Consider the following 57,146-nt stretch of genomic DNA (forward strand, 5'->3'; position numbering starts at 1 on the left):
CGATCAGCACGAGGGCGACGTGAAGGAAATCGAGCCCGGCAGCGCCGTGGTCGTCAAGGCCAATGGCGAGCTGCGCGTCGGGCAGGTTCGTGAGCCCGCGCCCGACCCAGCGCCATGCTCTTTCGAGCGCATTTATTTCTCTCGCGGCAACGACCCGGAAATCTACAAGGAGCGCAAGGCCCTCGGTGGCGCGCTCTCCGACCAGATCTGCGACGCGATCGACGACGACTTCGGACACAGCGTGTTCAGCTTCATCCCGAACACCGCCGAGACCGCCTACTATGGCCTCATGGACGAGCTCCGTGTGCGCCGCCGCGAACAAGTCCGCAAGGGCTTGCTCGAAGCCCACGCCAAGGGTGAGTTTAACGAAGCGCTGCTCGACGAACTCATCATGAGCAACTGGCCGCGTGGCGAAAAGATCGCCCACAAGGACATCAAAATCCGCACCTTTATCAGCCAGGAGTCGAACCGCATCCAAATGGCGTCGCACGTTTACGACATCACTTATGGACAAATTGAAAGCGGTGTAGACAACCTGGTCTGCATCGACGACTCCATCGTCCGCGGCACCACGCTCAAGCGCTCCATCCTGCGCATTCTCTCGCGCACCGAGCCGAAGCAAATCGTCATCGCCTCAACGGCGCCGCAGATTCGCTACCCGGACTGCTATGGCATCGACATGTCTGAGCTGGGCAAATTCATCGCCTTCCAGGCGACGATTGCGCTGCTCAAAGAAACCGGCGCCGACGAGCTGATCAACGAAGTTTACCGCGACTGCCGTGCACAATCCGAAAAGCCAGTCAGCGAAATGGTCAACCACGTGAAGCGGCTTTACGACCACTTCACCGCTGAGCAAATTTCAGCGAAGATCGCTGAGTTGGTTTCGCCGAAAACCCCGGATTGGGACGGCGAAGTGAAAGTCATCTACCAGACGATTGAGAACCTCCACAAGAGCTGCCCTAACAATCATGGGGACTGGTATTTCACCGGCAACTATCCGACTCCAGGCGGCTTTGGCGTCCTCAACCGCGCCTTCATCAACTTTTACGAAAAGCGCGAAGGCCGCTCCTACTAGCAGCGTCCCGCTGCACCGGCGGATGCGTTGCATCCGGATTGGCACATTGCGCCAATGGCTTAGCAAACTGCATGAAGTAGCACAGGCGAAACCCCTGTGTGCTGAATACCAACTGACTGGAACGACACCGGCGAAGACGCCAATGTACGGCAAGCATCGACGTGTGCCTCAACGCTCAAGGCCTTGCTTGCCGCATAATGTTTTTCACGGGGGAAGCCTTGGGTTGATTGCGCATCAAACCTACACTACCTGCGTTTCAACTTAAAATAATGTTTTCAATCACGCTTTGAGTATGCACGACGTCTCCAACTAATGACGCCCAACATTGCCGCTCCCATGATCAAGGCCCATTCGGCGGGCTCAGGAACCAGGAGCAGCGGCGCGATATCGCGGAAAATGTCCGTGGGAATGTGTTCGCCGGAAAGGAGGTTGGTCAGGATGACCACGCTTTGCCCTGTTTCGGGATCAAACATCACAAGCGCCTGATAGCCCAGGTAATCACCGGTATGGCCAAGGAAGCCATCGATCTCGCCAATGCCAAGCCCATAGGAATCGTACTCCGGGCCATCACCGCCAACGGTGTTGATCATCTCCAGGCGTTCGGCCTGGATCTCGGGCGATAGCAGCGTGCCATAGGCCAATGCCTCAGCCCAAACTTTAAGGTCTGCCATATCGGAGACCATCGCGCCCGAACCCGCCGAAGAAGACGGACTGCTCAGTGTAATGTCCTCATAACCAATCTCAGCGTCAAAGACGCCATAGCCGTTGGCGTAGGGATCGGGCAAGTTGATCGTCGTCGGATATAACGTGTTGCTCAGGCCCAACGGGGCCAGGACGTTGTTGTTAATTTCGTCGGCGAGCGAGTTGCCCGTTACGGCTTCGATCACCATGCCGAGGGCGACGGTATTGGTGTTGGAGTATTGCCATTGGGCGCCAGGCGCGAAATTGGGGTCATGACTATCGGCGACATCGACCAGCTCCTGCGGCGCCCATTGACGGGTCAGGTCGTTGAAAAGCTCGTTCACGAAGGCGCCGTCGGCCGTGTAATTGTAAATGCCACTGGTCATGTTGGCTAATTGGCGCAACGTGGCGCTGCCGTTTTGAATGGTAGGCAGGTAGGCGCTGATCGGGTCGTCTAGGCTAACCTTTCCCTCATCCACCAGCTGCAACAACCGGGTGACGGTGAAGGACTTCGTGACGCTGCCAATGCGAGTATGATCGTCGACATTGATCGGCGTGCTACTGTCAAGGTCCGCAAGTCCGCGCGCGAAAACCGTGATCGGCGCATCATTTTGCCAGACGCCAACAATGATGCCCGGCACGCCCGCGTCGTCCTGATGCTGGGCGGCAATATTATAAATGTCTGACGCCAAGTCCGCGCGAATGGCAGTCGAGGCGAGCAGTAGCAGTGAAGTGAGTCCGTAGGTGCGATATAGCATAGTCAACGTTTGAAGCGATAACCCATGTCATCAATTTTGCAATTCAGACTTGGATGTATCTGCGGACGCATTTATTCCTGCTGCCATGGAATTAGTCGGCATCCTCGTCATGATCGTAATGGTGCTGGTCGCCCTTTGGGCGATAACGCTCTGCCTGCGCCTAGGCGCGAGTTGGGCGGGCATTCCCAAACGGGAAAACACGATTGGCCGCGCGTTGATCGCCATGCTGATCAGTTGGTTCGTGCTGGGTCTGCTGGGAGGCGGCGGAACGATCATCCCTGGCCTGGGCAATGCCGTGGGTGTCTTGATCAGCCTGATCATCAACGGCGCCGTTATCGGCTGGGTTTATGGCGTCACGTTTGGCAAGGGAGTGCAGATTTACGCGCTGGCGCTGGTTGCGCAAATCGTCCTTTTTGCGCTAGTGGTTGTCATCCTCGGTGTGCTGGGGATGAGCCTCTTTTCCCTTCAACCTTCGTAACAAGCCCGCAAACAGGGCGTTTTCGGTTGACCAATGGCCACGCATGGCGCTTTTTAAGCGCTTTCGTGAATTTTGAAATCTTTGGCTTTGACTTATTCACAGCCTGTGAATAACTCATGAGCAGCTCATGTCGGAGAACCTTCCATCGAAGCGAGTGCTGGTCTTGAACCGCCTCTGGCAGCCGGTCAACATTGTTGGCGTTCGGCGCGCATTTTCTTTGCTGATGCAAGACCATGCGCAAGCGCTGGACACGACCGGCGGCAATTTTCAAATGCTCGACGCCACGCAGTGGATCGAATACTCGCTGGCCAATCCACCCGAATCGGAATTCGACGCAATTCACACCGTCAAGATGCGCATCCGCATCCCGACAGTCATGCTGCTGCGCGAATACGACCGCGTGCCGACCAAGGAAATCAAGTTTAACCGCAGCAATATTTTTGAGCGCGACGACCACCAGTGCCAATACTGCGGGCATCATTACCACGAGCGCGACCTGAACCTGGACCACGTGATTCCGCGTCATCAGGGAGGCCGCACGACTTGGGAAAATATCGTGACGTCCTGTGTTCGCTGCAATACGCAGAAAGCGAACCGGATGCCGCACCAAGCTGGCATGCGCCTGCTGAAGAAGCCCGCACGCCCCAAGTGGCGTCCGTTCGTCAGCCTGGTTGAAGAGCAGGACCCGGAACCCGAGTGGCAGCACTTCATGGGTAAGTAACTTGCGCGCAAAATGCGCAAGCCCTGCCCGCAAACGGGCACGTCCAGGATTCGCCGCACCAGGCCAGGTAATTTTTTAGCGTTTACCACGCGAGCTGGAACCTTAGTAATGATTGGCAATGAGTGACTTGCCGACGCCTACGACCTCACTGAAACCTTCGGACCTCCGTGGCATCCTTGAGTATGTCCCGATGTTTCGAGGGCAGATCTTTGTCGTGGCGATCGATGGCTCCGTGGTCGACGACGACAACTTCGGCAATGTCATCACCGACCTAGCCGTCATGAAAAGCCTGCACATCCGCATTGTGCTCGTGCATGGCATTGGTCGGCAGTTGAAAACGCTTTCCGCCGAGCGCAACATCCCCATCAGCGACGCCTACGGCAGCGCGCCGACGGATGACGCAACCCTGCGCCTCGCGACTAAGGCGTCAGCCGAAGTCGGGCAAAGCGTCGTGCGGCAATTGACGCGGCACAACCTCAAGTGCGCGCTGACTAACGCCATTCGCGCCACTGAAGTCGGCGTAATCGGCGGCGTAAACCACCTCCACACCGGCAAAGTCGACAAGATCGATTTCAACCTGATTCGTGACTTGCTGGACCGCGACATCGTGCCGGTGTTCAGCCCCATCTGCTTTGACCGCGAAGGTTACCCGCTGCGCGTCAACTCCGACCTCATGGCGACGGAGTTGTCAACCGGCCTACAGGCCTCGAAACTCATTTACCTGACGCCTCATTCCGGGCTCAAAATCAAGGGCGAAACTAAAGTCAACGTGCCGCTGGACGAGTTGCAGAAAATTCTCAAAAAGAACCCCGATGATGTCGACTCCCGGTTGATCAGCAAGGCTCGCGAAGCCTGCGACGCACTCGTGGCTGGCGTGCCGCGCGCGCATATCTTGGATGGCCGCGTCTTCAGCGGTTTGCTTACCGAGATCTTCGATAAAGTTGGCCTTGGCACGATGATCCACGCCAACGACTACCAACAGATTCGCGCCGCACGCAAGAAGGACGCCCAGGGCGTGTATCAAATTCTGCGCAACGCCGCCAACCGCACCGAAGCCGTTGTCACCCGGACTCGGCAGGAGGTGGAGCAACACATTGAAGACTATTTCGTGTATGTCGTGGACGAAAGCATCATTGGTTGCTGCTGCCTGGTTCCGCTCAAAGGCTCGCGCCCGAAAGCGGTCGAGCTCGCTGGCGTCTTGGTGCAGCCCTTCTATCAAGGCAAGGGCGTGGGCAAGAAATTGACGGAATTCGCCGTCCAAGAAGCCGAGCGCCTCGGCTACAAGCGTATCATCGCCCTCAGCACACAGAGCGCGCGCTTTTTTCAGGAAGTCGCCGGCTTTAGCGAAGGCAGCCCCAAAGACTTGCCCAAAGCCCGCCGCGAAAAGTACGAAAGCACCAAACGCGCCAGCAAAGTACTGCTTCGCGATCTCGGCTAATCTCGCCATGTGGGACCAACGTTTCAGTGAACCAGAGTTTGCCTACGGCAAACAGGCCAACGATTTTCTGCGCGAGGAATTTCGCCGGATTCCCACAGGCGGGCGAGTGCTCTGCTTAGCCGAAGGTCAGGGACGCAACGCAGTTTTCCTGGCAAAGCAAGGCTATCAGGTGACGGCGCTGGACTTATCTCCTGTCGGCCTGACGCGCGCCGCCGAGCTTGCCTGCGAAAACGAAGTCGCCATCGAAACACTCGTGGCGGATTTGGCGGTGCACGATCTTGGCGAAGACTGGGACGGCATTATTTGCATCTTCGGGCACACCCCTCCCCCCGTCCGCAAGCGAGTCCATTCCCAAATCGCCAATGCGCTGACCGCAGGGGGCGTTTACATTCTGGAATGCTACACGCCCAAGCAGCATGCAATGCCTGGGCGCGGCGGACCCCCGCCGGAAATGAAAGAGTTCCTGATGACGCTGGCGGAATTAAAGGAGGAGCTTGCTCAACTGGACTTGGTGATTAGCCGCGAGGTTGAACGAGAAATCAACGAAGGGGCCTACCATCAGGGCCTCAGCGCAACCGTGCAAGTCGTCTCGCAAAAACCTGCGTAGCCGCTCACTGCTCGCGGGAAGTCCTGTAATGTCGCGGCACGCGCTTGGTGATCGAGCAGAAAATTTCCCAAGGAATGTTGTGACACCAGTGCGCAAACTCCTCCACGGTGATCGTCGCCAACTGAGGCTGCCGACGGTCGGGCTCACATAGATGCTCGGGCAAAGGCTGAGCGCCGATCATCGTGGCGACATCGCCAGGAGTCGCCTCCGGCAAGTCCGTGACGTCCACGATGGTCTGGTCCATCGTCACCCGTCCCAACACGGGGCAACGCTGCCCGCGAATGAGCACTTCGGCGCGGTTGCTGGCCGTGGTGGGAATGCCATCGCCATACCCCGCCGTCAGCACAGCCAGCCGACTCCGTCTACGCAACCGGTGAGTCTGTGAGTAGCTGATCGGCACGCCCGAAGGCAGCTCTTTAATAATGCTGACCCGTGCGTGAAAACTCAGCACCGGCTCCGGCTTGATGCGGTCCAGCAAAGATCCACGATACGGCGCATGGCCAAACTGCAAAAGCCCCACGCGAACGGCGTTGAACGGGCTGTCGGGCGCCAACGTGTCAAGGCCAGCACTGTTGTCAGCATGGATGAGTAATTTCTGATCCGCCAGCTCGGGCAACTTGTCCAAGACCTGCAAGAAGCGCTTACGCTGGAGCGCAGTGTATTCCGGATCACTATCCGCACTGGAAAAGTGTGTAAACACCCCTTCAAGCGCGATATGCCGGGCTGCGGCGATGGCCTCGAACACCGGCCTGACTTCCGTGTGCCAAATGCCAAGGCGTCCCATGCCAGTATCGACTTTCAGGTGCACCCGGACTGGGCTCTTGCGCTTGCGACCGAGCTTGTTCAGCCGCTCAATTTCCTCAATCGTCGAAACCGTCGCGACGAGATCATAGTCCAGCAAATACGCCTCCTCCTCTGGAAGCACTGCGCCCAGGACCAGTATCGGCCAGCCAGCGCCAATTTCCCTCAGTTCGGCCGCTTCATAAACGTTGGCCACCGCAAAAGCGTCGGCTCCACTCTGCATGAGACGCGCCACGGTCTGAGGCATGCCGTGACCATACGCATCGGCCTTCACCACCGCCACGTAGCGGATGTGCGAGGGCAACGCAGCGCGGATCTTTCCGAGGTTGCGCTCCAGAGCAGCTAGGTCAATTTCCGCCCAGCAACGATGCGAAGAGCCATTCATTGAAAGAAAGTCTTGATGAAAAAACGTTGTTGGTGAACCGTTATTTTCAGGGAACGAATCTAGACATGGCTCAATGCGCCAGCGTCGATGTCCGCCCGGCAGCCAAAGGGAGCCTGGGCAATGTCTGCCAAAGAGATTTCACCAGCGGACAACTTGAGACGAAGCTCTGAGTCGAAGGTCTCTGAATGCTCTTGGGCTAGCGCCTCGCGCCATGGCAAATACTCGGCGCCCGCATTCAACGTCGCGGCGGTCGCAGAGACCGAATCGAGCCCCAGCGCCATGGTCACGGAAAGCTCAGCCAACTGCGCCAGCGGCAAATCAAAGCTCAACGGCCCGCCTGCCAACGTCCATTTGCCAATCGGCTCCCGGTCCCGACGAGCCCCCAAAAGACAGGCGTCAACAAGACTAGGAATGACGCCTCGCGCCGGTCGGCAAACCGTGCCCGCATAGCCCCACTCCAGCGCACGGGCGCAAGCGCCGGGACTGTCATCGGACTCGTCTATCACAATGGGCGGGCGATCCGGCCACTCCGCGAAAAGCGCGACGGCGGCATTGGTCAGTGAGGCTTCCTTCGGAAAAGGCTGCTCGATGTATGCAATGCTCCGGCTCAATTTTCTCAACTCATTGACCGGCTTCATTCCGGAAACAAGCGCAAGCAAATCACTAGTCTGCGTAAAGGCGCCGTTACCTTCCAAACTGATCGAATAGCGTCCATTGATGCCGTCTAAAACCTCCGCAACCGAAATCAAGCGCACGAGATCCGCCGAAGGTTGCCCGGACAAACCAATGCTGAATTGGCGGACCCCATTCCGGACCGCAGCCTCCACCTCGGCCATAGGCATTCCTTCCGAAACAGCAAACTGCACCTTGAGCGAATCGGTCTTGACTGGCTCCAGAAGCTCCTGAGGCTGCCGCCCCTTCAGAGGCCGACATAGCTTTCCGAGTTCGACCTTGAAGTCGTTGTCCCTCAGGCAGTTCGCAAATGGTTTGGACAGCGACCGGCAAAAGCCGTCCATCAGCGCACGCTCGATCAGCGCCAAACCAAAGGCCGCCGCCTGCGCAGGCTTCTCATTGGTTTTTTGCCAAGAGTATAGCGCATCGCGCAACTGTAGCCAAAAGCTGAAAACGCTGCCTGCACGCACCTCAGTCGCCAGTCGGGCGGCCTGCTGAGCAGCCTGAAGATATTCTGGCTCATCAGCTGGAGGGCGGATGACGGCGCAACTACGCGCAGCACGCCCCTCGCCCAATGTAAAAGTTAAAAAACAGATCAGGGCAGTTTCGTCGGGGGTATTGAACCGGTTTATGGAAGAGCGTCGGACACGGATCATGGGGCGGTTCTACGTTGCCACTGCGCCTGCGCCAAGCGCAAACGATCAGCTAAGTTCCACTAAAGGCACAATCGGCAAACGGCGATTGAGACGGCAAATCAGGCAAAACAAATTAAAGCGCCACCAAAGGCCGAAATCCAGATTGGTATGCCCGGCGATGACCGCATTGACTGCGGCAAACATCTGGCAGCGGTTCGATGGGCTCATGAAAACCGATATCCCATGCGGATCGTAAAACAGGCTGACCAACCGACGCATCACGGCGACATTCTTACTCAAACGGCGATGGTATGCTTGCTGCTCGGCAGGCGTAAGTCGCCTGGCGGCTCGAGCCTGCCCGCTTAATAATTCCACCACGTGTTCGGCGGACGCAAACGCCAAAAAAATTCCCGAAGAAAAGACTGGGTCCAAAAAACAGGCCGCATCGCCAAGCAAAAACCAATTCTCACCAGCAAACTGCGGCTGCCGAAACGAGTAATCCGCCTCTACCCGGAAATGCCCGACTGATTCGGCGCCCGCCATCCAATCGCGCATGAATGAATTGGACTCTACTTGCTCTTGAAAAATTTCCTCAGGACGCTTGCGGCTGGCGTTACCCATCGTCACCAGACCAACCGAAGTGCGTTCGTCATCAATTGGGATCGACCAAAACCAACCATCGGGCACGCGCACCACGGTGATATTACCCGCCTCACGTCCAGCTCTACGCCTAACGCCTCGAAAGTGGCTGTAGACCGCAAAGCGCTTGGGCAAGTCATCATAGCCAGATGGTTTTAAGCCGAGATGTCGTGGGAGAATCCCTCCCCTCCCCGTGCCGTCAAGCAACCAGTTTGCCTGGGCATTGTCTCCGGTGGAGAGTTGTGCGATCCATCCGCCTTGTTCCTGCGAGAGCGAATTAATCGCCACTGGTTGCCGAACGTCACAGCCGACTTCGATGGCGCGATCACGCAATAACTGATCGAAGCGTGAGCGCTCCACCTCGTAAGTAAATTCATAGCCTGGCACGTAGCCGTTGGCAAAGACGTTGTGCACCATCTGCGAGCCATCGCCATACAAGAACTCCGCACCGTATTTTCGCAGAAAGCCAAGCTCATCCATACGCTCCCAGACACCCAGCTTTTTCAGCATTCGGTTTACGGCGGGGATGAGGGACTCGCCAACATGAAAACGAGGATATGCCTGCTTCTCAACGATCAATACACGATGGCCAGCCTGCGCCAACAAAATGCCCGCTGCCGCTCCTGCGGGTCCAGCTCCAGCGATCAGGCAATCATAACGGGCATCGGGCATAGAAAGCAGGGTTGCGTGGTTGCCCCATTAGGTCAAGGCGGCCGGCCATGATAGTTCGACCTCCACCAGCAGTTCGCTGCGGCAAATATCGGAACGCACAATGTTGATGCGATCTTCAGAGCTCCAAGCATGCCCCTTAATCCAAGACATTACCGCCTCGGCGTCTTCAGCATGACGCACATAAGCGCGGGCGGATGCAGGGCCGACTTGCGAAATATCCTGCCCGAGGGAGCCAACGCTTTCGGCAATGATACGATCCAGGTTTTCGCCGGTTATTTCCAATTGGCCGTGCAAATCACCCTCAGCGATGCTGTCGGAACCGCGCACCGAGGCCGTACCTGAAATATACAACGCAGGCGACTCACCGGGCACGTAGGAAGAACGGCTAAAACTTGGCGCGCGGGGACCATAGCGCAACGGGTAATTATACGCTGGCTCCTGTAGCGGATTCTCCTGGTGGAGCGCCCGGCGATGGGTCGCCATGCCGATCACCACCAGAAATGTTCCGTCAATGCCCACCGCAGATGCCGAACAGAACGATTCATTTGCGCGGGCGCCAAACTGCTCAACAAACGCATCATGCCGCCCCACACAAAAAGCACGGTAGTTTTCCAGGCCCTCGACATGCTCATTGATCGCGGGCACGAAATTCCAAAAGCGCACCATTTGCGCATCTGAAAAATCGGCGAGCATACGCTGGTACAGGCCCTCGACATTCTGTGCCAATGAATTGCCAACGGGCACGCAGTAGGCTGAGGTCAGCCAGCCGTTGCTTTCGGCCAGGAAATGCTCCGACGAGCGCTCGAATACATCCAGCTCCCCCTGACAAATCGTCTCATGACCAGGCCCCAACAGTAAAGGCGTCGCCAAAAAAATCTGACCATTATCAGGGTCCAGCCCTGACTCCTTTGCTCCAAAAACAACCCGAACGGGCATAACTGCATCAGGGGTTTAACGTGTCGATTGCATTCGCGACAAAGCGCAGGTGGCAGAGTTTTGACTTCGAAGGTCTAAAGTGAAAAGTCATCTGACAGAAAGCAGGCATAGCAGTATGTTGATTCATCAAAGCAGTCGGTAACCAAGTTATTTCTCGGCAGTGTATTCACTAAAACAGCCCAACAATAAACTGTGTTTAGGCTCGGAAAAACCTGCACTACGCATGGCCTGGAGCACTTCAGGCGTAGGAGCCATTTGGTCCATCGTATCCCAATAATAGGCCATTAAATAACGTGCAGATTCACTTCCGGTGAAAAGCTTCGTTAAGGTCGGCAAAATGTGCTTAAAATACAGTTTAAAGAATACCCGACCAATCAGACTCGGGGGCATTGTCACGTCCATGATCAACACCTTGCCGCCAGGCTTCAAGCAACGGTGAAACTCACGAAAAGCCTGCTCCAATTCATCAACGTGTCGCAGGGCAAAGCCCATCGTCAGGAAGTCAAAATATTCATTGGGCACGGGCATGGCGTCTGCGCCAGCCTGAACATGCTCGCAGTTGAGTAGCTTTCGTGATTCAGCGATCATTCCAGCACTCGGCTCCAGGCAGGTGATGTCGCTTTCGCGCTCAACGCCAATCACATCACGAACCGCACGGGCGGTCGGCCCAGTGCCAGCGGCCACGTCGAGCACCTTCATGCCCGGCTTGAGTCCGTTCTTTTTTAATGTCCAGACACGATAATTATGCCCGGTGCCAAACCAACCCCATTTCGCAATGCCCTCATAGTGGGGCGCCGCATCATCAAAGACCTTACGCAAAAAGCCCTGCTTCTCCTCCAGTGAAGCATAGTGGTCGGTCAATTCGGGGTGCGGCTGCATGGCGATCAGTCAGCAAGAATGGCCCCAACACGGCAACGCAAAAAATCAATCATGGACAGGGGGATTTCTCGCTTTCAGAAATATTAGAACTCCATTCGACGCTTGCGCAGCAACCGCTCAAACAGATCCAGGTAGCGACTGGCGTTGTCGCCGGACTCAAATTTCTTCACCGCAAACTCACGGCCACGCTCGCTCATTTCAGCCCGCAGATTCGCATCATCCACCAGGGCGCCAAGCTTCTCGCGAAAAGCGCCGGAGTCATTCAACGAAACAGCGTAGCCACTCACATCCGGTAAAAAGCATTCACGGACACCACCCGTACAATAAGCGACTACGGGCAGCCCACACCATTGCGCCTCAACCAGTGCATTGGGCTGAGACTCAGCCTGCGAAGCAAATACCGCCACATCCGCGCCAGCCAACAAAGGATACGGATCGGGCACATTGCCCCAAAAAGTCACGCGATCCGCCAAACCAAGATCGCGCGCCGTATTCTCGCACTCACGGCGCGTCACGCCCTCCCCCACCAGCCAGAGACGCCAATCTTCCTGCGGACGATAGTTGGCCAATGCGTGAAGGAGTTCAGCCTGTCCTTTGCCCGGGCGAAATGCCGCCACTTTGATAAAAACCGGGGCCGAACCTACCTCCATTTCCTCACGAATTGCAGCGCGATGGCTCGCCCGAAGTTTCCAGTCCCAATTCCGCCCAACGGCATTGGGCGCCACGAGCACGCGGTCATGCGCCACACCGATGCGCAACGCACGGTCCGCTGTCCATTGCGAATTGCAGACCACGGCATCGTCGAGGCAAAGACTGCGCTCGTAGTGATGAGGTATCGGATTACCCGTTCGCAAAGTCCCCACGACCACGGCTTCGGGCACACGCTCTTTGATGCGCAGACCGCGACAATTAGCCACCTTGCCCATCAGCAAAATGATGTCCGGCACCTCGGAACGAAGCGTTGTCGTTAGCCCAGGCGTCCAAATATTACAGTGAGTGTCGATAGGCTGCAACGCGATGTGCCGCGCCCGTAGATTTTGACTCAAAGGCCCCTTGGGACGACAGGTGATGACGACCGAATCGTGCCCTGCATCGGCAAAGCAATTTCCCAAGTGCACCGTGTGTTTCTCCGTACCGCCGGTACGAAGCCAGTCCTGAACGATCGCGATCTTCACAGCTTGTAATAGGCGCGCATGACGCGTTCGACCAAGTTCCAGCTCCCCAAACGTGAAAGGAACGGCGCGATCACTGCCTGAAATAAATCACCACTACGCACCACCCCACTTTTTTCTCGTTGCAGTGCGGCGCGAAGATCGCGTGCTGCGCGACGCGGATCAGGCGCCGCATTCAGGTGTTTTTCATGGCTAACCCAAGCCTGCTCCTCACGCTCGTTACTGAAATCCTCGGCACGCTTGGAAGCGTTGTTAAACGCAGTCTTATAGTCGCCAGGTTGAAAATCGATCACGGTCACTCCGCTACCGATGCACTCCGTCTGCAAGCTGCGCGTGAAGTTCGACAACCCCGCCTTAGCTGCATTATAGAGGCTGAAATACGGCAGTGGAAAATCCCGCGCCAGCGAAGCCACGTTGACGATTGCCCCGCCTCCACGCGCCATCAAGTGTGGGTAAACCTGATGGCAAAGCGCCACTGGCCCATGCAGCAATACGCGCAACTGATCGCCAATGTCATTGGGAGACATTTCCTCAAAGGCCCCAAAAACGCCGTTGCCCGCATTGTTTACGAGGATGTCCAACTCAGGAAACAGTGGATTCATCCCACGCATAAACGCTTCCATGCTGCGACCATCGGCGAGATCCAGTGCGAGGGGATGCAACTGATCGTGCATCGGCAAGCGCTGGGCGTCACGACTCGTAGCCCAAACTTCGACGCCCTCGGCCAATAACATTTCCGCAAAGGCGCGCCCCAGCCCCGAACTCGCGCCCGTGACCAACGCCGTGCGATATCTTTGCGACAAAGGTTGCATAAAGAGGCCATGTTCCCAAAGTTTTGGAGTTGGTCAATCGCGATGTCGTCACCTGCTACTACGCCAGTCCTACTGATCACCCACGAATATTATCCGAAACGCGGGGGCATCGCGACGTACGCAGAGGAAATGGCGCTCGCCGCAAAGCAGGCAGGTTATCAAATTTCCGTGTGGGCCTCGAACCGCAACGGACTCCTCGACCGCAGTCCACCATACCCACTCCACCCAATTCCCAATATTGGCAGCCTCGGCTGGACTTGCCGTCATGCAACTGCGACCATGATGCGCACCCATCGGACTGAAGTAGAACGCAGCATCGTCTACTTACCTGAGCCCGGGCCCATCTTCACGATGATGTATGCGCCACTGCTGTTTCTGCCCAAGCCCAAGGCGCTGGCGCTCACACTTCACGGCACTGAAATTCTTCGTTTCGCCAGCTCACCTCATCGCAGATTTCTCTTCAATCGGTTACTGAGGCGCGCGGACCGCATCGGCGTTGTCTCCAATTATAATCGTGAATTGTTGTTGGAAAAATTTCCCGCAACCAATCCGGCTAAAATAAAAGTCGTTCCCGGCGCGCTCAGACACGATTTTGAAAACCCGCCAGATCGTAAGCGCGACCGCCTGTATTCGCGGGTCCGGATCATCACCGTCGGGCGCATACACCCGCGTAAGGGCCAGCATTTCGTCATGGAAGCACTCGCCCGACTTCCGGAAAATTTGCGCTCACAGGTAGAATACCAAATCGTGGGCCCCGTCGTGAAAGGCGGATTGGCTTATGTCGAGCAGCTCCGCCAAACAGCGGACGACTGTGGCGTGCCGGTTGAATTTGTCGGAGAAGTTGAGGATGATGAATTGCCACAAATTTACGCCGATGCCGATATTTTCGCGATGACCAGCATTCAAAGCGGCATCAGCATCGAAGGTTTTGGGTTGGTCTACCTTGAAGCCGCAGCCTGCGGTTTGCCCGTTGTCGCGCATGATACCGGTGGCGTCGCCGAAGCCGTCCGCCATGACCAAAGCGGCATCGTGATCAAGCCCGGTGACACCGAAGCGCTCGTTTCTGCATTCACGCGCTTACTCGAATCCCCGCAACTACGGGAAGAAATGGCCAACGCCGGCAAAGCCCGAGCTAAAGAACTTTCCTGGCGCGCCAATGTCGACGCTCACTTCGGCGAGCTATGAGCTTCGTAAATCGGTAAGCCGGTCGAAGCGACGCGCATCAGTCGCAAAGTCCATGTGCATCAGCCTTCCAACTCGCTTTTCAATGTGTCCAGCTCTTCCCAACGCTCATATTTTTCCAAGAGCAGCGTTTCAAGCTCCTCCAAGCGAGCCTGAGTTTGAGCTAATTTATTTGCATCTTGATAAGTCGAGGCCTCCCCCAATTTCTCGGCCAACGCTGACTGCTCTGCCTCCAATTTTTCAATTTCTCCTGGCAACGCCTCCCACTCCCAGCGTTCACGATTTAAAAACTTGCGCGGTTTGGGCGTCTTGCCTTTCGGAGGTGTAGACTCCTTTGCTTTCGTAGTCGTGGCAGCTGTTGCCTTTTTCTTTTTGATCGTCAGATAATCACTGTAACCACCGACCATTTGTTGAACCACGCCATCGCCCTCTAACACAAACAGTTCAGTGACGACATTATCTAAAAACGCACGGTCATGGCTCACCAAAAGCAACGTGCCGGAGTAGTCCAGCAATCGCTCTTCAAGTAATTCCAACGTTTCCAAATCCAAGTCATTGGTGGGCTCATCCATCACGAGCACATTGAATGGCTTCGTGAACAGACGCGCCAAAAGCAGGCGGTTGCGCTCTCCACCCGACAGCACTTTCACTTGCCCACGCGCGCGATCAGGCGAGAAAAGAAAGTCTCCCAGATAGCCCATGACGTGACGACGCTGCCCGTTGATCGTCACCGTATCGAGCCCACCTGCAATCGCATCGACCACCATCATTTCCGGGTCCAACGCTTCCCGCAACTGATCGAAGTACGCAATTTCCAAGTTCGAACCATGCTTCACCCAGCCAGCCTGCGGTTGCAGTTTTCCCAGCAAAAGCTTCACCAAGGTGGATTTACCAGCGCCATTGGTTCCCACGATCCCAACCTTATCGCCGCGTCGTATCAGTGTCGTGAAGTCACGGATGATCGGGCGATTATCATAGCTAAATGTAGCGCCTTCCGTCGAGATAACCTTGAGTCCGGAACGATCCGCCTCCTCCATCGCCAGATTAACCTGGCCCTGACGTTCACGGCGACCGCGATGCTCTTCACGCATTTTCAGCAAGGATCGCACCCGTCCTTCATTTCTGGTTCGACGCGCCTCAATACCCCGGCGTATCCACACTTCTTCCTTGGCGAGTTTTTTATCAAACTCCGCCCATTGCCGCGCCTCAGCCTGTAGCCAAGCCTCTTTGCGCTCTAAATAAGTTTGGTAATCGCAATCCCAACTGATTAATACGCCGCGCTCCAAGTCGAGGATACGCGTGGCCAGGTTTTGCAAAAACGCACGGTCGTGCGTGATAAACAACAAGGCGCCCCGATACTTCGGCAGAAAATTTTCCATCCAGCCAATCGCATCGACATCCATGTGATTCGTCGGTTCGTCCAACAATAACACCCCTGGCTCCAGCACTAGACAACACGCGAGCAAGACCCGGCGTTTCATGCCAGCAGATAACGATTCAAAGGCAACATCGCTGTCCAACTCCATGTCGGCCAACAGTCGATCTACGCGCGCATCACGCTCCCATTGCTCAAGTTGCTCTCCATCCAACGCACCATCGACAACCGAACGAATTGAGCCGGTCACATCAATCGACGCCTCCTGATCAAGCATTGCTACCCGAGTGCCTGCAGGCGTGTAGACTTCGCCTTCGTCGGGCGTGATCCGCCCGCCAAGCACCTTGAGCAACGATGACTTACCAGCGCCATTACGCCCCACCAGACACACGCGCTCCCCTTCACGGACTTCGAACGAAGCGCCGTCAACCAAAGCAGGTCCACCAAAGGCCAAGGATACATTACGAACATGCAGCATAAAGAGCCCACTATTGCCCAACCTGACAGCGACAGGAAAGCAAAATCCTACGAGGCCATAAAATGGCAGCCTGCAAACTTTGCGCTACAAAGTAATGCGCACGCCTCGCCGCAAGTATGTCGGCACATCCAAATCCTCGCCATCAAACATATTGCGCTCGGTATTTTCAAAAAAGCCACGCTGTTCGTCTTCGGCCACAAAGGTAAATTCCTCCTGATCGATTTCGAGTGATGGTTGGCGTTTTTTCCCGAGCTTGCTCTCGTGCACCGGTGGTTTGGATTTCGTGTCCACCAGGTCGAAGAGTTCATCATCCGCCGTTTGCTTGGTTTGCACCCGCGGCTCAGGGGCCAGATCAACCCGCGGCGTCACGCGGCGCACTTTGCGCTCTGGTCGGTATCCACCAACTTGAGTCGTGCCAATGACGCATATTTCCACCGAGTTTTGACAACTCTCATCGACCACGGCGCCCAACACGATTTGCTCTTTGCTCCCGAACTTCTCCGAGATCGCCGTCATAATTTGATTCACATGCGAAATACCCAGATCAGTACCGCCAATAATGTTCACCAGCAAGCTGTCTGCGCGCTTGGCGAAGCCAGGTGTGTGCAGCAGCGGACATAACGCCAGATCATTCAGCGCTTCCTGCATAAAGTCATCACCCTCGCCTCGCCCAAGGCCAAACAACGTCTTGCCACCACGCCCTTGGAAAACTTTCCGCAGCATCGCAAAGTCCAGGTTGATCAAGCCAGTTTGCGTCAGCATTGCACAGATCGACTGAATGCCGCGACTAATCCACGCATCGGCCTGAGCAAACGCGTCAAGAACGGTTGCTGATTCGTCCATCTGCTGAAGCAGCAAATCATTCGGCAACGGAATGACCGCATCGCAATGCGTGCGCATGGCCACCAGTGCGTTTTCCGCAACTTCATGGTGGCGCGCACCCTCAAAGGTGAAAGGCTGCGTCACGAATGCAATGACCAGCGCGCCCTGCTCCGACGCCAATTGAGCAATCACCGGTCCAGCGCCACTACCCGTGCCACCGCCCAAACCAGCAACCAGGAAAATCAAATCCTGACCATCCACGAGCTGGCGCAACTTATTTTCGTCCTTCTCCGCCGCGCTTTGGCCAATCTCCACATCACCACCGGTGCTCAAACCACGGGTAACGGATTTTCCGATCAAAAGCTTTTCGCCAATCGGCGACCCTTCCAGCGCTTGGGCGTCGGTATTCACCGCCGCCAGATGAATGCGCTCGTGCGGCGTCATTTGAATGCGGTCCACGGCGTTAACGCCAGCGCCGCCAATACCGATAATTTTGACGCGCACGCCCTCAGAGTTCAGATCACTGCTAAAGGATTTTCCAGAATGTTCGCTCATGTTCGTTCCTCCTTTAGTTGACGAAAAGTTGAGTTACCCGCCGCAGTAATCCGCGCTGTTTCCTTTGCAATGCAGAGTCATCGAGCGATTGTCCCGAGAGAGCGAAGTGCAACAGACCAAGCGCAGTGGTGTATTCGCAGCGCTGCAGATTATCATGCACCCAAGATGGCAATTCTCCAGGACGAGTCGGCACGCCTAGAGCCTTCTCCGCCGCGACTTCAATTTGCTCCAGATGCGAGCCACCGCCGGTTAAAACAACACCTGCGGGCAAATACTTTTCATGGCAAAGCTCGCCAGCCTGCATTTTAACCAGCTCAAAGATTTCAAGCACGCGCTCGTGAATAATCTGAATCAGCGACTGCTTGGGAATACGACGGTCGCCAATCATCTGGTCACCCACCATCCAAACTTTCTCATGCTTATCGTCGGCCTCAAGCACCGCCTTGCCAAAGCTCAACTTCAGCTTTTCGGCATACTTACGATTCACGCGTAAACCCAGCGCAAGATCGTTCGTAATGTGGTCGCTGCCTACCGGGAGCACGCCCGTGCGCGCCACAATTCCATTTTGATAAATTGCCCAATCAGTCACACCAGCGCCAATGTCGATCACCATCACGCCAGCCCGCTTTTCTTCGTCCGTTGCGATTACGGTGCCAGAGGCGATACTCGATAAAATAATGTCTTCAACGTTTAGCCCGAAGCCATTGATCACGTGAATGTGATCGCGCACTTTGCGTTCGTCACCATGAATCGACCAATACCCAACCTCGAGCTTATCCCCCTCCATGCCGAGCGGCTCGCTCGTAACCCGATTATCCAATAGGAAATGACTACGGATGTGGTGGATATACAATCGGTCATCTGACAGCTTCTTCGCCTTGGCCTCACTCATCGCACGCACAATGTCGGCCTCGCTCACACGGTTGTCACTGGAACTCACATTGACGGCCGCGCTGTTGTAAAAGCCTTCGAGGTGACTCCCCGTTTGCGAAAGATAGATTGCTTCAATCTGTGCACCCGCACTTTTTTCTGCCCCCATGATGGCGGCATGCGTCGCATTACTCACCGCCTTAAAGTCGACGATCTCACCCTTTTTAACGCCCTCAGAAGTCGCGTCCTGCTTACCGATAATGTTCAGGCTGCGCCCGTTGACGATGTCGCCAACCAACACGGTGACGGACGCCGCTCCGATATCAACGGCTCCGATTATTCTACTTTGGCTCATGGTGCGTTCGTAGGATTAGCATTCAGAAAGGATAAACATTCAACGAAAACGGACAGGCCCGCGGTTAGTGGAGTCCGCCAGCTTCACGACAGCATCCTGCATAGACAAATCGATGCGATCAATGCGTTGGCGTTGCGATTCCAAGCGCTCCAATATGACGGCAAGCCGGGCAAACTGCTCATCCAGTTCCGACGGTGCAAAGACAATCTCATAGCCCTTCGTCGTCGTAACCGATAATCGTGAACTCAGTTTCTTCCCATCGGGATCGAAGTCGGCGAGAGAAACACTCTCCCACTCAACGGCGCGTTCGGGCATAAGCGAATGCGCATGCTGCAAAAACGCAGCAACGTCGCCAATCCCCTCTACAGGAAAATATTCGCCATCTACTTTGCGACGCAAAGTAACCCCAGCAGCATAAGGCAAGCTGCGCACAACATCTGCGGGATAACGCTTACCCGCATAAACAACTCCCTCAGTGGAGATCAGTCGCAGTTGCTTGCGGCCAGTTGTATCCTGAATCACCACGCGCATAACAGGCTGGCGCTCATCGATGCGGATACGCAGGGCATCCGGAAAAACACGCTCCACCATCACGGTCCGGACTTGTCCATCGGTACTGAGTTCGCGCTGAATTGACTCAATATCGATCGCCATGAGCTCAATGTGCTCTGGCAAATCAATGCGCTCATTGAGCCACTTCTCATCGAGCACACCATCGCTTTCCAGATAAACATTGCGCACGGGTTGTGATCCCCCCGCCATCAAACGGGCAAACGAATCACTCTGCAAATACTTCACGCCAGCCCAAACACCACAGCCAAGCAGCGCAAACACCAATATGCCACCGAGGAATTTCAGGTTGAGCATCCAACGACGTTTACGGGCATGAGAAGTCACCGCACGCCCGGTGAAGGATTGCTGAATGCTCCGCCAGGTGCTCGGCGCGTTTGATTTGGTGCTTTTTCTCTTGGCCATGTTAGGAAGCAACGCGGGCTTGAATTGCGCGTGCGATTGCGGGTTCCATCATCCTTCTCACCAGCGGCTGAAAACCCAACCCAATGCAGCTTGCGCTTTTGGGCAGAAGGCTGGTCGGCGTCATGCCTGGTAGAGTATTAATCTCCAAGAAGTATGGTTCCTCGTCGTTAGTTAATATAAAATCAAGTCGTGCAAAATCCCGGCATTGGCACGATGCGAATGCATTCTCAGAAAATGACCTTACTTTGCAAGACAAAGTTTCATCAATTGGCGCCGGAAAAAGGTACTCTGTGGCGCCTGCGGTGTATTTGTGTTCGTAGTCATAGACACCCTGTTTCGGTCTAATTTCCACGATGCCCATAGCCACACCATCCAAGATCCCAACCGTCATTTCACGACCCGTCACAAATTGCTCAGCCATCCACTTGCCACTCTTGATTTCATCCAGGATGGCAGCCAGCTCATAGCGGCTATGCGCGATGTGGACGCCCACGCTGCTGCCACTGTCGAGCGGCTTCACCACAACATGCTCTCCCAGGGACGCAGTAAGGATATCGGCAGATGGTTTACTTTGCGCTGCAAAGGTTATGTCGCCCGCTAAGGAAAAACCGCTGCCTTTAACGGTCGCCTTCGTATCAATCTTGTTCATGCACAGGGCGCTCGCCGCTGCGTTACAGCCAGCGTAGGCAACTCCCGCATCATCCAGCAGAGCCTGCAGTTTTCCATCTTCACCAAACGGACCATGCATTGCTGGAAAAACCACAGTCTGCTCCGGATCCAAATTGGGAAGTTTGTCCTCGGGCAAGTCAATCAACTCGACCTCGTAATAAGCCTTCAAGGCATCGGCAACCGAAGGACCAGTCACGCGCGAAACGTTTGCCTCCGGCGAAGATCCGCCGCACAGCACTGTTACATGCTGACGTTCGCTCATAGCACATCCTCCCATTCTTGACCAACCAGCAAAGCTTCGGGCTCTAAATCGATTCCACGTTCCGCTTTGACCACTTTGCGAATTTCACGGATCAACGCCAACACATCTGCTGATGTTGCCTGCTCGCGATTGATGATAAAATTCCCATGTACCGTCGACACCTCTGCGCCACCAATCCGCAGGCCCTTTAATCCAAGTTCATCAATGAGCTTGCCAGCATGGTCTCCGGAAGGGTTTTTGAAAATGCAACCCGCGCTGGGTTCTCGCGGTTGTGATTCTTTACGACGCCCGGCGTAGGCGTCCATCTGCTCACGGATCGCGTTGCCTTCGACTTGCGCCCCAGACTTTAGCACTGCACTAAGCGCCATGCCTTCCAGAAGTTCATGACAGCATCGGTATTCAACATGAAATTCTTCACGCGGCAGTTCGCAAATGTCCCCCTGAGCGGTCATGAACTCGACGCTTTCAACGACATCAAACATCCAGCCGCCCATGGCGCCAGCGTTCATCCTTAAGGCGCCACCAACCGTCCCCGGAATGCCTTCCAGGAATTCGAAGCCGCCCAATCCTTCCTTCGCGGCTTGGCCGCATAATCGCTTCAACGCCAAGCCCGCGCCTACCTTGACCCGCCCATTTTCCAATAGTTGAAAGTCACGAAAACCGGCTCCTTTCAAACTGATGACCAATCCCGGGTAACCCGCATCCGCAACGATCAAGTTCGAACCACGACCAAGCGTAAAACATGGAAGATTACTTTGCTTCGCAAAGTAAAGTAAGCGCTCCAAATCGTCCACACCATCCGGTTCGGCATAAAAGCGAGCGGCGCCGCCAACCCGCAACGTCGTTTTGCCAGCAAGCGGTTCAGCCAAGGTCAATTTAGTGTAGAGCGAAAGCGCTTCGCGCCACTCATCAATTATAAGCCAATCATCAGCAAAGCCACGCGCGATGCCGTCGATATCGCCTGCTCCAACAAACAACACAGTAGCCGGACGCGCCCCCCGGATTGCTTGGTCGATGGCGTTGGGCAAAGACACCGCATTGTGAATTGGCCAATCCTGTCCCGCCGCCTTGACGATGGCTTCACTCTGCCCATCCACCAACACCGGTTCGCTGGCAGCATACACAGGCAGGAGCATCACCTCGTCTGCGATGTTCAACGCTTGGGCAAACTCGGCGGCAAACTGCCGAGTCCTCGTGTATCGATGTGGCTGAAAGACGACGATCTGCCGCCCCGGCCACTCACTACGGGCATGTTGCAAGAGTGCAGTTATCTCAGTTGGGTGATGCGCATAATCCGCCAATAGCGTCACGCCAAAGGCTTGGTGCATGACATCCTGTCGGCGGCGAATGCCCGCAAAATCCAACAACATGTCCAGCGTTACGCTTGCCCCAACTTCCCGAGCGGCAGCCATGGCAAGCGCGGTATTCGATGCGTTAAACCCAGGCGCTGAGTGACAACGCAACGCTTTGCGCTCTGGCACGATTTGATTGAGCACATCACTGTCTTCAGGTATGATGACAAAGCTCTTGGTTCGATCAAATAACCGTCGAAATGCATCACATAAATCAGCCTCCGTCGGATAGAGGTCCGCATGATCCCAATCGAAATTCACTGCGACAGTGATCTCCGGGGAGAAGCCTTCCACCGTACCATCACTTTCGTCGACTTCAGCAATAACCCACTCGCTGTCGGCAGAATAGTGCGCGGGCGCAAGATCATTGCGGAACAAGGCGCCCAGAAAATAGCTACAGTCAAATCCCGCTTTGGCCAACAAGTGAATCAGCATGCCAGTGGTCGTCGACTTGCCATGACTCCCTACAACAGCCACCAGTTTTTTATTCGCCACAATTTCTGCCAGCAATTCCCCACGTCGCAGAATCCGAGCGCCACGACTACGCGCCAAGGCCAGCAAGTCATGATTTTCACCAATGGCGCTGGAACGCGCGACGAGCGTTGGGGACTCTGGCAATGCTTCGGTGAGTTGCACGCCATGACGCTCCAGTAATTGAGCTACCTCTGGGCGAAGACTATCGTCCCACCCGGTAACCTCCGCTCCGGCTTGAGCCAAATAGATCGCCAGCGGCGCCATACCCATGCCCCCGACGCCGAGCATAAACACGGCGTCAGGCAGGGATGAAGAAGCAGGTTCTGGCATCATTTCAATCATGTTGGGTCAAGGCGATAGCCGCCATGTCTTTAACAATTTTATCGACTGGGTTAGCACGATCGAGTCGCTCCAAATTTTCACGAAAACGCTTAATCAGCCAGTCGTTGAAAATAAGATCGGTCACCTCTCCTAGCAGACGTTCAATCTCCGACTCTTCGACAACAACGGCGCCTCCTTGTTGCTCTAAAAACTGGGCGTTAGCCAATTGATGATCATCGGCGGAAAAAGGATATGGCACCAAAATCGACGGTAAACGACAGCGGGCAAACTCTGCGATACTACCCGCCCCCGCACGCGCCACCACGATATCTGCCGCGCTCAGAGCTGCCGCCATGTCGTCGACGAAAGGCGTAAATACTGCACGCACAGTTTGCCCGTCAGATGAGGTCCGCTCGATCGAAGCAACCGAAGTTTTGTTCAGCCCAGTCACACAGTAGACATTGATGCCATCCTTGGCAAGCGCCTCAAAATTATCCGCTACCCAGTTGTTCAGCGCGGTAGCGCCTTGGCTTCCACCGAACACGAGCAACAGCTTTCCACTGACTTCCAAGCCGATTTTGGCCCGAGCTTCATCTTGTGGCATGCGATGAATTTCACGACGAATGGGATAACCACAGTGATGAATCATGCTACGCGGCAGTCCTTTAATCGCGACGCCTGGTGGTAGATAAATACGGCGCGCAAAACCCGCCAACATACGAATCGCCCGGCCAGCCCGACGGTTCGCCTCATGGAGCATTACAGGCACGCCCGTGAAGAACGCAGCGAACACTGCGCCTACCGTTAAGAAGCCGCCGAAACCAATCACTGCATCGGCTTTAAACTCCCGCATCAAGTTGATCGTAAACAACAGCCCGCGCACTTGCTCTAGATTGAACTTAACGAACTTAACCGGACTCCACGAAAAGCCAACTCCCGGTGAACGTGCGTACTGAAGCTGTGGGTAGTTTTTAACCAAACGCGAGTCGACATCCTTATTACTAATAATCAACCGGCAGTGATGCCCGCTCTCGATCAAAGCTTCTGCAATAGCTATGCCTGGCGCCAGATGACCTCCCGTACCACCACATGATATGACAAAGTTACTCATAGTTCACGGGGCTTCAGCAGGGGTTTTGCGGACCAGTTGGCAAAGCAGTTAAACAGAAGCCCGATCAGGACGAACATCGTCACCAGATTGGTGCCGCCGTAGCTAATGAAAGGTAAAGACATTCCTTTGGTCGGGAGGAGTCCAGTCACCACACCCATATTAATAAGCGCCTGCAGCGTCAGAAAAAGCAGTGCGCCAGTGGCCAACAAGAATTGATACAGGTTCGGTGCACGGCGCAACGCCAGCACGCCAACCGTAAAGATTGTCGCGAACAATACCACAACAGCAATCGTGGCCACGAGGCCCAACTCTTCACCAATCACCGGAAAAATGAAGTCGGTATGCGCCTCGGGTAGGAAGAACAACTGCTGACGCCCCTGCCCCAGCCCTACGCCAGGTAAACCGCCAGCGCCAAAAGCAAGTATCCCCTGCCAGAGTTGATAACCGCTGTCAGCCTTATTGGCCTCCACATCGAGGAACGAAGTAATGCGGCGCATGCGCACCGGGTCCAGGTAAACTGCCACGCTGAATGCTGCGACGCCCATGAAGGCAGTCGGTAGCAAATACCACAAGCGTGCGCCGGCCAGAAACATCATCGCGAAACCAACCGCACCACAGAGCGCAGCCGTCCCAAAGTCTGGCTCCAAAATAATCATCATGAAAAATACGCCCACGACAAAACCTGGAAGGATAAACCCTTTCCAAAAATGCGTGACCATGCGCTGACGCGTCCCGTAATAACGCGCCAACCAAATAATCAGGGCAATCTTGGCAAGGTCCGAAACTTGCAAACGCATCAAACCAAGATCGAGCCAACGGCGCGCGCCATTCACCTCGACGCCGATTTGCGGAACAAGCACCAAGCCCAGAAGCACCATCACGCCGCCTGCAATGTAATGGCTCATTTTCCCGAGCCACTCCAAGCTGACCACCGACATAAAAATGCCGGCGCAAAGCGCAATACTCAACCAAAGCGCCTGCTTGCGGAAGAGGTAGAAAGGATCCTGTTTAATGAGCTCATTGTGTGACTGCCCGGCGCTGGTCAGCATAAGCAATCCCAGCGCCGTCAACACGAAAACACAGGCCAGCAACGTCCACCCTGCGCCAGGGCGGCGCAAGTAGCGGAAAGTATGCTGACCAATCGCATTCATTTAGTCCTGCACGTTGACAACGGGAGCGTTCTCGATGTCGATCTCGTCGAGCTCGTTCGTTTCTTCGACTTCATATACTGGTTGTGGCTGCACAGGCGCAACGGGAACAATCGGAGCGACTGGCTTGGGCACCACTACGGGAGCTGGCTTAGGCGCAGGCGCCACTGGCTCCAGCCCCGTCGGAATCGTCAATACCTGTCCGACGCGTAAACGACGCGGATCTGCAATGCCATTGCTTTGCATAATGCTCTTCACGGTCACGCCATAGCGTTTGGCAATGGCGCCTAGCGTATCACCCGAGGCGACAACATAAGTCACTTCACCCGCGGCGTTGGGCACGCCAACAACTGGCTTAGGCTTGGCCTGCACTTTGGGAATCAGCAGCTCCTGGCCCACGTAAATACGATCACTGCTCAAACCATTCGCACTGATGATGGCGCTGACACTCGAGCCATGCCGAGAAGCGATCCCCGACAGGCTGTCTCCGGACTGCACCGTATACGCCTGACCCTCCTCGCTGATTTGGGCGGAAGCGTAAGTCGGCGAAGGTGAATCCACTGGCGCTACTGGCTCACTGTCGGACTCAGACGGAATCAAAATCACCTGCCCAATCTTTAGCTGATTGGCGGAGTCCTTAGTAAAGCCATTAACCGCCATAATCTCACTTAGCGTAACGCCATTATTTCGGGCAATTTTTGACAACACATCACCTTTTTTCACAATATAGGTACGCCCCCCGGCTGGATCACTGGGAGCTACAGTTGTCGTTAGGGCAGGCTTGACGGTGTTCACAGGCTGATTGCTTGAGCGCACTTTATTAAACTCCTGGACGCTACTATCTTCATAAATACCAACATCTGTGGTCTCGGCCACATAGCTGTTGTTCGCAACATAGGTTGTGTCCGCAGCGACAACGACTTCCGGCGAAGATGAATCGCTGATATTCCAATCCGGCCGCGTCGGAGGGTAACGCGTATGGCTGCCGCTTTGAGCGGATGTAGAATTTGGACGTACGGCGGCATTGGCCGGACGGTAAGGCTGCTCTTCCGCATGGCTGGGTTCGCCAGTTGGTTCAGCAGCGGCGGCGGTGGTTTTACCTGCATCCGAGGCACAACCGGGTCCGACAAACAATGCAGCAATAACGACTGCATGTAAGCCGAGAACGATGGTGAAAATATGGGCAAGTTTCATGGTGATTTTTTTTACGGTTTGACGCATTCAGAGACCGTAGATGCGGCAGTGACGCCCTTCAAACTCAAAACCGCTTGTTTGAAGCATTCTCCGCGCTCTGCGTAACTTGAAAATTGATCATGACTGGAAAAGCCCGGGCTGAGTAGGATAGACCCCCCACTCAAACGTCGATTCCAGGCTTCCATAACCGCTTCCGAGAGATTCGGGAGCAGCCGATTTGGCACACCCGCGGCTGTCAAGGCTTCGGCCAATTCAGGACCGGATTCGCCGATCAGGCAGGCAAAATCAATATCAGTCGCAATGCGCTGCACAAAGCCGGTAATATCGCCTCCTTTCCGACGCCCTCCACCGATCCAAACAATCGGCCCCTGCGTAGCCGCAATGCCAGCCTCGGCCGCGTGAAAATTTGTCGCCTTCGAGTCATCCCAAAACTGAACACGACCTCCCTCGGCGATGAGTTCCAGCCGATGGGCTGGCACTCGGAACGACCTCGCCGCAGTGTCTAATTCTGCTAAATCACTGCCCTCCATTTCCCAGTATGCTCGCGCCAGCGCGTAATTCTCACGCTGCGGGGAACGTACAAACGGGCTGTCTACAGGTGGCGCTATCGACTTCTCATCGACCACAATCGCATAGGTTGGAAGTTTGAAACCCAGCTTTGCCGCCCAATGAGCTACGCTCGGTCCCACAATTAAGCGCGGTCGACTCAAGCGTTCCACCAAACGCCATTTGGCGGAAAAATATTTCATCATCGAGCCGTGACGCTCCAAGTGATCTTCTGCAAAATTCGTCCACAAGACTGCCTGAGGGCGGAACGAGCGCATCCCTTCAGCTTGAAAAGAGCTCACCTCGCAAACAGCTACGGTGTGATCCGCCCCTCCGGTTTCAAAAAACCTGGATAGCGGGAAGCCAACGTTCCCCGCCGCCATAGCGTCGGTTCCGACGTGTTTCAGCGCATGCACCAGAAACTCCGTCAATGTGGTCTTGCCGTTGACGCCCGTCACTGCAACGAGCCCACCCGGCCAGTAGATCGACGCAAAATCCAGCTCACCGTAAACTGCGGCCCCGGCCTCACGCGCCTTAACCAGCCAGGGATGATCCGGCGAGAAGCCCGGACTGTGCACCACCAGTCGATGTTGTCGCGCATCTCGATCCGTAAAATCTGACTTCGCGCCAGAGGTTCCCTTTTCGTCAAACAGGTTCACCCAGGCGCCCTGGCTCCGCAACAACGCCATCGCCCCAAGACCACTCACCCCAGCACCCAGCACCGCAGCGGGGCTGGACTGTAAATCGGGTATCTGATTGGCAAGTGGTGACATTTTTTTAGCGAAGTTTCAGTGATGCGAGTCCAACAAAAGCAAAGATGAGTGATAGAATCCAAAAACGGATGACGACCTTCGACTCATGCCAACCTGCGAGCTCAAAGTGATGGTGAATCGGCGCCATACGGAAAATTCGTTTGCCCGTCAGTTTAAAGGAGCCGACCTGCAAGATCACTGAGACCGCTTCCATCACAAAGATGCCACCAACAATGATCAGGGTAACGGGTTGGTGCACCATGAAAGCAATGGCTCCAATCAATCCGCCCAAGGCAAGCGAACCAGTGTCGCCCATAAAGACCGTCGCCGGGTGGCAATTGTGCCAGAGAAAGGCCAAACTTCCCCCCACAAGCGCCGTGCAAATAACAGCTAACTCACCAGTTCCTGGTATGTAGCTGATGAGGAAGTATTCCGCGATAATGGTGTTGCCTGCCGCATACGCCATCATCGCATAGACAATAGCCACGGTCACGGTGCATCCAATCGCCAAACCATCGATGCCATCCGTCAGGTTAATCGCATTACTCGATCCCGAGAGCACGAAAAAGAAAAAGATAAAGGCAAACCAGATCGGCATCGGATCGAGCACCGCATACTTATAAAATGGCACCCATAACTGGCTCATGACTCCACGCGTTTCAGCGTTCCCCAATAGCAACCCCAAGGCGAGAAACGTGAGTAATGCCTGCCCAGCCAATTTCCAGCGACTGGAAAGACCAGCGCTACTTTTCTTCGTGACCTTCAGGTAGTCATCAAAGAAGCCAATTGCAGTCAGCCCAGCGTAAACCACCAGCGCCGTGATCACATAAACATTTGGCCGCGCCCAGAGAATAGAGCTTCCCGTAACCGCAGCAAAAATCATTAGCCCGCCCATAGTCGGCGTGCTCTTCTTGCTCGCGTGCAGGTCAGCCAGTTTGCCAACTTCACTGGAATTGCGTAGTGTTTGCTCGGCTTTAAGGCGGCGCAAGCGATCAAAAATCGGCGGCGCAATGAGAAAGCCAACTGCCAGCGCAGTCGCCGCCGCCATCATCATACGAAACGTTATCGAACCGAACAAACGGAACGGTCCCCAGAACTCTTCCAAGCCTGCTAAATACGTTAACATCCCGCTGCCTCCTTTCGCGTCATTAGGCCGTTGGGCAACAGGGATTCCAATTGATAAGCACGGCTTCCCTTCAAGAAGACCGCACCGCTAAAAAGTTTAAGTGAAGCCATTGCGGAGTTAGCGTCGGTATATTGAATGACTTGGGATTTTTCGGCGCCAGCGTCACGCAACCCTTTTGCGTAAGCATCGGACTCGTCGCCGACAAGGAGCACCCGATCCTGCGGACGCAACGGAACGTCACCACCTACTTTGCGATGCAAAGCTTCGGTATGCGCGCCAAGTTCCTTCATGCCTCCAAGCACATAAAGGCGGGGCATGTCCGCTGGGGCCAGCGTGGCAAAAGTTTCCAGCGCATCCATCATGGAGGCGGGATTCGCGTTATAGCAGTCCACGTAATAGAGATTATTCTCCCAGAGATAAATGGAGCCACGGTCGGCGCCAGGCTTCCAGTCCTTTAAACGTTTTTGAATATGCTCCCACTTTGCGCCGCAAAGTATTGCGGTGAGCACGGCGATAACCGCATTGGACACCATGCCCTTCGTCAAATGGCTATCGATGGTAAACTGGCCGGCGAACAATGCACTCTGCACCTGCACGCGAGTTCCCTGCCCTTCACGGAAGAAGCGGAAACAACTGCGATATTCCGTAAAATCAAGCGCAGGCTTCGCTTCACAAGATTGGCAAACGCTGAATATCTCACCGCCAAACTGGTGGAAAGCCGGGTACTGCAGGCAGTCCTCCATACAAACCAACGAAGCGCCAGGAGCCCCCAGGCGCACGAGCTCCGCTTTTTCACGGGCTACGCTTTCCATGTCACCGAGCTGCTCCAAATGCGCTGGCCCAATCATGGTGACTACGGCAACTGTAGGCGAAATCATACCGCCCAAAACCGACATCTCACCGGGCTGATTGATGCCTGCTTCGATCACCGCATACTTGTGCTTCACCGGGTCGAGTCGGGTAAGCGTCAGCGGAACGCCGAGTGTGTTGTTCAGATTTTTCTCGGTCTTCAGGCACTCGTCGCCCAGAAGCAAAGCGATGAGATCTTTGGTGGAAGTTTTCCCGCAACTGCCCGTGACTCCAACCACCGGACCGGGAAAGGTATGACGGTGCTGGTGGGCAATGGTTTGGAAGGCCGAAAGGGAGTCTTCCACAAACAGTTGCGGCAAATAAAGATCGTCCCGCGGATGATCAACGAGCGCTGCCGTGGCGCCGGCGTCACGTGCGGAAGCAAGGAAAGCGTGACCGTCTCGCTGATCGGTTTTGAGCGCGACAAAGCAGTCACCCGGCTTCAGTTTCCGGGTGTCTTGGCAAAAGCCGGTGATGGGCTTGTCTGGCGGTGCTCCCAGCCACTTTCCGGCAGTCCATTCGGCGAGTAGCTTTGGCGAAAATGCAGGCATCAGTTTGGTCGCAGTTTCTTAAGGTTGAGCAGCTCCCTGGCGACTTGTCGGTCATCAAACGGAGCAACAGTGTCAGCAAATTCCTGATAAGTCTCATGGCCCTTGCCAGCGATCAGCACGCAATCTCCGGCCTTCGCAGTTTCCAGCGCCAGGCTGATCGCACGGCGGCGGTCATCCACAAATTCAATCACCTCAGGCTTAGTCACGCCCTTGCGCATGTCATCAAAAATCGATGTTAAATTCTCGCGACGCGGGTTGTCGGCAGTGGCCCAGGCAATGTCCGCCATCTCCTGCACAGCAGCCGTCATCTTAGGGCGCTTGTCACGATCACGATTACCGCCACAGCCAAAGACCACCAGCACGCGGCCGGGGGTAATTTCCCGCAGCATGCTAAGCGCATTGCGCAGGGCGTCGTCAGTGTGTGCGTAGTCCACGAGCACCGGAAAAGTCTGGCCCGCATCGATACGCTCCATGCGCCCAGGCACGCCGGGGAAAGTCGCCACACGCGGCAGCACTTCTTTAATTTCACGTCCCATCGCCACACAAATCGACAGCGCAGCGAGCAAGTTGCTCACGTTGTATTTGCCGGCGAGCTCGGTGGCGACTTCCACTTCGCCACCGGGCCAGGCCAGCTTGAACACACTGCCATTCGGTGAAAGTTTTATATCGCTCGCGCGCAACTCCGCAGCCTCATGCGCGCCAAACGTGATGACGCGTCCCTTGGCCTCCAGCTCTTGCGCGAGCCGGAGACCATAAGGATCGTCGATGTTGATGACGCAGACTTCTGGTTGGTTGCCAGTTTCGCCGGTAAAGAGGCGGCGTTTGACTTCAAAATATTCATCCATCGACAAATGGTAGTCGATGTGGTCCTGGGTCAGATTCAGGAACGCGGCCACCGGAAAACGTAACCCACGCACACGCTCCTGATCGATGGCGTGCGAGCTCACTTCGAGCACTGCCGAGTGGCAGCCTTCGATTCGCATTTGGTCGAGCATCGAGTAAATGTCGACGCTTTCAGGCGTAGTCTTGTAACTCGGCAAAGTCCGACGACCGAGGTCATACCGAACCGTCCCCAGCAAGCCAACGCTGTTTGGTTTGTCCGCGAGTAAATGCTGGGTCAGCATGGTGACCGTGGTCTTGCCATTGGTGCCGGTCACGCCAACCAAATCCATCGCGCGGTCAGGATGATCAAAGAACCGACCCGCGATTTCTGCCAAAGCCACTCGCGCATCCTTCACTTGAATGTAGGGCACGCTCATGCGGGGACCAGGCTCACGCTCACCGACAATGCCAACGGCGCCGCGGTCGATCGCCTCTTCCACGTAAAAAGAGCCACTGGTGTTCGCGCCTTCAATGGCGAAGAACAACGCGCCCGGCGCCACGCGGCGGCTGTCGGTGATTAGGCACGTCACGGCCACATCGCTGTCGCCCGTGTATTTGATGTGCTCCACGCCATGAGTCAGCGCGCGCATGGTGCGCTTAGCCGCCATCGCACCGCCCAGTTGCGGGTTGCTGCGCATGGCCATCCCCCAGCTCAGTGTGTTTTCCAGTGAAGCAAATCCAATCATCGTCCGCCCTCCGTTAGCGCCATCAGCTGGTTTTCCGGTTCCGGTGGAATTCCCAGATACTGAATGCAGTGCTCGGCGATATTCTTAAATACAGGAGCCGCCACGACACCGCCGTAACCGACGCCGCGCATTTCCGGCTCGTCCACCACCACCGTGATGACCAGACGGGGGTTTGACTTTGGAAAAAAGCCCACAAAAGAACCTACATGATGTTGGTGAGAATAGCGACCATTCACGATCTTTTGTGTCGTGCCCGTTTTTCCTGCGACGCCATAGCCTTCGATGGCCGCCTTTCTGGCAGTCCCCTCTTCACCGACCACAGCAGCAAGCATGTCCGTGATTTGGTTTGCCGTATAAGACGACACAACGCGTTCCTTCGCGTCGGGCGAAAACTGCACGACGACGTCACTGCTCGAATCAAAAACTTGGCGTACGATCTGAGGCTTCATCATCACGCCGCCATTGGCGATTGCGCTCATGGCGAAGTGAACCTGCATCGGCGTGGCGCTGATCGCATGGCCCATAGGCAGACGCGTAATCGTCAACCCGTCCCATGCCTTAACTGGGTGCAGGATGCCGTTCTCTTCCAGATCGAGCGGAAAGCCTGTTTTCGCCCCAAAACCAAAACGCTTGGCGTAGCCATAGAGGCGATCTTCCCCCAGTTGCAAACCAAGCAGAGCCGCGCCGCGGTTACTCGACTTCACGACTATTTCGGTCACCGTCAGGTCTTCCAGTGGGTGGTGGTCGGATGGCAGGCTAACCTTACGCCCCTTGTATTCCGCAGTCGGCTTACCGCAATCGAATACGGTGTCAGAGGTGACCAAATCTTCGTTAAGCGCAGCGGCGGCAGGCACGATTTTAAAGGTCGAACCTGGCTCATAAATATCCGTCACCGCACGGTTGCGGAGGTTCTCAATTGGAAAACGCCAGAACTCATTGGGATCAAAAGTTGGGTAGTTCGCCATGGCAAGGATCTGCCCAGTGGCAACCTCACTCACAATGACTGCGACTCCCTTTGGGTTGCACTCTTCGACCAGCTTGGCAACCTCCTGCTCGACCTTGTGCTGAATATTCAAGTCGATCGTCAGCTCGACGTTTAAGCCGTCGCGCGGAGCGACTTCGCGTGAGCTGAATTGAACCAACTCATGGCGACGACCATCCTTCTCGGACTTGCGCCAGCCGTCTTGGCCGGCGAGATAAAAATCACAAAAACGCTCCACGCCCGAAACCGGCGTTTCCTCTTTGTTTACGAATCCCAGAACATGCGAGGCCAATCCCTGCGCCGGGTAAACACGCTGGTATTTGCGGTTGCCATAAACAGAGCGGATGCCCAGTGCTTTCACCGCTTCATAGGTCGGCTCGTCAACGGAATCCACGAGTTCATTCCAACGCACATTACGGATTTCCGGCCCCTGCGCCGTATCGACTGTACGCAGCTTTTGGTCAAACTTGTCCCAGACAAATTCTGGATCGAGTCCAAGTAAGGCGGCGACTTCCGGCGCGCGGGCGTATTCTTCGGCTGTGATCGCCTGCGGGTCGACGCCAATTTCATACACAGCCTGCGTGGAGGCCATCAGGTTGCCACGGCGGTCAACGATATTGCCACGGCGGGCCTTGATCTCCTGGAAACGCTCTCGGTTCTGCTCAACAATGCGCGCAAGCTTCTCGCCCTCGACGAGATGCAGGTGAATCAATCGTCCCGTTAGGACAATGAAGCACGTGAATATGACGACGGTTAAAAAAGTAAATCGAATTCCTGATACGTAAGCGCGGTTCATTGAGTTAGAGGCCGGGCTGGGGCCTCATTGAGAAAGTTTATGGTAAGGCGAAAGAAATGGATAATGGTTGCTCAGGCTGAGCTGCGGCTGGGACAACAGGCTCCTCTGCCGCCAGAATGGGCGCCTGGATCAACGGCGCGGCAGGCGCTTCCACCGGCAAAGCCGGGTCGATATAATCCGCAGGTTGCAGCGGCTTGGCGCGCGGCATCCACACGATCTGCGAAGCCTGCGTCGGACGCAGCCCCGCCGGCGCGCCAGCAGTTAACTCCTGCGGGCTGTGAGCTTTGGCGATACGTGCTTCGAGTGCAGCGTATTGGCGCTCGGCCTGGGTGATTTCAGCATGAATTGCCTGAGTTTGCTGAGCAGTTCTCGCCACGCTCTTGCGCAAATAGACCACACCGAAAGCGCCGCCAGCGACAACGAGCAGCGTCAGCGCGCCCATTGCGAAAGCGGAGAATCGGTAGATTTTGATGTTTTGCGTATATGGAGTCATGGCAAAAAGTTTTTAAGGTTAACGGCGGTTCCGGCCTTGGCCGGACAAAGCGCTTTGCAAACGACGCAAGGCCGACCGGCGAAACCGGCTGATCGTGCGTTGTGTTTGTGAGCGGCGCTTGAGCATATCCCAAATGTGGTCGGAATGTATGGCGGTCTTCATTCAGTCCTCAGAGTAGAGGTGAAGTCAGCTTGCGAACGGCCCGTAATTTAGCCGAACGGCTGCGTGGGTTGGCGGCGATCTCCGCCTCATCGGCGGTAATCGGTTTGCGGGTGAGTCGTTCCGCGAGCTGCGTGCGCTCATCTTGCGCGCGCGAATCGCGGCCGTGCTCGGGACGTCCGGTGACGCGATTAAAGAATCGCTTCACTAGGCGGTCTTCCAAGGAGTGGAAAGAGATAACAGCCAATACGCCTCCGGGGGCGAGGGCCTCGAAAGCCTTGGGCAAAACCTCGTCGATAGCGCCCAGCTCGTCATTAACGGCGATGCGGATGCCTTGGAACGACTTCGTCGCGGGGTGGATGCGCTCGCCGCGACGTTGCGAAACGTTGGCGGCAATGAGGTCAGCGAGTTGGGCAGTCGATTGCAGCTTACCGGTTCCCCGGGCCGCCAGGATGGCGTCGACCACGCGTCTCCACTGTTTTTCCTCCCCTTGGTCACGGATGGCGCGGACGACATCCTCCCGACTAGCGGTTTCGAGAAACTCGGCTGCAGACACGCCCTGACGCGGGTTCAAGCGCATGTCTGCGGGCGCGTCCTCTCGAAATGAGAAGCCCCGTTCGGCCTGGTCCAACTGAAAAGAGGAAACACCGAGGTCCAAGAGGACCCCGGTGAAACCTGTTTGCGTCAGTTTGTCCAGTTTGCGGAAATTAAGATCAAAGAACGAAAATCTTTCGGGATAACGCTCCCGTAGGGCGGCGGCCCGCTCAGCAGCGGCAGGGTCGCAATCGAGCCCGGTTACGTGGACTCCTTCGTTGGCTTCGAGCAGGGCGGTCGTGTGGCCACCGCCGCCGAATGTGCCGTCGAGATACCTTCCGGGCTGGATGGGCGAGAAGCATTCGAGCACCTCGCGGAGCAGCACTGGCAGGTGTCCCATAGTCCGAGTCAGAGTTTCGGTTGGGCCATTAACGAAGGTGGAGCACATGGGCGAGGACCCTCCAGCCGCGCGCGGAAACCTTGATAGAAGGTTCTTCGCGGGTCGCCCCTTGCAAGAAGGGCAGGTCCTGGCGGCCAATCGGGCGACGCACCTGGTCAAATTCCCAGTCTGTCGGTCCCGTACGTTGGCGGCCCAGAATGCCGGCGTGATAGAGTTGTTTGCTGATTTTCATGGTGAGATGTTCGGTGGTAAATTTTCATGCGAGGTCGTTTAGAAGCCCAGGTCGGCGAGGATGTCGCTGAGGTCGCCGTCTTCCTCGTCGTCGGCCAGGTAAGCTTCGTAGCGCTCTGGATTCCAGAGTTGGAAGAAATTAACGGTGCCCGCCAAGACGACCTCCTTAGAGATGCCAGCGTGCTGAAACAAACGGTCGTTGACCGTGATGCGACCGTTCTTGTCGAAGGAAAAACTGTCAGCCGACGCCAGCAGCTTGGTGATGGCCTTGCGGCCCTTCTTGTCGCCAATGCTGATCTTCGAGATTTTCTCTTTCAGCTCGGCCACCATCTCGGGCGGATAGACCGTCACGCAACCCGCAGGATCGGGGAACGCCAAGTAAGTCTGCTGATCATCGCCTTCGCTACGCCACTTGGACGGGACCGTGAGCCTCCGCTTGGCGTCCAGATTATGTCTGAACTCCCCTGCGTAAAAGCCCTGGTTGAAGTCGATCATGGAGATAAATGCGCGCGTCTCAGTAGTCCCACTGCATCCCACAAAGCCCCACTTTGCCCCCCACGTCAAACTTTTTCTTCCATAAACACGTCATACGTAACGATTTTGGTGAATTTGGAGGCTGAAATTTGTGAATAACTTGGTAATTTTGGTGAATAACTCTGCCAAAAGGCCAATTCACCCGAAAATGACGTCCCACTCCGCCCCCCCACCGCGCTCCACGCGCGCCGACGAACTCCTCGTAGCCCAAGGGGTGGTGGAATCGCGGGCCATCGCTCAGCGAATCATCAAATCCGGTCAGGCATTTCGCGCCGACGGGTCCATCATTCCCAAACCGAGCGCCAAGATTCCGGCCAACGAGCCGTTGTCCATCGCCGCTCCCCCCCGCTACGTCTCCCAGGGCGGCGAAAAGTTGGAGTCGTGGTTCGCCCAGTACCCTATCGATGTTGCCGGGCTCGACGCGCTCGACGTCGGCGCCTCCACTGGCGGCTTCACCGACTGCCTCCTTCAGCGCGGCGTCGCCAGCGTGACCTGCGTGGATGTCGGCCATGGCCAGCTCCACCCCCGCCTCCTCGACGACGCGCGCGTAACTAATATAGAGGGCGTCAATGCGAAGGCGCTCGACGAGACCGATCTCCCCCACCCGACTTACCCGCTGATCGTCGCCGACCTCTCCTTTATCTCTTTAAAGAAAGTCATCGCGCAGATCTGGTCACGGCTCGCCCCTGGCGGCGCCGCAATCCTCCTCGTCAAACCACAGTTCGAGGCGCCCAAGGAGGTCATCGCCAAAACCAAAGGCATTCTCCGCGACGATCAACTCCGCGCCGAGACCTTGACCAGCGTCACCGAAACCGCCACCGCCCTGCCCGGCTGCACCGTCCTTGGCCATATCGAGTGTCCCGTTGCTGGCGGTGACGGCAACCGCGAATACCTTCTCGGCCTGAAGCGTTGCACGAATTGACTGAGCGAGATACTCCAATCCGACAAAAGAAAACGCCTGTTCAGTTTAACCGAACAGGCGCTTGTCCCATATAAAAGCGTTCCGAACTACACAGCCAACACCCTGCGCTTGCGACGCATCCAAACAAACGCGCCTAGCCCCACAACACCCAAGCCTGAAATATAAGCGCTAGGCTCGGGAATGGCTGAAATTGCATTTAGCTGAACAGAATCGCCCGCACCAGTCCAACTCCACGAATAAATTCCCGGAGTCACCCCCATGCCGGCCAGCGTTTGTCCAGTGAATGTGCCACCACCAGTAATGGGCGTGCCAGCAACATATCCACTTGGCAGAATCAGAGCACCTACACCCAAGCCCAACGTTAAATCAAGCCCAACTATCGCCGATCCCCCATCATTGATACTGGTATTGAGCAATGTTCCCGTGCCGAAACTGACATCGCCAGTAATACTACCCACTGTGGGAAGAAACAATTCACCTGTTAGATTCGTTCCAGTCTGAATAATAACGGTGCTTGGATTAACCAACCCCAAAATAGGAGCCGAAACCCCGGCCGAAGTCAGCCCAGACAAACTAGTCAGCGAGCCAGAGACTGTTAATTCGACGTCGGCGCCATTTTCCTGCAAAGTAAAAAGCAATAAGCCATGAGAAGAAAGAGTGGATCCGAACAGACATAGAATAGGCAGCAGTATTTTCATGCTACAATCAATACCATATAACCAAAAACAGCCAACACCAGGCATCACCATTTTCCGAGGGCGCACTTAAGTCACGGTACAATAAATGCGACGCCCCATAGAGCGCCGCATCAAAAATGTAGCTCTGAATACAGTCTACTCGATAGTGCCAAAGTCCATAATCGCTGGCTCTTCCTCTTTGTGAGCCGGTTCTTCCGCCTCTTCCTTCACTTCTTCTACCTTCTGCTGGACTTTTTCAGCGGTGGCGTCAGGAGTCGGAGGCTCGTCTATTTTAACGTCGACCGTCTCTGCATCACCCTCCTTCACGGGATCACCAACAGGCACCGTCACAATCTCAGGCGGTGGGCTCTCAGACTGAGCATCCTTGATCACCTGTTCAACCATGGCCGCGCCCTTCGGATCTTCGTAGGTCACCACGCCATCCTTGTCCTTGGTCCACTTAATATCTTTGCTGTCGGTAATCAATTCCTCGCCAGACGCAATCGTTGGAGTTGAGGCAGCAGCCGCAGTTGATGAATCCTTGGACTTGATGCTGCGCGAAAGCAATCCATAGTCGATTGAGCTCGATGCAGCCGGTTTCGCCGGAGCAGGCGCTGGCGACTCCAGGTCCTCCTTCAGCATCTGGTTGTCAGCGGCAAGCGTTTCCTCGTCCATGATTTTTTCGAGTTGCGCCTCCTCGACATGGCTAACCGTGTGAGAATCTTGGGCCGCGCGCAGCGCTTCACGGCGCTCATCCATCGTTGCCCGGTATTGGCGACGCTCAATGTCCTCCACTAACACCCGCTTCTTCTGGCGATATTCAGACCAGGAAAGCTCGCCGTTAAAGTATTGCTCCTTGAGTGGCTTCAGTTCGTGTTCTTTCTCGGCCCAGTTAGAAACACCTTTGCAACCAGCAAAGAGCAGTGAGCCAGCCAAGATGCCCAGAGTAATCCCGTTGAATGAATTCATGACAGCAGATTGATTTTAGGTTGAAATTACCCGGGTCAGTGGTCACCCGCGCAACCAGAGCAGTTCGATGATAAGTGTTTAGGTCTTAATAAGATAAACGCAAGCACGGTGTCGCCCGCTAGGCGCTTTTTACGACCATTTGGCAACATAAACATGGTTTTTACAGGGCCAATCACTCAGCCTGCCATCATTGAATCGCCCACCAAGTCGCCAATCGGGGACACAAAAAAACCGGCGGGAACGAATCCTCGCCGGCTAAATGGATAGCTGCCGCTCAATTACTGGTTTTCGTAGCGCTGGCGCAGCATGTTGGTGAAGGCGGCCACCTTTTTCTTACGGCGACGGACTTCACAAGGCTTCTCGAAGTAGCGCTTGGCGCGAACGTCACGGATGACGCCTTCACGGTCGAGCTTCTTCTTCAAGCGGCGGAGCGCCTTTTCCATGGGCTCGCCTTTGCGGACTTTAACATCAACTGGCATAAGTGTTCTTAAATTGGATTTCGGGAAAAAGCAGAGGATAAAGGGACATATAGGCCCTTTCGTCAAGCGAAATTCGCACTTTGGCGGCATTTAATGGTCACGGCGCGAATCCAACTGCTTATCCTGATCGATCAAGCATTGTCCTAAAGCAACGTCAACGCTAACTTCGTCGAGGTGAAGAAACGAATTTTAGACACCCTCTCGGCAAGATATCCCCGTGTGTTGGACCAACATAGCCTAATGTGTTGAGGCATCACATTACCATCGTTTTCGCAAAACGATTACGATGCCTTTTTGTCACACTCGGAGCAGTCGGCGCTGAATATCGCGGCGTAAAGTCCTCTAAGATTTTATCCTACATTCGGTTTCAAAACCAGCTTTACAACTCACTCAACCATAGAACATATTCCTCCTAATGGAGTGGTTTTATCTGATTGAGCAAAATCAATATGGTCCGTTTACCGAAGACGACCTACACAGCTTGGCGCGCCAAGGCGTCATAACCCATGATCAATTGGTCTGGCGCAACGGCTTGGCCGGATGGATTTCCTACGGCGAGGCCTTCCAAGACTCCTCCAAGGCCGCCCCGCCAACAAAGCGAAACCTGCAATCCCAACCCCGCCCGATAGAGGGCGACGGCTCGCTCCGGGATCTATTTGAAAGCTCCAAGGCCGCCCTCACCGGTGCCTGGAACACAACCGCAACCGCCATTTTCGTATCCCTGCTGGTCTCCAGCCTGATTGGCGGCATACCGCTAGTAGGCGTGTTCATCGCCCTGGGGCCAATGACCGTGGGGCTGGCTCGCTATGCGCTGCTGCGCGCGCGCGACCAGGATCCTGAGATGGTTGACCTCTTTGTCGGCCTCAAAAACATATCCCTGCTGCTGCGCTCCACTGGGCTCAGCCTGATCATTTGCGTACTCTGTTTGCTCATCATTTCGGTTCCGGTAGCCATTTCAGCTGGAGTCGCCCTCGCCAAAAACGGCGGCATTCCAGCCAATTTTGAAGCCGATGGCCAAGCCTTCATGAGCGCCTTTATGGGCGCTCTGCTCATCACGCTTCCCTTGGCCGCGCTCCTGAGCTTCTACCTGTGGTCGCGTCTCAGCCTCGGCTTTTTCAAAATGGCGGCCGATGAAGAAACAAGCGCTTTCGCCGCTCTAAAAGCTGGCTGGCGCGTGAGCAAGGGAAAATCATTCAAACTCATCCTCATCTACCTGCGCATCTGGTGCATTGGCTTTATTGGCATTTTTGCGCTATACACGATCGTCTGGCTTTTCAGTCTCATAGGCGAGGCGGCAGCGATAATTGCCGTCGTCTTACTCTTCCTAGGCTATTTCTTTGGCGGCTTGGCCTTGCGCGCGTGGCTGCTGGTCACGCTGGCTTGCTACTTCGACTACTTTAGCGGCGATGAAGCCGATGCCGACTAACGCCGCGCCGTTTTTAACGTTCGCCATCCACCATTCGGCATTCGCTATACTCACGCCATGCCCAATCCTGTCTTTGATCCCCTGCCCGATGAGCTCGTCAACGCACTCGAATCCATGCCGCGCGACGAGCTTGCCCAACTGCGGGAAAAGCTCATTGCTGCGCGCAACCACCCCCGACGCCTCAAGGAAATGCGCCGCGTCCTTGGAGAGCGCACCCAGTGGCTCTCCATCGTCCTCGAGGACATTTTTCAACCACACAACAGCTCCGCCGTCCTCCGCACCGCCGAATGCTTTGGCGTGCAGACAGTCCACGTCGTCGAAAAATCGCGCAAATTCAAGATCAGCAATCAGGTAGCCATGGGCGGGGCCAAGTGGATCGATGTCGAACGCTACGACCACACCGCCGATTGCCTCGCCAAGCTCCGCGCCCAGGGCTACCGCTGCGCCGCCGCCACCCTCCGCGACGACGCCCTGCCCCTCGACGAAGTCCCGCTCGATAAACCACTCGCCGTCCTCATCGGTCATGAACGGCGCGGCCTCAGCGAAGCCGCCCACGATGCGGCCGACGTCTGGTTTCGCCTCCCCATGCACGGCTTTACTCAGAGCTACAACCTCTCCGTTTTCAGCTCGCTCTGCCTTTACGAACTCACCCAACGCCTCCGCGACAGCGACCTCCCCTGGCGCCTCAGCGAAGAGGAAAAAGAGCGCATCCTCACCCGCTGGCTCTGCCAGGACGCCAAAGCCATCGAAAACCTCGCCTGCAACATCCTGTTGCATCGATAGATTTTCGCACTGCGAAAATGGCCTATCCAACTTGCCCCATGGTAGGCCGCAACTTATGAACAAGCCGCTCCTTGCCCCTCAGATCCAAGCCATCTGACAGAGGTGACTCGGATCGTCTCTCGATCCGCCGTTTAATCCTGCATGCGCCTACCTCTTGGAGACGGACAAAAGGTCCGCCGTGCGCACATGAAAGACCTCACGCTGCTCATTGGTGATCAAAAGCGTGTCAGCGTCGAGAAAGCAGATTGCCTCACACTGGGCAGCGCGAATCGGCAACCAGGCGACCTCGCCCGCAAACAACTGGTCCGCATCGCCCGCTGGCGGAGTGAAAAGCCAGATCCCACTGTAAGTCAGCACCGCGACTTGTTCGCCATCATTCCAAGACGCGGCGCCGGTGACCATCTCCCGCAGATTGGCCTTCGAGACCAGGGTCAGCGCATTGGACTTATCTTCGCGCGGAGAATCCAAGCGATAGAGTGCGGCGTCGCGATCCGCGCGGTGCTTCATCAGCAGATAAATTTTCCCTTGGGCCACGAACACCGCCTCGCAGTCAAAATTATTCATGGCGGGCGGAAACTCCCATTGTTCCGGATAATGAATCGGCCAGACCGCTGTCGGTGTGGCGCTGGTCGCCGTGGCGTAATCCGGCTCCGGGACCCGATACAGCGTCAGGTTGCGGCGTCGGTTATTGTTGTTGCCCACATCAGGAATGATCAGGTTGCCGCGAAAATCCGAAGCCAAATCCTCCCAATCCTGATTCCGCGCGCCTTCAACCGCCACACCCGCAGCGCCAGCCTTGCCCACTAAGTTGCCGAAGGCGTCGATGGCGAATATCCGTGCACGATCACCGCTGTCGTTGAGCGTCCAGAAGACGCCTGGCGCCGAACCACGCGCCAAACCGGACGACTCATTCACTGCACGCGGAAGCTCACCAATTTCCTTCAACGCCACCGGCGCCTGATTGGGCACATCGAAATACACCGGGCGCACTGGCTGCGCCGTGGTTGCGCAACCGAACAGCAGCGCCAGCGCCAGACCAGCCAACAAACTTTTTCCCCTTGTGTTCATCATACCCCGGGCAAGACTGTAACGCACAAGCGCTACCGCAAACCATTTCGCCATGCATATCCCCATCGAAGACCTCGCCGAAGACGTCATCAGCAAAGCCCAGTCCGGACTTGGCATCAGCGACGGCGAACTGGCCGAGCAATGCCCCGCCGAGCGCAACGCCATCCGCCAATTGCGCAAAGGCGAGTTTGACGCCGCCACTGCACTCGCCATCGCGCCAATCCTTGGCCTGGATGCCGAAGCTCTCGTCGCACTTGGTGAAAAAGCCTGGTATCCCGCCCCCATTTCCCTCGTCGGTTTGGTGCAAATCAACACCCCGCACCCCGTGCCGGGCTACGAGGAAATGACCGTCAACGCCTACCTGATCGGCGATCCGGCCACCAGCAAGGCCGCCGCATTTGACACCGGGGCCGACGCCACGCCGCTGCTGGAAACTTTGCAACGCAAAGTGTGGTCCCTCGAATCCATTTTCATCACCCACACCCACCGTGACCACATCAAGGACTTGGCCAAGCTCAAGGCCCCCCTTGCCCCCGGCGGCAAGGTCTATGTCCACGGCAATGAAGCCTTCCCCGGCGCCACCGAAATCCGTGATGGCGCTGCCTTTGAGTTGGGTTCCTTAAAGATTACCGCCCGTGAAACCAGTGGCCACTCCCCTGGCGGCACGACGTTTATTGTCGAGGGGCTGGCTCGCCCGGTCGCCATCGTTGGCGACGCCATCTTCGCGGGCTCCATTGGTGGCGTGCGCGCCAATTACCGACTCGCACTGAAGCAGATCCGCGAGCACGTGCTCAGCCTGCCAGGAGAGACCATTATTTGCCCCGGCCACGGCCCTATGACCACCGTGGCGGAGGAGCTCCAACGCAACCCGTTCTTTTAAGGGATTTTTCACCTGGAAAATTAATGGGGGAATTAACAGGCTGTTCAGTCCTCCCATCTTTCCATGAAATATTCCTACTGCTTAATCCTCGCCTCATTAGCCGCCAGCACGCCCACACAGGCGATCTTGCAAGGCTACTGGAACATGAATTCAAACGCGAACATTGGCAAACTCGACGCCAATCAGGGCGAACAAGCGGCCACGGTCGCGGCAAGCTTCGTTGAAATCACCGCTGGATTCATCGGTGAAATTGAGCCAGATGTCAGCGGCACGACTGAAAACTTGATTCCCCCCACCATCGGCTTTAACCGGGCAGTTGGCTTTTTTCGGGCGGGATCCGTTTATTATGATGGCGCTTTTGAGATGTTCAATTTCGACTTCAGCGATCTCAGCGAAGTCTCGGTGTCTTTTGCTTACCGCGGCGAAAAGTTTTTCACCTGGGACAGCAACCTCGACGTCAATTACCGGATTGACGGCGGCGACTGGGAGAACATCGCAGAGGGCATCACTTATAGCAGCGATTGGAATGTCGCCACCATCGACATGAGCGTGGTGGACGGGTTCGACAACGTCGACTTCCAGATTCGCACCACAAACTGGGCCAGCATCGCGGGCTTTCTGGATATTGACAATGTTCAGGTCAACGCCATCCCCGAGCCATCAACATACGCTCTTATGGCTAGCGTCAGCGCCCTTGGGCTCCTTGCATTTCGTCGTCGGCGTTAATATGTGTTTGGCGCCACGCCGTTCCATCTCTAAAGTTAACGCAATCAACCGTTAACCATCATTCTACCATGAAAATTTCCGACGAAGTGGCGGCGGCCATCAACACGCAGATCAACAACGAGCTCACCTCTTCCTACCTCTACCTCGCCATGTCTGCATGGTTTGAGACACAGCCCTACCCTGGCTTTGCAAAGTGGATGCTCAAGCAAAGCGACGAAGAGCGCATGCACGCCATGAAGTTCTTCGGTTACCTGAATGATCGCGGCGGAGTCGTCAAGCTGGAGGCGATCAAGCAGCCGCAGGCTACCTACACCAAGCCACTCGAAGCATTCCAACTCGCGCTCGAAAGCGAGATCAAAACCACTAAGCAAATCCACGCCATTTACGAAGTCGCCGACCAGGTTAAAGACTACGAAACGCGCCATTTCCTCAGTTGGTTCTTGGAAGAGCAGGTCGAAGAAGAAAAGACCGCCTCGGATTGGGTGCAGAAGCTCGAAATGGCCGACGACCACGTCAACGCCCTCTTCAATCTCGATCACGAAGCCAATACGCGCCAAGATATCTGACCGGGGGGAGGCCTACTGGCATGAATCCGCTCAAGCTGCCGCCTTTTTGGTTCCTGCTCGCGGTCGCAGCCCAGTTTGGTCTTAATTGGTTTACGCCTCAAAATGCATCCGGCTGGGGTTGGTATGCTGTGGGTTACCTACTGCTGGCCCTCGGCATGTTTCTCGTGCTGGGCGCTTGGATGTCCTTCCGCATTCACGATACGCCAATTTGCCCGTTTAAGCAGCCGACGCACCTCATCACCGACGGCGTATTCCGCTTTAGCCGTAACCCGATTTATCTCGGTCAGGCGTTCATGCTTTTGGGCCTCGCCGCCCTGCATGGGGCCTGGGTGACGCTGTTGCCGATCCCACTGTTAATCGCAATCCTGCACGTTGGCTTCATCCGCCCTGAGGAGCGCATACTCTCCCAGCAATGTGGCGCAGAATTCGCCACCTACCGCTCGCGAGTGCGCGCTTGGCTGTGAAGTTATCGTCGTCGACGCCGCATCAAGACGACCAGCCCAACCAACGCCCCCAAGCCCGCCGCAGTCGCACTAGGCTCGGGCACGAGCGACACATTGTCGAATGTGTTCGACAGCGAGTTGTCGTAAAGCGCCACCTGTCCGCTGGAAAATGTCGAATCGGTCAATGAGGTCGCTGGCGTCAGTGAGCCATCCACGTAAACGGAGTAAGTGTCGCCGACGACAGTGATGCGCAGGTGCGGATCGCTCACGCCCACGGTGAAAACGCCATTGGCAATATTCAGGCTCGAGCCGTAAGTCGTGCCGTCACTGACTACGTGCCAGTAGAGATCGCCACCTCCAGCGCCTGCCACTAAGAGTACGCCCGCGCGCCCAATCGATGTGCCACCAGCCTCCGTGCTGTGCAACCAGACTCCACCATCAGTTACATCGTTTATATCCAGCTCGATCTCGAAATCGGTCAGGACATAGGGCAAGGCGGAGAGCGCATTCGGGGCGTTATCTGGGCTGGCCGCCGCATAGACGCCGCCACTGGCTGCCCAACCTCCACTGTTGTTCTCCCACAGCGGGCTCGCGCCGGAGTCAAAGTTATCAAAAAAGAGAATCGCCTGAACATTGGACGCCAGCAGACCGGAAAGCACGGCGCCCCCAAGCAGATTTCGACAAGTAGCAGTAATCATCGCAGCAGTGAGTTAAGATTCGAAACTGCATTCGATAATAGCGCCCCATCACCCGAAGTCCAGCGTCAACCATGGCAAAGGCTCATTCGGCGCTAACTACGCGTATCTAAACTGAACGAAAGACGACGCAAAACCACGCGACAAACCAACACGAGGCCACCCGGCGCGGTGGCGGCCGCGAGGTAAACAAGCGCAAACGAAGACGTCGTCGTTTGTCGCAACAGGCCAAATGACGCCACATAGAGTAGCATATCGAGCATCTCTTTCAGCCAGAAAAAGCCTGTTATAAAACTGAGCGCGTAGCCCAGGTAAGCGCCGGCGGCATAGCTCAGCGGCAGACATCCCCAGACAATCGAAATGAACGCCAACCCCAGCCAGGAAAGCAATACCGGTAAGTTTGGCGCCCCCAGCCCCAGAGCAAAGCCCACTGGAAGCACAGCCATAAAGGCAAAGATTTGCTGACCCCCAAATCGTCTATTGGGAAATTGATATGGCATCGACCACTCAGTCCTTTCGGGCGTCCCGCTCAGCGCAATGCGCGACTGACGAACCATGACCGGGAGATCGTCTGGCTTGGTGTAAACATCCTGCCAACTGTTATGCGACACTTAATGACTTTGTCGTGTATTCAACTATGCAGCAAGGAGTTTTTAAGCAGGGACTCGCATGCGTTCGTTGGCGGCAACCATATCCATGGGCCAATAATCGCTCGGCTTCCCGCAGTGCTTGAGAAACAGGCTGGTATCCTCCGCCAATTGATTCACTGCAAACTGATGCGCACGCTTAGTCCAGAGGGATTCGCCGACAGGATCAGCGGATGCCTTCTGGGCCTTTTCACCGAAGCATCGCTTCCAAAGGCGTTTGAATCGTGACTTCGGGGAACTCCGTATGGTTTGAGCATTCGCATTCAGACGCTCCAAAGTTGCCTCCTCTGGGGGCAAACGCTCGACATTCAAAAAGTCACAAAGACGGGCAATCTCAGTCTGTGGGTCATTTCGCAAGGAATCCAAAAAGATAATGTGGATTTGCTTATCGGAAAATTCATTTCGATAAGCGCTCAGTTGATGCCAATACATTGAGGGGCGCACGAGAGTCGTCTCATACTCGCCCGATAGCAGATCTTCTTCGAACGCGCGAAACTTTGTGTTCCCCGAACGTTCATACATACGGTAGTGCGATAAAATGCGATCCAATGGATGCCGAACCAAATAAACAATTTTCACTCGGGGAAGCGTCCGCTTGATTCTCGCCACTGCTTTGGGTGAGTGCGATCTCATTGAATAATGAACGGAACCCTCGCCGATCGCAACATGCTCCGGCTTAATGTCGAAATGGTCACGATACCAGTCCAGCCCTTTGGCGTAATTCTCGTCGTGGCTGAAATATTTCACTTCTTTGGGCGCGGAAAAACAAACCTGCTTGTGCTGAGAAAGCTTATTGCAAAGTGACGTGGTGCCAGACTTTGCGGCGCCAATTATGAGAAATGTAGGTTCGCTATGCATTGTTTGTGTTCAGCGAACGGAGTCTCGCTTGGCTCATTTAAACGTAGATTTTTTAAAGTTGTTTCAGATCAATGCCCCTTCCGGCATAAAAGCGGCAATAAACAGATAAAATCAGCGGGTTCGGTCACTAAAGAATGTGCTACATGCAGGTAATTGACTGCATTACCAGCATATTCACTTGACGGTGACAGCTAATTCCGCGCCAGCTCGCTAGTCACAATTTTGTGCGCTGATTCGTAGCGAGACCCTCAAGCTAAAGTTCAGCGCCCTTGAGCATGAAAATCCCCCTTCCCCCTTGACGCCGGACGTAGCAGCGGTGTAATTTGGAATGTTTCTAAATAGATCGATCATGGGCAAAACGCTTTTTCATAAGGTCTGGGAAGACCACGCAGTACGCAAACTGCCGAACGGCCAAACACAGCTGTTTATCGGCACGCACCTCATTCACGAGGTGACCTCGCCGCAAGCCTTTGGCATGCTCCGTGAGCTCGGCTTCTCCGTCAAATACCCCCAGCGCACCTTCGCCACCGTCGACCACATCGTGCCGACCAACGAAGCCATCGAGCCCTACAGCGACCCGCTGGCCCAGGCCATGATCGAGGAGCTCCGCAAAAACTGCGCAGACAACGGCGTCACATTCTTCGACACCAACACTGGCAAGCAGGGCGTCGTCCACATCGTGGGCCCCGAACAAGGCATCACTCAGCCCGGCACGACCATTGCCTGTGGAGACAGCCATACCGCCACCCACGGCGCATTTGGCGCGATCGCTTTCGGGATCGGCACCAGCCAGGTGCGCGACGTACTCGCCACGCAAACGCTGGCCCTGAGTGAGCTCAAGGTGCGCCGCATCAACGTCAACGGCCGACTCGGGCCGGGCGTTTACGCCAAGGATGTCATCCTGCACATCATCCGCCTCCTCGGCGTCAATGGCGGTCTCGGCTACGCCTATGAATACGGCGGCGACGTCTTCGATCGCATGACGATGGAAGAGCGCATGACCGTGTGCAACATGTCCATCGAAGGCGGCGCACGCTGCGGCTACGTCAACCCGGACGAAACAACCTTTGCTTACTTGAAAGGCCGCCCCTACTCGCCACAGGGCGCTGCATGGGACGCCACCGTCGCGAAGTGGAAGGCCTACGCCTCCGACAAAGACGCCGTTTTCGACGACGTTTACAATATCGACGCCGCCGACATCAAGCCGACCGTTACCTGGGGCATCAATCCCGCCCAAGCCATTTTCGTCGACGAAAACATGCCGCTGCTCGACGAGCTAGACGCGCATGACCGCGCCACCGCACAAGAAGCCTACGAATACATGAGCCTCACCGAGGGCACGCCCATTCGCGGCCAGAAGATCGATGTCGCGTTCATCGGCTCCTGCACCAATGGCCGCCTGAGCGACCTCGAAGAAGTCGCGCAATACGTAAAAGGCAAGAAGGTCGCCGAGCACGTCAAAGCGATCGTCGTTCCTGGCTCACAAGTTGTCGCCGCGATTGCGATTGAAAAGGGCCTCGACAAGGTATTCGCCGAAGCTGGCTTCGAATGGCGCGGCGCCGGTTGCTCCATGTGCCTGGCCATGAACCCGGACAAGCTCATCGGCAACCAGCTCTGCGCCAGCTCCTCGAACCGCAACTTCAAGGGCCGTCAGGGCAGTCCGACTGGACGCACCCTCTTGATGAGCCCGGTCATGGTCGCCGCTGCCGCGATCACCGGCGAAGTCACCGACGCTCGTGAGTTGTTCAACCAAACCGAAGCGATGGCGGCGGTTTGATTGAGATTAAAGAGAGCAAAAAACTTAAGAAACGCCGACCAGGATATGGTCGGCGTTTTTTTGGCTACTTGGCTGGGACCATGCGCGCCAACTCGTCCGGGCTGTTGAATAGCAAGTAAATCGCGCCATCGGGACCACTCCCGACATCGCGGATGCGGCCACGGTCTTCCAGGATGACTTCGTCGCTGACAAGCTTTTCGCCGTCGAGCGTGATCAAGTGAAGCTCCTCCTGCCGAAGCGAAGTAACCAGTAGCTTATTCTCCCAGTTGGGGAAGGCCTTGCCCTCGTAGAAATCCATCCCGCACACGGCAATAGACGGCGTCCAGTAATGCACGGGCTGAGCCATGCCCGGCGCTGACGTTTCGCTCGTGATCGGCGTGCCGTTGTAATTCATGCCATAGGTGATGACCGGCCAGCCGTAATTCACGCCTTTCTTGATCACGTTGAGCTCGTCGCCTCCGCGCGGACCGTGCTCTGTTTCCCAAAGCTGCCCCGTCACCGGATGGAAGTCGAGCCCCTGCGGGTTGCGGTTGCCATAGCTCCAGAGCGTGGGATAGCCATCATCCACAAACGGGTTGTCCTGCGGGATGCTCCCATCGTCAAAAACACGGTGAATCTTTCCATTGGGGCGAGTCGTGTCCTGCGCCTGATCTTGCTGACCGCGGTCACCAATGCTGAAGAATAAATAACCATTTTTATCGAAGGCCATGCGACTGCCGAAATGCTGCCCCTTGCCAGTGTAATACTCCTCGTTCGCCTGAAAAATGGTCTGCTGCTCAACCCATTTTCCATTATCAATTTTCCCACGGACCACTTTCGTCAACGCGCCATTCCCCTGTGAATCACTGAAGGCTAAATACACCCAGCCGTTATCGGTGTAGTGCGGGTGAAGGGCAACTTCCAGCATACCGCCCTGCCCCTTGTCGCTAACTTCCGGGATGCCCTTAATCGATGGCCCCACGGTACCGTCAGCTTCGATGATGCGCAGCCCGCCGGGTTTCTCCGTCACCAGAAAACGCCCCCCCGGCAGAAACGCCAGCGACCACGGCGTTTTCAGGCCATCGGCGACCTTTTCCAAACGAAAGCGCTCGCCCGCCACGTTGTATACATCCGTGGTTCCTGGCTCTGGCTTGGGCGGATTCTCCAGGGCGTATTTCTCCCTTTCCTTCACGTAGATGACGAGGGCGCGAATCTCCTCCTTCGACAGCAAGCTTTTAAACGGAGGCATGCCGAGCTCCGGCTGGCCATTGGTAATGATGTCGGAGATCGATTCCGGGCTGCCATCGCCACGCCACACGCCGTCAACCAATGATTTGCCAAGGCCGCCTTCCAGCTTTTCGCCATGGCAAATCTGACAATGCTGCGCATAAAGCTCGTCTACCTTGGCAGCATCCAGCACACCCCCTACGCCAACCAATCCACCAACAAGCAACCATCGAATCATGCGAACTGCATAGCAGAAAATTCAGCCGCCGCAAACTTCATCCGCAAATAACCGTCGCCGAGCACTCAAAATTCCCCCACGCTGCTCCCCGTGAAAACCGCTGACACCGCTGACGAATTCCTGGCCTGCGCCGCCGATTTCCAACTGGGCAAACTCGACACCGAGCAACCCCACCCCCTGACGCAAAACCTGTCCGCCCAATGCCAGAACGACCTCCCCGCCGCTGTTGACGCGCTGAAGGCTGTCGACGAACAAGCGCTCGCAACCATGGCTCAACGTCTGGCGCCGGCGCCAGAGCTCGCGGCAGACATCCATGCCGCCTGGGCCAACGGCGGCCGCATCTTCCTGGCCGGTTGTGGCGCCACCGGGCGACTCTCCATCGCCCTGGAAACCTTTTGCCGCAGCGGTCTGCTACCGGAAGCTTTGCAAGACAAAGTAATCGGCTTCATGGCAGGCGGCGACGCCGCGCTGATCCGCTCCATCGAAGGCTTTGAGGACTTCCCCAGCTACGGCGCCCGTCAACTGCGTGAGCTGGGCTTTGGCGCAAAGGATTTGCTCATCGCCTCCACCGAGGGCGGCGAGACACCGTGGGTGATCGGCGCTGCGGAGGAAGCCGCGCGCATCAGCAAGCGTGCGCCGTGGTTCTGCTATTGCAACCCCGACGACTTACTCTGCGATTTGGTCGAACGCTCGCGCCGCGTCATCGACAACCCCAGCATCCGTAAATGGAACCTCGCCGTCGGCCCAATGGGCATTGCAGGCAGCACGCGCATGCAATCCAGCACTGTCCTGCAATACGGAATTGGGCTCACCCTGGAGCTCGCCGCCAAGGAAGACTTTGCAATGCAAAGCTTTTGCCAGCGATTGACGAAATTTCAGGAAGTCGTCACCCGGCTAAACTGGCGTTTCCTCACCGATTTCATCCAACGCGAAAGCGAGATCTACCAGCAAGGCGACCGCACGCTTTATGTCACCGAGGACTTCGGCGTCACCGTACTCACCGACACAACGGAACGTTCACCGACGTTTTCCCTGCCAGTGTTTGAGAACTATACCGGAGACCAAACCACCGAACCGCGCAGCCTGTGCTACCTGACGATCCCTAGCCAGCCAGCCGTCGCCCTGGCCTGGCGACAACTCCTACTGCGCGACCCGCGCTGCCTCACCTGGCCAGACGAGCTCCCCGTCACCCGTCACGAGCGCCTGATGGGTTATGACATCAGTGCGCGCGCCGCGCATAACCGCGCCGCCTCCTGCGGTGAAGCGCGGCACCACGTGTTCAGCATCGATTCAGTCGACGGCGTCATCATGTGGTCGCTGGATCGCCTCGCGGCGACTGCCGTGCCCCCGGGCCTTCCCCTGCTCGATGCACAGACTTTGCTCAAGATGCTGCTCAATGCCCACTCGACACTCGTCATGGGCCGACTTGGCCGCTACGAGGACAACCTCATGACCTACGTCAAACCGAGCAACAACAAGCTGATCGATCGCGCAATCCGCTACATTCAAACTTTGCAACGCAGAGTAAACAGCGCCCCCTCCAGCTACGAAACCATTTGCCGCGAACTTTACGAACAACGCAAAATCCTGGCGCCCGACGAACCAATCGTGCTGAAAACCTTAGCCGCTCTCGAGACTTAAACCCTTTCAAATTCGCGGAATTGGATAAATCCCAATTGACGCCCACACCGAAAGCCCGGAAAATCCCGCCACCATGCTGCTCATTCCCGAACCACGCAAACTCAAGATCAACGAAGGTTCCTGCCCAGCGGACATTGCTTCCAGTTTGAGCATTGGCGACAACGACATCCCCCCCCAGGGCTACCGCCTCACCATTCAACCCGGCAAAATATCGATCAAGGCCGCCGATGCCGCAGGCGCATTTTACGCCGAACAAACCCTGGAGCAAATAACCGAGCAATCCAAGGGCGCAGGCCTGCCCTGCCTGCGCATTGACGACTGGCCCGACTTCTCCGTCCGCGGCTACATGCTCGATATTTCCCGCGACCGCGTGCCCACTATGGAGCACCTGCGCCGCCTCGTCGACGCCCTAGCCGCGCTGCGCTATAACCAACTGCAGCTCTACACCGAACACACCTTCGCCTACACCGGGCATGAAACCGTGTGGGGCATGGCCTCGCCCATGACGGCCGAGGAGATCGAAGAACTCGACACCTATTGCGCGGACCGCCACATCGAGCTCGTGCCCAACCAGAATTCTTTCGGCCACTTCGAGCGTTGGCTTCAACATGAGGAATACCAAAACCTCGCCGAGTGCCCGGACGGCTTTACCCACCCGCTGACCGGCCCACGCCCCTATGGCGGCACCCTGCGACCCAATGAAGAAAGCCTCAGCTTTCTCAACGAACTTTACAGCGAACTGCTGCCCCATTTCTCGAGCAATAAATTTAACGTTGGCGGCGATGAGCCCTGGGAGCTGGGTCAAGGTTGGAGCAAAGCGCAAATCGACATTGAGGGCAAGCACGCCATCTACGCCCGCTTCCTCAAACGCATTTGCGAACTCGCCGAAAGCCACAACGCCGAGCCCATGTGCTGGGCCGACATCCTGCTCGAAAACCCGGCATTCATCGATGAGCTGCCCGCCAGCGTAACGCCCATACTTTGGGGCTACGAGGCCAACCACCCCTTCGACCAACAGTGCGCGATTCTCGCCAGCACGGATCGCCCCTTCTACGTGGCGCCCGGCGACTCCACCTGGAACAGCTTTACCGGCCGCGTCCGTAACATGCTCGAAAACATCCGCTCCGCCGCACGCCACGGGTTGAGCCAAAATGCAGTCGGCTTCCTGGTGACGCATTGGGGCGACAACGGCCATCCGCAAACGTGGGCGGTCAGCCTGCCGGGCATGGTCGCGGGCGCCTTATTTTCCTGGTATGGCGACGCCGAGAGCAACCTGGACCTCACCCGCCAAATCAACCGTCTCTTTTTTAAGGGAGAAGACCGCACCGCCGCCGAAGTGCTGTTGGAGCTCGGCGACGTCGACCACGCCATCCCGCTCAAGCTCGCCAACCAGAGTTTTCTTTTTTCCAGCATGAGACTGCCCATCGAGGAACTACAAGCCAAGCTGGTCAGTTGCCCGGAATCATGTTTTGAAGGCGTCATCAGCCAAACCTGGGAGTGGGAATCCGTGCTCAACGGCACGACTATCCACGCCGATGACGCCCATTGGCTGCGCGATGAAATGGACCTCGCGATCGACCTCACCCGCTTCGCTGCTCAGCGTTGCCTGGCTGTTAAAAGCCACACTGGCCCCGCAAACGAATTCAATCTCGGTTCAGGTTTGCGCGCCGAACTCTCCTCGCTCATTGGCCAATTTGAAAAACTGTGGACTCGCCGCAGCCGCATCGGCGGCTTGCACGAAAGCAGCCAACGCCTGCGCCGTTTGCTTTAGAAATCGGATCAGTCAATTCAGCGTAGCATTCTGTTCATATTTTGGCGAACCGCCATCAAGCCGCGTGCAAACAGCGAGAGCTGATACGAATCAAACTTTCGAAAGTCTATGTGAGTTTGGATAGTTCAAGCGAAGAGCATCCAATCAATAATAAAAACTTATTTCAAGAACCCATCAAATAAGTTTAATTGAACTTTCATCCAATTGCGATTGAATGAAACTCGAACCATTCAATCAACAGATACGGGGTAATCCTGTGAGATCCAGGAGCTGACGCGCAACTGTGTTCGGTCGCACGACCGAGAGCCAGAATTCCCGTGCTAGACATCTTCGCGCTTGAGATGTCGGCCTTGGCAACGTGCTCAGCTAGCAAGAAAAGTTAGGCAGGTTGGAGGGCTGACGTATCGGGCGACGTCAATCCTTCGAGACTATACGACATGCTAAGTTCTATCATAGATTCGCTCCTTGGAAATCCACTCATGACGCTGTTTGCCTTAATTGGCATTGGGCTGATCCTCGGCAGCATCCAAATTAAAGGCATCACGCTCGGCTCTTCCGGGGTTATTTTCATCGCCTTACTGGCGGGGCATTTTGGCGGAACGATCCCCGCTGGCGTCGGACAAATCGGCTTAACGCTGTTCGTCTACTGTGTCGGCATCGGTGCGGGCAGTCGCTTCTTTGGGGCTCTCAAACGCGAAGGCAGCCAACTGGCAAAACTGGCGCTCGTCGTGGTCGGCGTAGGCGCGTTGACCACTTGGGGGCTTGCCAAATACTTCGACATCAGCGCCGCCATGGCGGTGGGCGCCTTTGCTGGAGCAATGACGAGCACTCCGGCCTTGGCCGCTGGATCAGAGGCCGCCGGCAACCTGGAGACAGATGTCGTAGTTGGCTACGGCATTGCCTATCCCTTTGGCGTGATTGGCGTGGTGTTGTTTGTCCAGTTGATCCCCAGATTGCTACGCTTGAAAATCGAAGAAGACACTGCGGAAATCACCGGTGGCCTTGCTACGAAGATTGAACGTCGGCTCGTCCAAGTGCTTAACCAAAACCTCTACGGCAAACGTCTCGCCGAATGCAGCCTGAGCGACCTCAAGGGCTGCCAAGTATCACGCGTGTGGCGAAACAATCGCTTAGAGCCGGTGCGCTATGAAGACGTCTATGCCGAGGGGCAGTTGCTCTTGCTCGTGGGTGACATCAAGGCGGTCAACATTGCGACCGAACTAATCGGCAAAACTAGCGACCAAAGCATCGTCCTCGACGCCGACAACGAGCGCCAGCAAATGGTCGTCGTTAAGCAAGATCTAGTCGGACAGACCATGGCGCAGGTCGATCCGCTTCGCCAGCATGGGGTAACCATCACGCGCATTTGCCGTATGGACTTCACCTTCGTTCCCGATCAAAACACACGCTTGGAAAAAGGCGACATCCTCACCGTTGTTGGCGCGAGGGATCGCTTAACCAACTTCGCTCAAACCCTCGGACATCACTCCCAGGCCGTATCTGAGACCAGCATTGTCTCAATGGCCATTGGACTCACGCTTGGTGTCGCCCTCGGGCGAATGAGCATTCCGCTGCCATGGGGCGACACTTTCTCCCTTGGCTTGGCGGGTGGTCCGCTAATGGTCGCGTTGCTATTGGGACACTTTGGCCGCGTAGGCGGCATCGTAGGCTACATTCCCCGACCAACCCGCATGATGCTCCAGGAAATGGGTCTGGTCTTTTTCCTCGCCGACGCCGGCATCAAGGGGGGCGCATCCATGGGCGCCGCGATCCAAAACGAGGGCGCAAAAATATTCCTCGTGGGCGCATTGATCAGCATCGTGCCGATGATCGTTGGCTACCTGACCGCTCGCAAGGCCATGAAGTTGACACTTGCTCAAAGCCTCGGCGGCATCTGTGGCGGCATGACCAGCACCCCTGCCCTCGGAGCCATTGTCTCTAAAACTCACCAGCAAGCGCCCATTGTAAGCTACGCCACGGTCTATCCAGTAGCTGTCATCATGATGGCGCTACTGGCAAAATTCCTCATCAAGCTAATCGGCTAACCCTGTTTACCGCCGTGTATTCAACACCAAACCTCAACCATCATGAAAACGAATGCGATATCTCCTCCCCCGCCCCGTCAAGTTTGCAAGCATGAGATCAAGCAATGTCCACGTTGCGGCAGCGCCTTCGAGTGCAAGATGAATAACATCATCCATTGCCAATGCACACAGGTGTCGATGCCTAACGGCCTTCCTTCCTGGGTGGACGAGCTCTACGACGACTGCCTCTGCCCTCGCTGTTTGCGCATCCTCGCCACTGAGGCAAAGGAACGCCCGGAACAATAGAGAGGATTAGGGCTTCATTTGTTTTCCATGCGAGCGCGCCAGCTCAAGAAAGGCGTGGATATAGTCGATGTCAGCGTCGGTTTCCCTGATGCCGAGGTAGAGCTTTTTATCGACGCCCTTGGCGCCCAAGCGCACGGGGAAAACTGAGAAACGATCTGCATATTCTTCAACTAACCAGCGCGGCAACGCCGCAACCCCACGGCCACTCTCGACCATTTGTAACATGATGTCGGTGGTCTCAATTTTCTTATGCATTTTGGGGCTAATGCCAGCCGGCGTTAAGAAGCGCGTAAAGACATCGAGGCGGTCGATATCCACGGGATAGGTAATAAGCACTTCGCCGGTCAGCTGCTTGGGCTTTACGTGCTTGGCCTTGCGCAATGGGTGCTCCGGACCGACCACTAGGACTTGCTCGTAGTCAAAAACGGGCTCAAAAGAAAGACTCGCTTTGTAGAGTGGATCGGGCGTCACCAGCATATCGATCTCATGCCCGAATAAGGCGCCGATGCCGCCAAACTGAAACTTCTGCTTCACGTCTAAATCCACCGAGGGCCATGCCGCCAAATACGGCGCTGCCACCTTGAGTAACCAGCGGTAACAGGGGTGGCATTCGATGCCGATGCGCAACGTGCCACGTTCGCCTTGGGCAAACTGTTTAAGCCGCTCTTCAGCGTGTTCGAGTTGGGGAATGATTCGGTTCGCGGCGGCGATCAGGTATTCGCCAGCCTGTGTCGGGCGGAGACTACGCCCCTCGCGATACCAGACCTCCACGCCGAGCTGTTCTTCCAAGCGACGTATGCTGTGGCTCAGCGCAGACTGTGTCAGATAGAGCTTGTCCGAGGCTGCGGTTAGCGTGCCGAGCTCTTCCACGGCGCGTAAAATTTCCAGGTGTATGCGTTCGATCATGGCAAAATGACGATATTCGATTCATGACACAGTGTCATTGATACGTGAAAACATACCATTTTACTTCATTGGTTCAAGCTGGTATCCTTGGATAACTCAATAATCCAAACGAA

The 57,146-nt window shown here is 55.9% G+C and carries 54 protein-coding genes (1 of these 54 only partly in view); 18 read left to right on the forward strand and 36 right to left on the reverse strand.

Going from position 1 to position 57,146, the window contains the following annotated elements:
* On the forward strand, window positions 1-1,075 hold the 3' portion of the coding sequence (locus tag RBB63_RS09440; RefSeq protein ID WP_309383478.1) for an amidophosphoribosyltransferase. Its footprint begins 842 nt before the window's first position; only the last 1,075 of its 1,917 coding nucleotides appear in the window; its start codon lies beyond the left edge, outside the window; it ends in the stop codon at window positions 1,073-1,075.
* A 275-nt stretch (window positions 1,076-1,350) separates the two neighbouring features.
* Here RBB63_RS09440 and RBB63_RS09445 read toward each other — a convergent pair whose 3' ends face one another.
* Window positions 1,351-2,514: a serine hydrolase domain-containing protein gene (locus tag RBB63_RS09445; protein WP_309383480.1), complete on the reverse strand. Its 1,164-nt coding sequence runs from the start codon at window positions 2,512-2,514 to the stop codon at window positions 1,351-1,353.
* 85 nt (window positions 2,515-2,599) lie between these two features.
* Here RBB63_RS09445 and RBB63_RS09450 point away from each other — a divergent pair, with 85 nt between their 5' ends.
* From RBB63_RS09450 to RBB63_RS09465, 4 genes are all read left to right on the forward strand, one after another.
* Window positions 2,600-2,992: a hypothetical protein gene (locus RBB63_RS09450; protein ID WP_309383482.1), complete on the forward strand. Its 393-nt coding sequence runs from the start codon at window positions 2,600-2,602 to the stop codon at window positions 2,990-2,992.
* Between the two features lie 127 nt (window positions 2,993-3,119).
* Complete coding sequence (locus RBB63_RS09455) at window positions 3,120-3,713, forward strand: HNH endonuclease (RefSeq protein ID WP_309383484.1); 594 nt, start codon at window positions 3,120-3,122, stop codon at window positions 3,711-3,713.
* 118 nt (window positions 3,714-3,831) lie between these two features.
* Window positions 3,832-5,151, forward strand: a complete 1,320-nt coding sequence (argA, locus tag RBB63_RS09460; RefSeq protein ID WP_309383487.1) for an amino-acid N-acetyltransferase — start codon at window positions 3,832-3,834, stop codon at window positions 5,149-5,151.
* Window positions 5,152-5,158: 7 nt separating this feature from the next.
* Window positions 5,159-5,758: a class I SAM-dependent methyltransferase gene (locus RBB63_RS09465; protein ID WP_309383489.1), complete on the forward strand. Its 600-nt coding sequence runs from the start codon at window positions 5,159-5,161 to the stop codon at window positions 5,756-5,758.
* A 4-nt stretch (window positions 5,759-5,762) separates the two neighbouring features.
* On the opposite strand, the gene alr is transcribed toward RBB63_RS09465, so the two are convergent.
* The 7 genes from alr to RBB63_RS09500 form a co-directional block, all read right to left on the reverse strand.
* Entirely contained in the window at window positions 5,763-6,944 is a 1,182-nt protein-coding gene (alr, locus tag RBB63_RS09470; RefSeq protein ID WP_309383491.1) for an alanine racemase, read from the reverse strand.
* 59 nt (window positions 6,945-7,003) lie between these two features.
* The gene (locus tag RBB63_RS09475; protein ID WP_309383493.1) at window positions 7,004-8,272 is read right to left on the reverse strand and encodes an enolase-like domain-containing protein; all 1,269 of its coding nucleotides are present in this window, start codon (window positions 8,270-8,272) and stop codon (window positions 7,004-7,006) included.
* A 45-nt stretch (window positions 8,273-8,317) separates the two neighbouring features.
* Window positions 8,318-9,562, reverse strand: a complete 1,245-nt coding sequence (locus RBB63_RS09480) for an NAD(P)/FAD-dependent oxidoreductase (protein WP_309383495.1) — start codon at window positions 9,560-9,562, stop codon at window positions 8,318-8,320.
* A gap of 27 nt (window positions 9,563-9,589) precedes the next feature.
* Complete coding sequence (locus RBB63_RS09485; protein ID WP_309383497.1) at window positions 9,590-10,498, reverse strand: chorismate transformation FkbO/Hyg5 family protein; 909 nt, start codon at window positions 10,496-10,498, stop codon at window positions 9,590-9,592.
* Between the two features lie 147 nt (window positions 10,499-10,645).
* The gene (locus RBB63_RS09490; RefSeq protein WP_309383499.1) at window positions 10,646-11,377 is read right to left on the reverse strand and encodes a class I SAM-dependent methyltransferase; all 732 of its coding nucleotides are present in this window, start codon (window positions 11,375-11,377) and stop codon (window positions 10,646-10,648) included.
* Window positions 11,378-11,460: 83 nt separating this feature from the next.
* Entirely contained in the window at window positions 11,461-12,552 is a 1,092-nt protein-coding gene (locus RBB63_RS09495) for a glycosyltransferase (protein WP_309383504.1), read from the reverse strand.
* Complete coding sequence (locus RBB63_RS09500; RefSeq protein ID WP_309383511.1) at window positions 12,549-13,361, reverse strand: SDR family NAD(P)-dependent oxidoreductase; 813 nt, start codon at window positions 13,359-13,361, stop codon at window positions 12,549-12,551. The genes RBB63_RS09495 and RBB63_RS09500 overlap by 4 nt, the downstream gene beginning before the upstream one ends.
* A gap of 9 nt (window positions 13,362-13,370) precedes the next feature.
* Between RBB63_RS09500 and RBB63_RS09505 the strand changes: the two genes are divergently transcribed.
* Window positions 13,371-14,546 carry a glycosyltransferase family 4 protein gene (locus RBB63_RS09505; protein WP_309383515.1) on the forward strand — a complete coding sequence of 392 codons (1,176 nt, stop codon included), beginning with the start codon at window positions 13,371-13,373 and terminating at the stop codon, window positions 14,544-14,546.
* Window positions 14,547-14,605: 59 nt separating this feature from the next.
* Here RBB63_RS09505 and RBB63_RS09510 read toward each other — a convergent pair whose 3' ends face one another.
* From RBB63_RS09510 to RBB63_RS09600, 19 genes are all read right to left on the reverse strand, one after another.
* Entirely contained in the window at window positions 14,606-16,396 is a 1,791-nt protein-coding gene (locus RBB63_RS09510) for an ATP-binding cassette domain-containing protein (protein WP_309383520.1), read from the reverse strand.
* Window positions 16,397-16,480: 84 nt separating this feature from the next.
* The gene (ftsZ, locus tag RBB63_RS09515; protein ID WP_309383526.1) at window positions 16,481-17,773 is read right to left on the reverse strand and encodes a cell division protein FtsZ; all 1,293 of its coding nucleotides are present in this window, start codon (window positions 17,771-17,773) and stop codon (window positions 16,481-16,483) included.
* Window positions 17,774-17,786: 13 nt separating this feature from the next.
* A complete protein-coding gene (gene ftsA, locus RBB63_RS09520) occupies window positions 17,787-18,998 on the reverse strand; it encodes a cell division protein FtsA (protein ID WP_309383529.1) in 1,212 nt (403 codons plus the stop codon).
* A 39-nt stretch (window positions 18,999-19,037) separates the two neighbouring features.
* Complete coding sequence (locus tag RBB63_RS09525) at window positions 19,038-19,973, reverse strand: cell division protein FtsQ/DivIB (protein ID WP_309383531.1); 936 nt, start codon at window positions 19,971-19,973, stop codon at window positions 19,038-19,040.
* 1 nt (window position 19,974) lies between these two features.
* Complete coding sequence (locus RBB63_RS09530; protein ID WP_309383533.1) at window positions 19,975-20,904, reverse strand: D-alanine--D-alanine ligase family protein; 930 nt, start codon at window positions 20,902-20,904, stop codon at window positions 19,975-19,977.
* Window positions 20,901-23,063, reverse strand: coding sequence for a UDP-N-acetylmuramate dehydrogenase (gene murB / locus RBB63_RS09535; RefSeq protein ID WP_309383536.1), 2,163 nt, complete (start codon window positions 23,061-23,063; stop codon window positions 20,901-20,903). The genes RBB63_RS09530 and murB overlap by 4 nt, the downstream gene beginning before the upstream one ends.
* A 1-nt stretch (window position 23,064) precedes the next feature.
* Entirely contained in the window at window positions 23,065-24,162 is a 1,098-nt protein-coding gene (locus tag RBB63_RS09540) for a UDP-N-acetylglucosamine--N-acetylmuramyl-(pentapeptide) pyrophosphoryl-undecaprenol N-acetylglucosamine transferase (RefSeq protein WP_309383538.1), read from the reverse strand.
* Window positions 24,159-25,313: a putative lipid II flippase FtsW gene (ftsW, locus tag RBB63_RS09545; protein ID WP_309383540.1), complete on the reverse strand. Its 1,155-nt coding sequence runs from the start codon at window positions 25,311-25,313 to the stop codon at window positions 24,159-24,161. Before ftsW ends, RBB63_RS09540 begins: the two co-directional genes overlap by 4 nt.
* The gene (locus RBB63_RS09550; RefSeq protein WP_309383542.1) at window positions 25,314-26,504 is read right to left on the reverse strand and encodes a LysM peptidoglycan-binding domain-containing protein; all 1,191 of its coding nucleotides are present in this window, start codon (window positions 26,502-26,504) and stop codon (window positions 25,314-25,316) included.
* A gap of 11 nt (window positions 26,505-26,515) precedes the next feature.
* Window positions 26,516-27,823, reverse strand: coding sequence for a UDP-N-acetylmuramoyl-L-alanine--D-glutamate ligase (gene murD / locus RBB63_RS09555; RefSeq protein WP_309383545.1), 1,308 nt, complete (start codon window positions 27,821-27,823; stop codon window positions 26,516-26,518).
* Window positions 27,824-27,827: 4 nt separating this feature from the next.
* Complete coding sequence (mraY, locus tag RBB63_RS09560; RefSeq protein WP_309383547.1) at window positions 27,828-28,928, reverse strand: phospho-N-acetylmuramoyl-pentapeptide-transferase; 1,101 nt, start codon at window positions 28,926-28,928, stop codon at window positions 27,828-27,830.
* Window positions 28,922-30,328: a UDP-N-acetylmuramoyl-tripeptide--D-alanyl-D-alanine ligase gene (locus RBB63_RS09565; protein WP_309383549.1), complete on the reverse strand. Its 1,407-nt coding sequence runs from the start codon at window positions 30,326-30,328 to the stop codon at window positions 28,922-28,924. Before RBB63_RS09565 ends, mraY begins: the two co-directional genes overlap by 7 nt.
* A complete protein-coding gene (locus tag RBB63_RS09570; RefSeq protein ID WP_309383551.1) occupies window positions 30,328-31,896 on the reverse strand; it encodes a UDP-N-acetylmuramoyl-L-alanyl-D-glutamate--2,6-diaminopimelate ligase in 1,569 nt (522 codons plus the stop codon). The genes RBB63_RS09565 and RBB63_RS09570 overlap by 1 nt, the downstream gene beginning before the upstream one ends.
* Window positions 31,893-33,674: a peptidoglycan D,D-transpeptidase FtsI family protein gene (locus RBB63_RS09575; protein ID WP_309383553.1), complete on the reverse strand. Its 1,782-nt coding sequence runs from the start codon at window positions 33,672-33,674 to the stop codon at window positions 31,893-31,895. Before RBB63_RS09575 ends, RBB63_RS09570 begins: the two co-directional genes overlap by 4 nt.
* Before the next feature lie 37 nt (window positions 33,675-33,711).
* Window positions 33,712-34,167, reverse strand: coding sequence for a hypothetical protein (locus RBB63_RS09580; protein ID WP_309383555.1), 456 nt, complete (start codon window positions 34,165-34,167; stop codon window positions 33,712-33,714).
* Window positions 34,168-34,185: 18 nt separating this feature from the next.
* Window positions 34,186-34,329, reverse strand: a complete 144-nt coding sequence (locus RBB63_RS09585; RefSeq protein ID WP_309383557.1) for a hypothetical protein — start codon at window positions 34,327-34,329, stop codon at window positions 34,186-34,188.
* Window positions 34,330-34,336: 7 nt separating this feature from the next.
* Window positions 34,337-35,260: a 16S rRNA (cytosine(1402)-N(4))-methyltransferase RsmH gene (rsmH, locus tag RBB63_RS09590; RefSeq protein WP_309383559.1), complete on the reverse strand. Its 924-nt coding sequence runs from the start codon at window positions 35,258-35,260 to the stop codon at window positions 34,337-34,339.
* A 28-nt stretch (window positions 35,261-35,288) separates the two neighbouring features.
* On the reverse strand, window positions 35,289-35,492 hold the full coding sequence (locus tag RBB63_RS09595; RefSeq protein WP_309383562.1) for a hypothetical protein: 204 nt from the start codon (window positions 35,490-35,492) through the stop codon (window positions 35,289-35,291).
* A 38-nt stretch (window positions 35,493-35,530) separates the two neighbouring features.
* Window positions 35,531-35,986, reverse strand: coding sequence for a division/cell wall cluster transcriptional repressor MraZ (locus RBB63_RS09600; protein ID WP_309383564.1), 456 nt, complete (start codon window positions 35,984-35,986; stop codon window positions 35,531-35,533).
* Between the two features lie 187 nt (window positions 35,987-36,173).
* Between RBB63_RS09600 and RBB63_RS09605 the strand changes: the two genes are divergently transcribed.
* Entirely contained in the window at window positions 36,174-36,947 is a 774-nt protein-coding gene (locus RBB63_RS09605; RefSeq protein WP_309383566.1) for a TlyA family RNA methyltransferase, read from the forward strand.
* Window positions 36,948-37,033: 86 nt separating this feature from the next.
* Here the strand turns inward: RBB63_RS09605 and RBB63_RS09610 are convergent, their stop codons facing one another.
* From RBB63_RS09610 to rpsU, 3 genes are all read right to left on the reverse strand, one after another.
* Window positions 37,034-37,645 carry a hypothetical protein gene (locus RBB63_RS09610; RefSeq protein ID WP_309383568.1) on the reverse strand — a complete coding sequence of 204 codons (612 nt, stop codon included), beginning with the start codon at window positions 37,643-37,645 and terminating at the stop codon, window positions 37,034-37,036.
* A gap of 135 nt (window positions 37,646-37,780) precedes the next feature.
* Window positions 37,781-38,593: an SHOCT domain-containing protein gene (locus tag RBB63_RS09615; RefSeq protein ID WP_309383570.1), complete on the reverse strand. Its 813-nt coding sequence runs from the start codon at window positions 38,591-38,593 to the stop codon at window positions 37,781-37,783.
* A 278-nt stretch (window positions 38,594-38,871) separates the two neighbouring features.
* A complete protein-coding gene (rpsU, locus tag RBB63_RS09620) occupies window positions 38,872-39,072 on the reverse strand; it encodes a 30S ribosomal protein S21 (protein ID WP_269540765.1) in 201 nt (66 codons plus the stop codon).
* Between the two features lie 415 nt (window positions 39,073-39,487).
* Here rpsU and RBB63_RS09625 point away from each other — a divergent pair, with 415 nt between their 5' ends.
* Entirely contained in the window at window positions 39,488-40,498 is a 1,011-nt protein-coding gene (locus tag RBB63_RS09625; protein ID WP_309383573.1) for a GYF domain-containing protein, read from the forward strand.
* Between the two features lie 57 nt (window positions 40,499-40,555).
* Entirely contained in the window at window positions 40,556-41,281 is a 726-nt protein-coding gene (locus RBB63_RS09630; RefSeq protein ID WP_309383575.1) for a TrmH family RNA methyltransferase, read from the forward strand.
* 147 nt (window positions 41,282-41,428) lie between these two features.
* On the opposite strand, the gene RBB63_RS09635 is transcribed toward RBB63_RS09630, so the two are convergent.
* Complete coding sequence (locus RBB63_RS09635) at window positions 41,429-42,352, reverse strand: hypothetical protein (RefSeq protein ID WP_309383577.1); 924 nt, start codon at window positions 42,350-42,352, stop codon at window positions 41,429-41,431.
* 49 nt (window positions 42,353-42,401) lie between these two features.
* On the opposite strand from RBB63_RS09635, the gene RBB63_RS09640 reads away from it, so the two are divergent.
* The 4 genes from RBB63_RS09640 (at window position 42,402) to RBB63_RS09655 (ending at window position 44,985) form a co-directional block, all read left to right on the forward strand.
* Window positions 42,402-43,229 (forward strand): MBL fold metallo-hydrolase, encoded by an 828-nt coding sequence (locus RBB63_RS09640; protein ID WP_309383578.1) that lies wholly within the window; start codon window positions 42,402-42,404, stop codon window positions 43,227-43,229.
* Between the two features lie 63 nt (window positions 43,230-43,292).
* The gene (locus tag RBB63_RS09645; protein ID WP_309383580.1) at window positions 43,293-43,955 is read left to right on the forward strand and encodes a PEP-CTERM sorting domain-containing protein; all 663 of its coding nucleotides are present in this window, start codon (window positions 43,293-43,295) and stop codon (window positions 43,953-43,955) included.
* Between the two features lie 68 nt (window positions 43,956-44,023).
* Window positions 44,024-44,521 (forward strand): ferritin, encoded by a 498-nt coding sequence (locus tag RBB63_RS09650; RefSeq protein ID WP_309383582.1) that lies wholly within the window; start codon window positions 44,024-44,026, stop codon window positions 44,519-44,521.
* Between the two features lie 20 nt (window positions 44,522-44,541).
* On the forward strand, window positions 44,542-44,985 hold the full coding sequence (locus RBB63_RS09655; RefSeq protein ID WP_309383584.1) for a methyltransferase family protein: 444 nt from the start codon (window positions 44,542-44,544) through the stop codon (window positions 44,983-44,985).
* Between the two features lie 2 nt (window positions 44,986-44,987).
* Here RBB63_RS09655 and RBB63_RS09660 read toward each other — a convergent pair whose 3' ends face one another.
* The 3 genes from RBB63_RS09660 to RBB63_RS09670 all read right to left on the reverse strand — a co-directional run bounded on the left by RBB63_RS09660 (window position 44,988) and on the right by RBB63_RS09670 (window position 47,164).
* Window positions 44,988-45,662, reverse strand: coding sequence for a hypothetical protein (locus RBB63_RS09660; protein ID WP_309383586.1), 675 nt, complete (start codon window positions 45,660-45,662; stop codon window positions 44,988-44,990).
* A gap of 92 nt (window positions 45,663-45,754) precedes the next feature.
* On the reverse strand, window positions 45,755-46,270 hold the full coding sequence (locus RBB63_RS09665; protein ID WP_309383587.1) for a hypothetical protein: 516 nt from the start codon (window positions 46,268-46,270) through the stop codon (window positions 45,755-45,757).
* A gap of 42 nt (window positions 46,271-46,312) precedes the next feature.
* The gene (locus RBB63_RS09670; protein WP_309383589.1) at window positions 46,313-47,164 is read right to left on the reverse strand and encodes a sulfotransferase family protein; all 852 of its coding nucleotides are present in this window, start codon (window positions 47,162-47,164) and stop codon (window positions 46,313-46,315) included.
* A 349-nt stretch (window positions 47,165-47,513) separates the two neighbouring features.
* Here RBB63_RS09670 and leuC point away from each other — a divergent pair, with 349 nt between their 5' ends.
* Window positions 47,514-48,941 carry a 3-isopropylmalate dehydratase large subunit gene (gene leuC, locus RBB63_RS09675; RefSeq protein ID WP_309383591.1) on the forward strand — a complete coding sequence of 476 codons (1,428 nt, stop codon included), beginning with the start codon at window positions 47,514-47,516 and terminating at the stop codon, window positions 48,939-48,941.
* Between the two features lie 64 nt (window positions 48,942-49,005).
* Here leuC and RBB63_RS09680 read toward each other — a convergent pair whose 3' ends face one another.
* Window positions 49,006-50,385: a PQQ-dependent sugar dehydrogenase gene (locus tag RBB63_RS09680; protein WP_309383593.1), complete on the reverse strand. Its 1,380-nt coding sequence runs from the start codon at window positions 50,383-50,385 to the stop codon at window positions 49,006-49,008.
* Window positions 50,386-50,475: 90 nt separating this feature from the next.
* Here RBB63_RS09680 and RBB63_RS09685 point away from each other — a divergent pair, with 90 nt between their 5' ends.
* The 4 genes from RBB63_RS09685 to RBB63_RS09700 all read left to right on the forward strand — a co-directional run bounded on the left by RBB63_RS09685 (window position 50,476) and on the right by RBB63_RS09700 (window position 56,127).
* Window positions 50,476-52,026 carry an SIS domain-containing protein gene (locus RBB63_RS09685; protein ID WP_309383594.1) on the forward strand — a complete coding sequence of 517 codons (1,551 nt, stop codon included), beginning with the start codon at window positions 50,476-50,478 and terminating at the stop codon, window positions 52,024-52,026.
* Between the two features lie 73 nt (window positions 52,027-52,099).
* Window positions 52,100-53,797, forward strand: a complete 1,698-nt coding sequence (locus RBB63_RS09690; RefSeq protein WP_309383596.1) for a beta-N-acetylhexosaminidase — start codon at window positions 52,100-52,102, stop codon at window positions 53,795-53,797.
* A gap of 437 nt (window positions 53,798-54,234) precedes the next feature.
* Window positions 54,235-55,842 (forward strand): aspartate:alanine exchanger family transporter, encoded by a 1,608-nt coding sequence (locus tag RBB63_RS09695; RefSeq protein WP_309383598.1) that lies wholly within the window; start codon window positions 54,235-54,237, stop codon window positions 55,840-55,842.
* A gap of 42 nt (window positions 55,843-55,884) precedes the next feature.
* On the forward strand, window positions 55,885-56,127 hold the full coding sequence (locus tag RBB63_RS09700) for a cysteine-rich CWC family protein (RefSeq protein ID WP_309383600.1): 243 nt from the start codon (window positions 55,885-55,887) through the stop codon (window positions 56,125-56,127).
* Window positions 56,128-56,133: 6 nt separating this feature from the next.
* Here RBB63_RS09700 and RBB63_RS09705 read toward each other — a convergent pair whose 3' ends face one another.
* On the reverse strand, window positions 56,134-57,033 hold the full coding sequence (locus RBB63_RS09705) for a LysR family transcriptional regulator (protein WP_309383602.1): 900 nt from the start codon (window positions 57,031-57,033) through the stop codon (window positions 56,134-56,136).
* Window positions 57,034-57,146 lie beyond the last annotated feature (113 nt).

It is taken from the genome of Cerasicoccus frondis (genome assembly GCA_031296915.1).
GTDB lineage: Bacteria > Verrucomicrobiota > Verrucomicrobiia > Opitutales > Cerasicoccaceae > Cerasicoccus > Cerasicoccus frondis.

Bases quoted from the DNA above. Each gene is read 5' to 3' on its own strand.
- RBB63_RS09445 (WP_309383480.1), bottom strand. From the start codon at position 2,514: ATGCTATATCGCACCTACGGACTCACTTCACTGCTACTGCTCGCCTCG.
- RBB63_RS09450 (WP_309383482.1), top strand. From the start codon at position 2,600: ATGGAATTAGTCGGCATCCTCGTCATGATCGTAATGGTGCTGGTCGCC.
- RBB63_RS09455 (WP_309383484.1), top strand. From the start codon at position 3,120: ATGTCGGAGAACCTTCCATCGAAGCGAGTGCTGGTCTTGAACCGCCTC.
- argA (WP_309383487.1), top strand. From the start codon at position 3,832: ATGAGTGACTTGCCGACGCCTACGACCTCACTGAAACCTTCGGACCTC.
- RBB63_RS09465 (WP_309383489.1), top strand. From the start codon at position 5,159: ATGTGGGACCAACGTTTCAGTGAACCAGAGTTTGCCTACGGCAAACAG.
- alr (WP_309383491.1), bottom strand. From the start codon at position 6,944: ATGAATGGCTCTTCGCATCGTTGCTGGGCGGAAATTGACCTAGCTGCT.
- RBB63_RS09475 (WP_309383493.1), bottom strand. From the start codon at position 8,272: ATGATCCGTGTCCGACGCTCTTCCATAAACCGGTTCAATACCCCCGAC.
- RBB63_RS09480 (WP_309383495.1), bottom strand. From the start codon at position 9,562: ATGCCCGATGCCCGTTATGATTGCCTGATCGCTGGAGCTGGACCCGCA.
- RBB63_RS09485 (WP_309383497.1), bottom strand. From the start codon at position 10,498: ATGCCCGTTCGGGTTGTTTTTGGAGCAAAGGAGTCAGGGCTGGACCCT.
- RBB63_RS09490 (WP_309383499.1), bottom strand. From the start codon at position 11,377: ATGCAGCCGCACCCCGAATTGACCGACCACTATGCTTCACTGGAGGAG.
- RBB63_RS09500 (WP_309383511.1), bottom strand. From the start codon at position 13,361: ATGCAACCTTTGTCGCAAAGATATCGCACGGCGTTGGTCACGGGCGCG.
- RBB63_RS09505 (WP_309383515.1), top strand. From the start codon at position 13,371: ATGTTCCCAAAGTTTTGGAGTTGGTCAATCGCGATGTCGTCACCTGCT.
- RBB63_RS09510 (WP_309383520.1), bottom strand. From the start codon at position 16,396: ATGCTGCATGTTCGTAATGTATCCTTGGCCTTTGGTGGACCTGCTTTG.
- ftsZ (WP_309383526.1), bottom strand. From the start codon at position 17,773: ATGAGCGAACATTCTGGAAAATCCTTTAGCAGTGATCTGAACTCTGAG.
- ftsA (WP_309383529.1), bottom strand. From the start codon at position 18,998: ATGAGCCAAAGTAGAATAATCGGAGCCGTTGATATCGGAGCGGCGTCC.
- RBB63_RS09525 (WP_309383531.1), bottom strand. From the start codon at position 19,973: ATGGCCAAGAGAAAAAGCACCAAATCAAACGCGCCGAGCACCTGGCGG.
- RBB63_RS09530 (WP_309383533.1), bottom strand. From the start codon at position 20,904: ATGAGCGAACGTCAGCATGTAACAGTGCTGTGCGGCGGATCTTCGCCG.
- murB (WP_309383536.1), bottom strand. From the start codon at position 23,063: ATGATGCCAGAACCTGCTTCTTCATCCCTGCCTGACGCCGTGTTTATG.
- RBB63_RS09540 (WP_309383538.1), bottom strand. From the start codon at position 24,162: ATGAGTAACTTTGTCATATCATGTGGTGGTACGGGAGGTCATCTGGCG.
- ftsW (WP_309383540.1), bottom strand. From the start codon at position 25,313: ATGAATGCGATTGGTCAGCATACTTTCCGCTACTTGCGCCGCCCTGGC.
- RBB63_RS09550 (WP_309383542.1), bottom strand. From the start codon at position 26,504: ATGAAACTTGCCCATATTTTCACCATCGTTCTCGGCTTACATGCAGTC.
- murD (WP_309383545.1), bottom strand. From the start codon at position 27,823: ATGTCACCACTTGCCAATCAGATACCCGATTTACAGTCCAGCCCCGCT.
- mraY (WP_309383547.1), bottom strand. From the start codon at position 28,928: ATGTTAACGTATTTAGCAGGCTTGGAAGAGTTCTGGGGACCGTTCCGT.
- RBB63_RS09565 (WP_309383549.1), bottom strand. From the start codon at position 30,328: ATGCCTGCATTTTCGCCAAAGCTACTCGCCGAATGGACTGCCGGAAAG.
- RBB63_RS09570 (WP_309383551.1), bottom strand. From the start codon at position 31,896: ATGATTGGATTTGCTTCACTGGAAAACACACTGAGCTGGGGGATGGCC.
- RBB63_RS09575 (WP_309383553.1), bottom strand. From the start codon at position 33,674: ATGAACCGCGCTTACGTATCAGGAATTCGATTTACTTTTTTAACCGTC.
- RBB63_RS09580 (WP_309383555.1), bottom strand. From the start codon at position 34,167: ATGACTCCATATACGCAAAACATCAAAATCTACCGATTCTCCGCTTTC.
- RBB63_RS09585 (WP_309383557.1), bottom strand. From the start codon at position 34,329: ATGAAGACCGCCATACATTCCGACCACATTTGGGATATGCTCAAGCGC.
- rsmH (WP_309383559.1), bottom strand. From the start codon at position 35,260: ATGGGACACCTGCCAGTGCTGCTCCGCGAGGTGCTCGAATGCTTCTCG.
- RBB63_RS09595 (WP_309383562.1), bottom strand. From the start codon at position 35,492: ATGAAAATCAGCAAACAACTCTATCACGCCGGCATTCTGGGCCGCCAA.
- RBB63_RS09600 (WP_309383564.1), bottom strand. From the start codon at position 35,986: ATGATCGACTTCAACCAGGGCTTTTACGCAGGGGAGTTCAGACATAAT.
- RBB63_RS09605 (WP_309383566.1), top strand. From the start codon at position 36,174: ATGACGTCCCACTCCGCCCCCCCACCGCGCTCCACGCGCGCCGACGAA.
- RBB63_RS09610 (WP_309383568.1), bottom strand. From the start codon at position 37,645: ATGAAAATACTGCTGCCTATTCTATGTCTGTTCGGATCCACTCTTTCT.
- RBB63_RS09615 (WP_309383570.1), bottom strand. From the start codon at position 38,593: ATGAATTCATTCAACGGGATTACTCTGGGCATCTTGGCTGGCTCACTG.
- rpsU (WP_269540765.1), bottom strand. From the start codon at position 39,072: ATGCCAGTTGATGTTAAAGTCCGCAAAGGCGAGCCCATGGAAAAGGCG.
- RBB63_RS09625 (WP_309383573.1), top strand. From the start codon at position 39,488: ATGGAGTGGTTTTATCTGATTGAGCAAAATCAATATGGTCCGTTTACC.
- RBB63_RS09630 (WP_309383575.1), top strand. From the start codon at position 40,556: ATGCCCAATCCTGTCTTTGATCCCCTGCCCGATGAGCTCGTCAACGCA.
- RBB63_RS09635 (WP_309383577.1), bottom strand. From the start codon at position 42,352: ATGATGAACACAAGGGGAAAAAGTTTGTTGGCTGGTCTGGCGCTGGCG.
- RBB63_RS09640 (WP_309383578.1), top strand. From the start codon at position 42,402: ATGCATATCCCCATCGAAGACCTCGCCGAAGACGTCATCAGCAAAGCC.
- RBB63_RS09645 (WP_309383580.1), top strand. From the start codon at position 43,293: ATGAAATATTCCTACTGCTTAATCCTCGCCTCATTAGCCGCCAGCACG.
- RBB63_RS09650 (WP_309383582.1), top strand. From the start codon at position 44,024: ATGAAAATTTCCGACGAAGTGGCGGCGGCCATCAACACGCAGATCAAC.
- RBB63_RS09655 (WP_309383584.1), top strand. From the start codon at position 44,542: ATGAATCCGCTCAAGCTGCCGCCTTTTTGGTTCCTGCTCGCGGTCGCA.
- RBB63_RS09660 (WP_309383586.1), bottom strand. From the start codon at position 45,662: ATGATTACTGCTACTTGTCGAAATCTGCTTGGGGGCGCCGTGCTTTCC.
- RBB63_RS09670 (WP_309383589.1), bottom strand. From the start codon at position 47,164: ATGCATAGCGAACCTACATTTCTCATAATTGGCGCCGCAAAGTCTGGC.
- leuC (WP_309383591.1), top strand. From the start codon at position 47,514: ATGGGCAAAACGCTTTTTCATAAGGTCTGGGAAGACCACGCAGTACGC.
- RBB63_RS09680 (WP_309383593.1), bottom strand. From the start codon at position 50,385: ATGATTCGATGGTTGCTTGTTGGTGGATTGGTTGGCGTAGGGGGTGTG.
- RBB63_RS09690 (WP_309383596.1), top strand. From the start codon at position 52,100: ATGCTGCTCATTCCCGAACCACGCAAACTCAAGATCAACGAAGGTTCC.
- RBB63_RS09695 (WP_309383598.1), top strand. From the start codon at position 54,235: ATGCTAAGTTCTATCATAGATTCGCTCCTTGGAAATCCACTCATGACG.
- RBB63_RS09700 (WP_309383600.1), top strand. From the start codon at position 55,885: ATGAAAACGAATGCGATATCTCCTCCCCCGCCCCGTCAAGTTTGCAAG.
- RBB63_RS09705 (WP_309383602.1), bottom strand. From the start codon at position 57,033: ATGATCGAACGCATACACCTGGAAATTTTACGCGCCGTGGAAGAGCTC.